This window comes from Streptomyces sp. NPDC056296, assembly GCF_042268605.1.
Classification (GTDB): Bacteria; Actinomycetota; Actinomycetes; order Streptomycetales; family Streptomycetaceae; genus Streptomyces.
This window is the reverse complement of record NZ_JBHJRX010000002.1, coordinates 175,827-227,091: the sequence shown is the minus strand read 5'-3', so window position 1 is coordinate 227,091 and position 51,265 is coordinate 175,827. Positions and strand designations below refer to the sequence as shown.

Sequence of the window (51,265 nt, the reverse complement as noted above, 5' to 3'; positions counted from 1 at the left end):
GAAGAAATAGGGGGGGGGGAGAGAGGGGGGAGGTGTTCTCCCCCCCCCACCCCCCCCCCCTCCCCCCGCTCCTCGCGGCTCACGCGGCCAGCGTCACCGCCCCGACCGCCGGCGTACGCAGCACCCGCCGGGCCGTCACCAGGCTGGTCCCCAGCGTCACCGTCGCCGACACCGACACCATCGCGAGCCAGACCCCGAGGAACTGGTCCGGCAGCACCGCGTCGGTACGCACGACCGTGAACGGCACCACCCCGGCCAGCGCGGCCACCGTCCCGAAGAACACCCCGGTGAGCGTCAGGATCACGCCCTCGGCGCCGACCATGCCCAGTACCTGCCCCGGAGTCGCCCCCGCCAGCCGCTGCTGCCCGAACTCCCGTGAGCGGTACGTCGTCGCCGCGTACAGCGAGTTGACCAGCATCACGCAGACGAACACCGCGATGATGCCGACCACCGTGAGGTTGAGCGTCTCCAGGTTCTTGGCGTCGACCGACTTGACCAGACCGGAGTCCTTCACGGCGTCGCTCTCCACCGCCTGCATGGTGACCGTCGCGGTCGACACCGCCGTGAACAGGATCAGCGACATCAGGATCCCGGCGAGGTGACCGGCCCGCTCCCGCAGATTGCGCACGGCCAGCCAGCCGCTCGCGCCGCTCAGCGGCAGCCGGTCCAGTACGCCCCTCAGCAGCCGCGGCGACAGCAGCGCGAAGCCGATCGACAGCAGGATCGCCCCGTAGGCCGGCGGCGCCATCAGCACCTCGTCCGTCTCGGACAACAGGAAGGTGGAGCAGGCGCCCGCGGCACCGGTGACCAGCGCGGCGTACGTCAAAAACCGCCGGGCCCCCGCCCGCTCCCTGCTGTCCCGCGTCACCCGCCGCACCGCCAGGAACGCGGCGCCCGCCGACGCGATCAGTGTGATGTCCACGCCGCTCAGCAGCGCGATCGGACCGAAGGAGTACTCGACGGACCGCGCCACCTGGCCGCCGTCCTGGAACATCCCCAGCAGCGCCCGGCCACCGAGCATCGCCGGACCGATCGCCAGCGCCGCGCCCACCAGTGCCACGGCCACCGCCTCACCCACGACCATCCGCTTGACCTGGGCGGGGGTCGCCCCCGAGCAGCGCAACAGCTCCAACTCGGCGGCCCGCTGACGCACGTTGACCGTCAGCGTCGAGGCCACGGCGAAGAACACCAGCAGGGTCCCGTAGCCGCCCACGACCCCCGCCGCCGTGCCCAGCGTCTCCGAGCTGACCGGATCCACGCCGTCCTGTCCGGCCGTGTCGTGCATCGAGTTGAACACCATGATGATCGCCGCGCCCAGGAAGGCGGACAACAGCGTCGCGAGAAACCGTCCGGGGCGTTGCCGGATCGACCGCAGGGCCAGTACGAACATCGCTCACACCCCCGCCGGCACGTCGTCACCGAGGTGCGCCAGCCGCTCCGCGACCGCGTCCGGTGTCGGAGCGTCCATCCGCCCCGCGAGTCGGCCGTCGGCGAGGAAGACGACCGAGTCGGCGTAGGAGGCGGCCACCGGGTCGTGCGTCACCATCACCACGGTCCGACCGTGCACCCGTACCGCATCCTGCAACAGCAGCATCACCTGCCGTGCGCTGCGTGTGTCCAGCGCGCCCGTCGGCTCGTCCGCGAAGATCACCCGGGGCTCGGTCACCAGGGCACGGGCGATCGCCACCCGCTGCCGCTGACCGCCGGAGAGCTGGTCGGGACGGTGCCCGAGCCGGTCCCCGAGCCCGACGCCGGTGAGGATCTCCCGGGCCCGCTTCCGGTCGACTCGGCGCCCGGCGAGCTTGAGCGGCAGCACCGTGTTCTGCGCCACCGTCAGCGTCTCCAGCAGGTTGTACTGCTGGAACACGAACCCGACCCGGCCCCGCCGGAACTTCGTCAGCTCCGCCTCGCTGCCCCCTGTCAGCTCGGTGCCGTCCACGCACACGATGCCGCTGTCCGGCCGGTCCAGACCCGCCGCGCACTGCAACAGCGTGGACTTGCCCGAGCCCGACGGCCCCATCACCGCGGTGAACGTGCCACGTCCCAGGCTCAGCGTCACCCCGTCCAGCGCGGTCACGGCGTTCTCCGCGGTGCCGTAGGTCCTGGTCACCTTGACGAGGCGGAGCGCCTCGGGGGCGGGGCCCGGGTCGTGGTCGCCTCGTGCGCCGGTGCGAAACATCGTCATCACCTTCCGTGCGGCACGCCCTGTGCGGTGCCTCGTCGAAGACGCTACGGAGACCGAGGGCGGGCCACACTGGGCGCAGAACCCGTATCGGGGGGTGTACTCAGTGACACCCCGCCCCGGCATGCGTCACGATGATCGCCATGACCGACGGAATAACGTGGCTCGCCGAATCCAGGTGCGTCGATTTCAGCGGCCACAGCGTGCACGTGTCCCGCGAACTGGCCCCCGAGGAACTGGTGTCGCGGATCGCCGGGAGCGCCTTCGACACGACGTACACGGCGCGCCACATCGGCGAGCTGACCGGCCGCCAGGTCAACGACCTGCTGGACGACCTCTACGGCGACGTCTGGGACGGGCTCGCCCTGCGCTACGGACGGGACGGCGACTGGTCGTTCGTGGTCTGCTACGGCGGCTGGATGGGCGAGATGGTGCACCAGGCGGCGGTCTCACACGGCGGAGCCCACGTCTTCCACCTGGAGTACGAGGAGGAGAACGGCAAGCCCGTGCCGCCGCACTTCGCGTACTTCCACGACGGGGAGCTCGCATGCGGCTTCAACCTGCACCTGGACCGCTCATGGGGCTACGACGGTGTCGACGGGGATCCCGAGTGGGCGCGCCGCGTCGAACCGCTGCTGACGGCCGCCGGACTTCCCGACGAGGACGCCGACCGTCGGCTCGTGCGGCACACCGCGCTCGACATCCTCGGGCAGGTCTTCGGGCTCGCGCTGCCCCGGCACCGGATCGTGGAGGGCACTCTCGACTCGGTGGTCCTGGAAGACGCCGACTGACCGCTTCGCTCAGCCCTCCACCAGCACCACCTCCAGGGTGCGCGGACCGTGCACCCCCTCGACCCGGTCCAGTTCGATGTCACTCGTCGCGGAGGGACCGGAGATCCAGGTCGACGGGCGCGACGGATCGAGCCGTTCGAGGGCCTGGGGGACGGACGAGACCACCTGGTCCGGCACCCGTACGACGCAGACGTGGTGGTCGGGGACGAGGGTGATCCGGCGGCGGCCCTGGTCGGCGGAGCCGTCCAGGACGATCGTGCCGGTCTCGGCGACGGCGACGGCGCAGCCCGTGACCACGCTGTCGACCCGGTCGAGTTCGTGCGCAGTGCTCGCCGCGCGGTCGTGGACCCGGGTCGCGTCGACGGCCGCCAGCCAGCCGGGCGGCAACCCCGGCGGCACCACCACGCTCCGCGAGCCGTGAGCGGCCAGGAGCCGCATCAGCAGGTCGGGCAACTGCCCGTCCGCGCACCGGTGCACGATCGCCCGGTAGTCCGCCAGGTTCTCGGCGAGCAGCTCCACCGTCTCCGCGACGGTCCGCCGCCCGTGCTCGCGAAGATAGTCCCGTGCGACGGCCCGCTCGTACGGCACGTCGTCACGCGGCACGTCCGCGACGGCACGTCGCACGCGTCCCAGGATGCGCTCTCTGCTGCTCATTCCGCCCCGTCCTTTCCACCGTGCGTGCGCTGCCACCAGTCCCGGAACGGCTCCGCGGGCACCTCCGGAAGGTCCCGGCTGCCGCTCCACGCGCGGCCCGGTCCCGGAAGGGTGCGCGGATGGAGGCGGCGGGTGCGCGACGCCAGCCGCTGGCCCGTCCGCAGCGCGCCGGGGTGGGTGAACGCCCACTGCGCCGCCCGCATCGCCGCCCGCTCGGCGGCATGCCCCTTCGCCGGTTTCAGGACGACCTTGTTGCCCTGCCGGACGGCGGGCCCGCCCTGGACCACCCGCTCCCGCAGGTGCACCAGGACTTCGGGGATGTCGATGGCGACCGGGCACACCTCGTAGCAGGCACCGCACAGCGAGGACGCGTACGGCAGGGAGGCGTCGATCTCACTGCCCGTGCCCCTGAGTTGAGGGCTGAGGATGGCGCCGATCGGACCCGGGTACACCGAGCCGTAGGCGTGGCCGCCGGCCCGCTCGTAGACCGGGCAGACGTTCAGGCACGCCGAGCAGCGGATGCAGCGCAGTGCCTGGCGGCCGACCTCGTCGGCGAGGGTGTCGGTGCGGCCGTTGTCCAGCAGGACCAGGTGGAAGACCTGCGGGCCGTCCCCTTCCCCGGCCCGGCCGTCCCTGGTGCCCGTCCACATGGACGTGTACGGGTTCATGCGCTCGGCCGTCGAGGAGCGGGGGAGGGTCTGCAGGAAGACCTCCAGGTCCTGCCAGGTCGGCACGATCTTCTCGATGCCGACGACGGAGATCAGGGTCTCGGGCAGGGTCAGGCACATGCGGCCGTTGCCCTCGGACTCCACGACCACGAGCGTGCCGGTCTCGGCGACCATGAAGTTGGCGCCGGAGATGCCGACCTTGGCACGCAGGAACTTCTCCCGCAGGTGGAGGCGGGCCGCCTCGGCCAGTTCGGCGGGCGTGTCGGTGAGGCCCTCGGGTGCCGGGCGGCCCCACTCGCCCATCTCGGAGCGGAAGATGTCCCGGATCTCGCCGCGGTTGCGGTGGATCGCCGGTACCAGGATGTGCGAGGGCCGGTCCTTGCCCAACTGCACGATCAGCTCGGCGAGATCGGTCTCGTAGGCGCGGATGCCCTCCGCCTCCAGCGCCTCGTTGAGACCGATCTCCTGCGTCGCCATCGACTTGACCTTGACGACCTCGGACTCCCCGGTCGCCTTCACCAGGTCCGCGACGATCCGGTTGGCCTCCTCGGCGTCGGCGGCCCAGTGCACGGTTCCGCCGGCCGCCGTGACCGCCTCCTCCACCCGCACCAGGTAGGTGTCGAGATGACGCAGCGTGTGGTCCTTGATCTGCTTGCCGGCCTCGCGCAGCGCCGCCCAGTCGTCCAGCTCCGCGACCGCGCGGGCCCGCTTGTCGCGGATGGTGTGGGTGGCGTGGCGCAGATTGCCGCGCAGCGTCGGATCGCGCACGGCCGTGCGCGCGGCCTCCGGAAAGGCCGGCATCCCCACGAACGTCCCGCTCATACGGTCACCGCCTCCTCCGTACCCGCCAGGATCTCCGCGATGTGCACCGGCCGCATGCCCGTCCGCAGCCGCGTCATGGTCCCGCCGATGTGCATCAGGCAGGAGTTGTCGGCCGCGCACAGCACCTCGGCGCCGGTGGACTCGGCGTTGCGCACCTTGTCCGCGCCCATCGCCGCCGACACGTCGGAGTTCTTCATGGCGAAGGTGCCGCCGAAGCCGCAGCACTCCTCGGCGCCGGGCAGCTCAACCAGCTCCAGCCCCTTCACCGCTTCCAGCAGCCGTCGGGGCCGGTCGCCGAGGCCGAGGCTCCGCAGCCCGTGGCAGGTCGGGTGGTACGTCACCGTGTGCGGGTAGTACGCCCCCACGTCCGTGACCCCCAGGACGTCCACCAGGAACTCCGTCAGCTCGTACGTCTTCGGCACCACCGGCGCCAGGGTGGCCGCGAGCGTGTCCCCGCGCCCCTCCGCCCGCGCCCGCTCACCCATCCGCGGATACAGCTCCCGCACCATCGCCCCGCAGGAACCCGACGGCGTCACGATCGCCTCGTAGTCCTCGAAGACGTCCGAGAAGTGCCGGGCCAGCGGCTCCGCCTCGTGCCGGTACCCGGTGTTGTAGTGCGCCTGTCCGCAGCAGGTCTGGGCCATCGGGAAGTCGACCTCGACGCCCAGTCTGGTCAGCAGTCTCACCACGGCACGGCCGGTGTCCGGATACAGCGTGTCGTTGACGCAGGTCAGGAAGAGGGCGACACGCATCGCGGCTCCTTGTGATCGGCCGGCTCGAACCTCGTGATCATTGGATGAGACGCAGGGTAGTCGGCATACCGTGGCCGGGGGAGACCCCGTCGGCGCGGGTAATGTGTGAAGGTCTTCCGGCCGCCCACGTCCCGGTGCGTTGCCCAGCCCGACCCTGGAGGTCCCTGCCCGATGGCCCATTCGGTGGGTATCAAGGACGTCGCCCGCGCCGCCGGAGTATCCGTGGGCACGGTCTCCAACGTCATCAACCGCCCCGACACGGTCGCGACCGAGACCCGCGCGCGCGTGCAGGCCGAGATCGACCGGCTCGGCTACGTCCGCAGCGAGTCCGCGCGCCAGCTTCGCGCGGGCCGCAGCCGCATTATGGGGCTGCTCGTGCTGGACATGGGCAACCCCTTCTTCGTCGACGTCGCGCGCGGCGCCGAGCGGGCCGCGCGCGACGCCGGGCTCGGCGTGATGGTCTGCAACAGCGCCCAGAACGCGGGGGAGGAGGCCGAGTACCTCTCGCTCTTCGCCGAGCAGCGGGTCCGCGGTGTGCTGCTCACCCCGGCCGACGCCACCGGCCGCAACATCGAGGGATTCCGGCGGCACAACATCCCCTTCGTACTGGTCGACCGGGTCGCCGAGGGCACCACCGAGTGCTCCGTCTCCGTCGACGACGTCGCGGGCGGCGCCCTGGCGGTACGTCACCTCGTGGACGCCGGGCACCGCTCCATCGCCTACGTCAGCGGCCCGCCCGGCCTCAACCAGGTGCGCGACCGCCGCACCGGCGCCCTGCACGCGCTCGCCGAGGCCGGACTCGCTCCCGGCGCCCTGCGCGAACTGCCCACCGAGCGGCTAGACGTCGCCGCGGGCCGGGACGCCGGCGCCCGCCTCCTCGGCCTCTCCGACCGGCCGACCGCCGTCTTCTGCGCCAACGACCTGCTCGCCCTCGGAGTCCTGCAGGCCGTGTACGCCGCCGGGGTCGGCGTCCCCGACGACCTCGCGATCGTCGGCTACGACGACATCGAGTTCGCCGCCGCCGCGGCCGTCCCGCTCACCTCCGTGCGCCAGCCGGCCGTCACCATGGGCGCCATGGCCGCCGAACTGCTGCTGGAGGAGACCGAGTCGCAGGGCGCGGACCGGGCCCACACGCACCGGCGGGTCGTGCTCCAGCCCGAACTGGTGGTGCGGCGTTCCAGCCTCGCCGCCCGCTGACCCGTCGTTCAGCACGAATTTCCCCTCCCGGGGGTCTCGGGCCGCAGAATCATGTGCTGAACTGGGACACGGTCGAAAGATCCGTCCGTATGGTCCATCCGTTCCGGGAGCCCCGTTGAGCGTCAGCTACCGTCAGCCCGGCGTCGTCCTCACCGACCGCCGCTTCACCGTGCCCCTCGACCACGCGAACCCCTCCGGGGAGACGATCGAGCTGTACGCCCGCGAGGCCGTCGCGAGCGACAGGACGGGCCAGAACCTGCCGTGGCTGGTCTATCTCCAGGGCGGCCCCGGCTTCGGGGCGAACCGTTTCATCGGCCGTCCCGCCTGGCTCGGCCGCGCCCTGAAGGACTACCGGGTGCTGCTCCTGGACCAGCGCGGCACCGGTGCCTCCACGCCCGCCAACCGCCAGACGCTCCCGCTGCGCGGCGGCCCGGCCGAGCAGGCCGACCACCTCACCCACTTCCGCGCCGACGCCATCGTCCGCGACTGCGAGGCCATCCGCCCCGAGGTCACCGGCGGCGCCCCCTGGACCGTCCTCGGCCAGAGCTTCGGAGGCTTCTGCACCGTCGCCTACCTGTCGCTGGCCCCCGAAGGACTGAGCACCGCCCTGATCACCGGCGGCCTGCCCTCCCTCGACGCCCACGCGGACGACGTCTACCGGGCCGCCTACCCCCGCATCGAGCGCAAGGTCGTCGCGCACTACGCCCGCTACCCGCAGGACGTCGAGCGCGCCCGCCGCATCGCCGACCATCTGCTCACCCACGACGTGGTCCTGCCGAACGGCTACCGGCTCACCGTGGAGGCCTTCCAGTCCCTCGGCATCCTCCTCGGCGGCGGCGAGGGCAGCCACCGCCTGCACTTCCTCCTGGAGGACGCCTTCGTCCGCACCCCGCGCGGACACGAGTTGTCCGACGCGTTCCAGGAGCAGGTGCAGGGCCTGCTGTCGTACGCCGGCCACCCGCTGTACGCCCTCGTCCACGAGGCCATCTACGGCCAGGACGCGCGCCCCACCGACTGGTCGGCCGAGCGCGTCCGCGCCGAGTTCCCGCGCTTCGACGCCGCCAAGGCGCTCGCCGGCGACGAACCGCTGCTGTTCACCGGCGAGTCGGTCCACCCCTGGATGTTCGACTGCGACCCGGCTCTGCGCCCGCTGCGCGAGACCGCCGAACTGCTCGCCGCCCGCACCGACTGGACGCCCCTGTACGACCCGGCCCGCCTCGCCGCCAACGAGGTGCCGGCCGCCGCCGCCGTGTACCACGACGACATGTACGTCGACACCGGCCACGCGCTGACCACCGCCCGCGCGATCCGCGGCCTGCGCACCTGGGTCACCGACGAGTTCGAGCACGACGGCGTACGGGCCGGCGGCCCCCGCGTCCTGGACCGGCTGCTCGCCCTCGCCCGCGACGAGGCCTGAACGGCGACGCGTTCGAATTCCGGGTGGGATGTCGGCGGCACGGGTTAGTGTGCGGGCATGACGGAGCCGACGATCACGCGACTGGAGCCCATGCCCGGCGACTGGCGGCGCGCCCTGGCCGTCGTCGCCCACCCGGACGACCTGGAGTACGGCTGCTCGGCGGCGATCGCGGCCTGGACCGACGAGGGCCGTGAGGTCGCCTACGTCCTCGCGACCCGGGGCGAGGCGGGCATCGACACACTCGCGCCCGCCGAGTGCGGCCCTCTCCGGGAGCGGGAGCAGCGGGCGAGCGCGGCCGTCGTCGGGGTGAGCGAGGTGGAGTTCCTCGACCACCGGGACGGTGTCGTCGAGTACGGCACCGCCCTGCGCCGCGACATCGCCGCCGCGATCCGCCGGTACCGCCCCGAGCTGGTCATCACCATGAACCACCGGGACACCTGGGGCGGCGTCGCCTGGAACACCCCGGACCATGTCGCCGTCGGCCGTGCCACGCTCGACGCGGCGTCCGACGCCGGCAACCGCTGGATCTTCCCGGAACTGACCGAGCAGGGCCTCGAACCCTGGAACGGCGTGCGCTGGGTCGCCGTCGCGGGTTCCTCCTCGCCCACGCACGCCGTGGACGCCACGCCGGGGCTGGAGCGCGCGGTGCGCTCTCTGCTCGAACACCGCACGTACATCGAGGTGCTGACCGACGAGGACCCGGAGACATACGTGCGCGGATTCCTCGTCGGGTTCGCCGAGGCCGCGGGCGAGCGGTTCGGCGGAAAGCCGGCGGTGACCTTCGAAGTCTTCGGACGGTAGCGCCATGGCGGGGGAGCAGGGGGAGCAGGGGGAGCGCGACGTGCGGGGTCAGCAGCTTCTGGCGGAGCGGTTCGAGGAGCACCGGGGGCAGCTGAAGGCTGTGGCCTACCGCATGCTCGGTTCACTGACCGAGGCGGAGGACGCGGTGCAGGAGGCGTGGCTGCGCCTCGACCGCACCGGCGCGGACGGCATCGACAACCTCGGCGCCTGGCTGACCACGGTGACCGGCCGGGTCTGCCTGGACCTGCTGCGCTCACGCACCGCGCGCCGCGAGGAGCCGATGACCGAGGGCTTCGACACCTTCGTCCCGGATCCCGTGCTGAGGGCACTGCCGCAGGGCGATCCGGAGCAGGAGGCCCTGCACACCGACTCGGTGGGTCTGGCCATGCTGGTGGTACTGGAGTCCCTGGAGCCCTCCGAGCGGCTGGCGTTCGTGCTGCACGACATGTTCTCCGTGCCCTTCGACGACATCGCGACGATCGTGGAGCGCAGCCCGGCCGCCACCCGGCAGCTGGCCAGCAGGGCCCGGCGCCGGGCCCGGGAGGCCACGCCCGCGGCCGACCCCGATCTCGGCCGGCAGCGTCAGGCCGTCGAGGCGTTCCTGGCCGCCAGCCGCGCCGGCGACTTCGAGGCCCTGGTGGCGGTCCTCCACCCGGACGTGGTGCTGCGGGCCGACGCCGGCGCGCTGGCCTCGGGAGTGGCGGCGTCGAAGGTGGTGCGGGGGGCGCGGACGGTCGCCACCGGCGCGTTCCACTTCCGCCATCTCGCCGGACTCGCCCGTCTCGCCCTGGTCAACGGCGCGGTCGGCACCGTCGCCGTGTCCGAGGGGCGTCCGCGGTCGGTCACCTACGTCACCGTCGTCGACGGACTCATCACCGGCCTCTACATCCTGTCCGACCCCGAGCGGCTGGCCCGGCTGGACCTGCCCGACCTGGAGGCCTGACCGGCGCCGCTCACCGGGGCGGCTCACCGGAGCGGACCCGCCGCGTCTTCGACGTGTTCCCGGTCGTTCGCCAGTCGCACGAACTGCTCTGGTACCTCACCGAGGCACTGACCCTGCCCGCGGCCCGCCCGGTCCACGCGACCTGCGCCGCGCACCGGCGGCGGATCAACGCCCTGCTGCTGCGCACCAGCGAACTCGTGCGGGCCGGTACACGCGGCAAGAAGAAGAACCGCCGCAACGCCGACCTCACGGACGCGGACCTGACGGGCAGCGCCCTCTTCCTCACCCAGCCGTAGATCACCGCGGCCCCGGCACCAGGCTGCCGGGGTCAGTCACCCGTCCCGTGCACTGGACAGCGGGGCTCTGAGGCGGTGTCCTCGGCGACGGACGCGCGGTCCGGCGCCGCACCGGGCCGGCCGGCCGCGGTCCGCCGGTCCAGCCGCAGCCGCAGCCCTTCCGGCATCAGCGTCAGCCGCTCGGTCACCCGGAGCCGGTAGCCCGGGTCGGGCCGCAGCTCGTAGCGGCGCAACAGCAGCCCGAGGACCAGCGTCGCCTCGTGCAGCGCGAACTGCCGCCCGATGCACGCCCGCGCCCCCGTTCCGAACGGCTTGAAGGTGTGCGGGGCACGCGACCGTACGGCCTTGGCGTCGAAACGGTCCGGATCGAACCGCTCGGCGTCCGGTCCCCAGACCTCCGGGTCGCGGTGCAGCATCCCCGCGAGCACCAGCGCCCAGGCACCGCGCCGCATCGGATACGTCCCGCCCAGCACCGTGTCCCGGCGGGCCTCCCGCGCGAAGGCGGGCGCGGTCGGCCACAGCCGCAGCGACTCGTCCAGCACCCGGCGCACGTAGCGCAGTTTGGCCACCTGCTCGTAGCCGGGCGCCTCCGTGTCACCCCATACCCGGTCCACCTCGGCGCGGGCCCGGGCCGCGACGTCGGGGTGCTGGGCGAGGTAGTGCAGGGCGAAGGAGAGCGCGCCCGAGGTGGTTTCGTGCCCGGCCACCAGGAAGGTGATGACCTGGCGGCGGACGTTCTCCGCCGACAGCCGCTCACCGGTATCGGGATGGGCCGTCTCCAGCATCCGGTCGAGCAGGTCGCCTGCGCCGCCCTCGCCGCCGGCCACCCTGCGGGCGCGGACCAGGTCGTCGACCGTGCGGTTGAGGTAGCCGATGTCGGCGGCGTTGCGGCGGCTCGCGCCGCGCAGCAGCCAGGGGGCCAGCGGCGCGGGCACGGTGTTGAGACGCTGCGCGTAGGTGAGTGTGCCCACCATCGCGGTCACGAAGGGATGGAGCCGGGCACGCTCGAAGGACCCGAAGTCGTGCCCGAATCCGGTGCGCGCGATCGTCTCCAGCGTCAGCTTGGTCATGTCGCCGGGCACGTCCACCGCCCGTCCCGCCGCCTGAGCCCGGTCCCAGTGGTCCGTGAGCCGTCCGGCCACGTCCAGCATCATCACGTGGTAGCCCGCCATGGCCTCGCGGCTGAACCCGGGCGCCAGGACGTCGTGCGCGAGCTGCCAGTTGGGCTCGTGGTTGTACGCCGTGAACAGCCCGTCCCCGGCGACCGGCCGCAGGTTGGCCACGCCGAGTCCCACATGCTTGGCGAACCGCTCCTCGTCGGCGAGGTCGGCGGCGAGCGAGGCGCCCCACACGAACACGAACTCCTTGCCGAAGGCCCGCCGACGGAATATCGGCCCCAGTTGCCGGGCGTAGCGCAGCGAGTCCTGCATCGGGGTGCGCCTGCTCGCGCCGACCACGTCCCCCAGCAGGGGGAGCCGGTACGGCGGACGCGGTATTCGATGCAGTTCGGGCCAGCCCAGCTCGGCGCTGCGGAACCCCTTCGGCAGTCCGTCCGGTGCCGTTCCGTTCGTCGTCTCCGCCATGACGCGATCTCCCTTGACGCAGCGGCGTGTCGCAGGTGCCGGGCAAGCCTGTTGTACATGGATTCAATAACGCGGCTCAGTCTCGTCCCGTTGTTGAACCGACGTCAAGTAAGGTGCGGACATGGCCGCGAACCAGGGCGAGCGCACACGCCGCCGGCTCAGCACCGGCGAGCGACGGGAGCAGTTGCTGTCGGTGGGTGCGCGGCTGTTCTCGGACAGCCCCTACGACGACGTGTGGATCGAGCAGGTCGCCGAGATCGCCGGCGTCTCCCGGGGGCTGCTGTACCACTACTTCCCGACCAAACGGGATTTCTTCGCGGCGGTCGTCGAGCGCGAGAGCGAGCGCATGCTGCGGATGACGGCGGCCGTGCCCGGCGTTCCGGTCCGGGAGCAGCTCACCGCCGGACTCGACGCGTACCTGGAGTACGTCCGGGCCCACGCGCACGGCTACCGCGCCTTCCACCGTGCCGACGCGACCGGGGACCAGGCGGTGCGCCGGGTCTATCGGCAGGCCCTCGCGGCACAGCAGCGGCAGATCCTCGAAGCCCTGTCCGCGGACCCCGAGTTCGGCCCGGCCTTCGAGGCGCGGACCGATGTACGGCTGGCGGTGCGCGGCTGGCTGGCGTTCACCACCGCGGTCTGCCTGGAGTGGCTGCGGGATCCGGAGCCGACCCGTGAACAGGTGCGCGACCTGTGCGCACGGGCTCTGCTGGGGGTCATCGCGCCGTGAGCGCCCCCGTTGCACTTCGAAACGCGCGCTCAAGTCGCTGAAATGCGCCCTCTGGTGCACTGAAAAAGTTCCGCGAAGATTACGCGTCCTGGTTGGCGCACACTCCGATCTCCTATAGGTTAGGTGAGCCTTACCTAATGAGCCTGATGATCTGTGCTCGATGAACTGACGAAGGAGGTCGGGGATGGGCGACAGCCACACCTGGACGGCCGCGCCTGCCACGGCGGAGCAGGCCCGTTCCGTACTCGCCGCCGCATGGTCCTGCGCGGTGACCGCGGAGGGCGGCCGCGAGGAGTTCGTCGGCGCGCACTCCGTGGCCGACGACGGCCGGGTGCTGCTGCACGTGCCCGAGGACAGCGCCCTGCTCGCGGCGGCGATCTGCGCGCCCCGGGGTGAGCCGTCCGCCGTGCTGGAATTCGCCGACGTGGCGCCCGTCCCGGTACGGGGCCGGATCAGGGCCCGGCTCTGGCTCGCGGGCTGGTTCGCCCTGGAGGACGGCCACTTGGCGTTCACGCCCACCCGCGTGGTGCTGCGGCAGCCGTCCGGTGCCGTGGTCGTCGGTGTCGACGAGTTCGCCGCCGCCGGGCCCGACCCGCTGGCCCTGGCCGAGGCCCGGCTGCTGACCCATCTCGCCGACTGCCACGGTGACGCCGTGGAGCGGCTGACCCGGCTCGTCGACGCCGACAGCCTGCACGGCGCGGTCCGGGTGCGGCCGCTCGCCGTCGACCGGCACGGACTGACGCTGCGCGTCGAGCGCGCCCGCGCCCACGGCGACGTACGCCTGCCCTTCCACGCGCCCGCCGACGACATCGCGCAGCTCACCGAGCGGATGCACGTACTGCTCGCACAGGCGAGCGCCGCCTCCTGCCCCCGGTCCCTGCAGCGGCAGCGCACCGACGGCGACGGGTGACGCGGACGGCCTCGCCGGCGACGGCCGGTGAAGCCGCCCCCGTGCCCGCGACCCGTGCCTCGCCGCCGGCCCCGTGACTACCAGTCCCCGTCCTCCACCGGTGCGCCCGGCGCGTCCTTGAGCGGCCGGACCTGCTGCTGTGCGGGGGACTGCCACGGCTCGTGGTCGTCCCCGATCCAGTCCCCGACGGGCTTGACGTCCTGGAGCGGATCGGTCGGCGCGAGGTCGTGGGCGTCCTGGTCGTAGTAGTCGTACCAGGGCAGACCGGCCCGCGTGTACGCGGCCCGGTCCACGGGGGACGGCGGCGGCGCCTCGCCGGTGATGCGCCGCCATTCCGGCGGCGTCACCAGATGCACGAAGACCCGGCCCGCCGGCCGCTCGGCCCAGTCCGTCAGCGGCCGGTCGTCCCGGTAGACCTCCTGCCGCATGGACCCTCCGACACCGAGTCCCATCGCGGGCGCGGACCGCCCCCGGGCCGCGCCCGCGGAGGCCGGGGCGGCGCCCGGAGCGGCCGGGGCGGACATCGGCATCGCTGCCCCGTAGGCTCCGCCCGACCGGGCCGCCCTGCGCGCCAGTTCGGTCCGGCGCCGCTCCTCCTCGCGCCAGCGCGCCAGCTCGGTGTCATTGAGCGAAAAGGCCTGCAACTGGACGCCGCCCCAGACCTCCTCGCCGGTGACCTGGCCCTCGACGGTCGCCCCCATGCCGAGCGGCACGGCCACGAACTGGCGGACCGTGCCCGTCCCGGAGTTGATGCCGTCCAGCCAGGGCTGGCGGGGGAGCACCACGTAGTTCTGCGGGTCGCGGGCGAGCCGGTCGCTCCAGGGCTTGCCCGAGACCGCGCACACCTTGCCCACCCCGACCTGGAGCGCGGCGGGCTCCGTCGTGCCGGCGAAGCTCAGCCACATGGCCTCGCGCAGGTACACCGGCAGCATCACGCCCCCGCGCGCCCGCCACGCCTCGGGCACGGTGTCGGCGTAGTCGGCGACCCGGCGGACCGGGAACTCGCCGAGCCCCGGCGGCAGCGGGTGGGTGCCCGTCTCGGGCAGTCGCAGGGTGCGGACGAAGCGGACCGCCGCACCACCCGGCAGCAGCAGCCTGTTCCCGTCGATCCGCACGCTGGTGTCGGTCATCCGTACGCCCCCTCTTCCCACTGTTCCTCGTCCTCTTCCCCGAGGACAACGACTACCCCGAGGACAACGACTACCCCGAGGACAACGACTACCCCGAGGAGAACGGCTTCCTCAAGGAGAACGACGCGCGGCGGCGCCACGGTTCCACTTCCGGAGCCGGGCCCGCATCCGGTCCCGCAGCCGGGTCAGCCGCGGCATGCGTTCGCGCAGCTCGCGCGTGTGGTGGTCCAGCTCCTCCAGGAGCCGGCGCGAGCGGTGCTCGGTGTCCATCTCGTCGATGATCCGGTTGACCTCGGTCAGTACCGCGCCCTGCAACTGCCAATGCAGTGGACTGCGCTGCACCTCCGTCAGGAGCAGGTGGGCCAGCTTGTCCCGGGTGACCGCGGCCTGCCGCAGCTCGGCGGCCAGGCGCTCCTCCGCGGACTCGGCGTCCTCGCTCGCGCTGGTGGTCACCAGCACCGCGAAGCTGACCACGGCGTCGGCGATCTCGGACAGCAGCTGCTGGATGGTGGCACCCGTCTCCGGCGGGAACAGGGGCTCCGGTTCACGTTCCTTCGCGAGGTCGGTGAAGGTGCGCGCGAGGACCCGCATCACCACCGTGCAGATCTCCAGGGTGTCCAGACCGGTGCGCAGCACCACCCGGTGGAGCAGCCCCTCGCGTACCCGGGGATTGAACCGCAGGCTGTCCTCGGCCTGGCGCAGGTCCTCGTCCACCTCGCCGATGTCGTGGTCGAGCCGGCGGGCCTCGTGCAGCCGGGCCGCCGCCTCGTGGAACGGCGTGCTGTCGGCGGCCTCCTCACCCATGCGCAGCATCAGCTGCCGCACCCGCCGGGCCAGCCCCTCGATGGACTCGCCGGCCTGCTCCACCCACACCGGAGGGGCGAGGAGCAGGTTGAAGGACAGCCCGACGATCGCCCCGATCAGTGTCTCCACCACCCGCGCCCACGCCAGGCTGCCGTGCGAGGTCACGCCGAGCACCAGCATCGCGCTGATCGCCACCTCGGCCACGAACTCATGCGCCCGCACCAGGTGCCCCACACCCAGCGCCGCCACGATCAACAGGGCCAGGCTCCACCAGCTCAGCCCGACCAGCTGGCTGAAGGCGATGGCGACCAGGACGCCGGCCACCACGGCGTTCACGCGGCGGAAGCTCATCTTGAGCGTGGCGTACAGGGTGACCTGGACGACCAGCAGCGCGGTCAGGGGCGCGGTGAGCGGTGCCGCCGACTTGTCGGGGGTCAGCCGCACCGCGATGACATAGGCGATCGAGGCCGCGGCGGCCGATCGCAGCGCCTGTACGACCATGGGGTCCCTGAGCCACTTCACCCGTCGCAGAGCCGCCGCCGCACTCTTACGTACATCCCGCATCCTCGGGCTGTTCCCTTCCCCAGGCGCCTCGAACGTATCCGGACAGGACGGTAACCGGATAAAGGGGGTGGGGGCGGTTCTCACGCGCCGTACGTCGGCGGGCATCCGTGAACGTCAGGCGGCCACCTTGGCGAGGAAAGCCGACAGGTTGCCCACGGTCCGGGCGACCTGCTGCTCCAGGGTGAGACTCTCCTCGAAGCGGGCACCGGTCTCCGGCGCCTTCCTGCCCCTCAGATACAGGGAACAGGCGAGGTCGGTGCACATGTACAGGCCGACCGAATTGCCCTCGCGGCCGGCCGGGCCCGCCTTGCGCGCGGTCATCAGCGACACCCCGCCCCGGGGGTGGGTGGTCAGGCACAGCGCGCACATGCTGCGCTGGAAGAAGCCGCGCCGAGCCTGCTGGAACCGCAGGGCGACGCCGGTGAGGCGCTCGCCGTGGTCGGTGACCAGATAGCTGCGGTCGGGAGCCCCGGGGTCCCGCCAGCCCAGGAAGTCGAGATCGTCCCAGGGGTGCTCGCCGAGATCGCGAGGGACGGCCAGGCGCTTGGCCTCGCCCTTCGAGCAGTTGATGAAGGAGTTGCGGATGTCCTGCTCGGTGAGTGCTCTCATGGAGGAACCCCGATCGCGTATCGACGGCCTGGCGAGCGTGAGTTCATAGCATGAATTAAGGGGAGGGGGGAAGTCGCGTGCCGCAGTCCGGCGAAGGTATGTTGCAGACCGGGCACAGTACGGGAGGAACCACATGACGGGGCGGAACGGGCGCACGGTGCGCGACCTCAGGAGGGCCAACCGTACGGCCGTGCTGCAACGGCTCTACTTCGACGGACCGCTCAGCCGCTTCGAACTGGGCCCGGCGACCGGGCTCAGCTCCGGCTCCGTCAGCAACGTCGTCGCCGACCTGGTCGCCGACGGTCTGGTGGAGGAGGCCGGCAGCGTCGACTCCGACGGCGGCAGGCCCCGCACCCTGCTGCGCGTGGCCCCGGGCAGCGGCCACATGATCGGCGTGGACGTCGGCGAGACCCGGGTGCGCGTCGAGCTGTTCGACCTGACACTCACCGAACTGGCCCGCGCCGAGCGCCCCCTGACCCAGCAGCGGTACGACGTCGAGGTGATCGTCGGCCACATCCGCGACGGCATCGCCGAGGTGCTGGCCACGGCCGACCTCGCACCCGAGCGGCTGCTCGGCGCCGGGATCGGCGTCCCCGGCATCGTCGAGCAGACCCCGGACCGGGGAGCCGTCGTGCACGGCCAGACCATCGGCTGGGACGCGGTCCCGCTGGAGGCCCTGCTCCGCGCCGGTTCCCCGCTGCCCGACACCGTCCCCTATCTCATCGACAACGGTGCCAAGACCCTCGGCCAGGCCGAGATGTGGTTCGGCGCCGGACGCGGCGCCCGCAACGCGGTCGTGGTCCTCTTCGGCTCCGGCGTCGGCGCCAGCCTCGTCACCCCCGAGGCCGAGCACGGCCGGGCGGTCGAATGGGGGCACCTGACGGTCCGGGTCAGAGGCCGCCGCTGCCGCTGCGGCGCGCTCGGCTGCCTGGAGGCGTACGCGGGCGCCGAGTCCCTGCTGGCCCGCTGGCGGGAGGAGGGCGGCCGGGTGCCCGAGGGCACCGACGAGGAGGCCGCCCTGACCGCGATGCTCGCCGCCGCCTACCCGGCCGACGACGAGGCGGCCGACCCGGTCGCGCTCGCCGTCCTGGAGGAGACCGCCGAGTACCTGGGGGCCGGCCTGTCCGACCTGATCAACCTCTTCCAACCCGAGCGCATCCTCATCGGCGGCTGGGCCGGGCTCCAACTCGGCACCCGCTTCCTGCCCGCCGTACGCCGCCACGCGGTGTCGTACGCGCTGCGCCATCCCGCCGAGAAGGTGACGGTCGACCTGGGGCGGCTCGGCCCCGACGCGGTCACCGTCGGCGCAGCGATCCTGCCGCTGGCCGACTTCTTCTCGCGCGGCGGCCGGCGCCCCGAACCGGTGCCCGAGTACCCGGCCCCCGCCTGGCGCACGGCGCTCGAGGAACGGGCGCCGCACTGAGGTTTCGCTGGTCGTCGCGGAGGTACCCGGTGCCGCTCGGACGACCAGGAGGACCGTAGTGAGAAGGAGTGCGCCGTGACCGACCACCGCCTCGAAGGACCGGGCGAGAACGGTGCCGCCCCCGTCCCGCGGGACATGCCCGACCAGCAGGCCGGCACCGGCGACGACCCGTGGGAGGCCGCCGCGCCCACGCGTGAGCAGATGGAGCAGGGCCAGCGCCCGGAGGACGACGAGGACGCCCGTACGGGCGACACCGGCGACGACACGGCGGATCCGGCGGCGGGGCCCGCCACCGACGTTCCCGACACGGACGAGGCGGGGACCGGCCGGCAGGGCGAACCGCACTCGGGCGCCGTACACCCCGAGCACCCGGCGCCCGAGGAGTCCTCGGGCTGACCGGGCCGTAGGGACCGCACGCGGCGACACGCACGGGCCGTACGGACCGCACGCGGCGACACGCATGGGCGACGGGGCGGGCACAGGCCCGCCCCGTCGCCCTCTCGCGCTCAGCCGACCTTCCGCCCCCGCATCGGCTCCGTAGCCGCTCCCGCGCCCTGCTGGAAGCCCAGGAGGAACTCCTCCAGCACCTCCGTGGCCGTGTGCTCCGGACGCCAGCCCAGCTCCGCCCGCGCCCGCGTGCAGTCCATGAGCGGCAGGCGCAGCACCGCGTCGAAGAGGTGCGGAGAGGCGGGCAGCAGGTGCAGCCCCCACGCGGCGGCGATCGCCGAGCGGGCCGCGGTGCGGGGCAGCCGCACCGGACGCGCACCGAACATCTCGCCGAGCAGCTCGGCGTCGACCGTGGGCTCGGCCGCGAGGTTGAAGGGGCCCCTGGCGTCCTCGGAACGCACCGCCAGCCGGTACGCGTTGGCCGCGTCGTCCGTGTGCAGCGCCTGCACCCGCAGGCCGGGAATGTCCGGCAGGAAGGGGAGGAGCTCCGGACGCGCCAGCGGCCCCGGCAGGAACTTGCCGCCGAAGATCCGGCGCTGCTCGCTCGCCGACTCCCGCTTGAAGAGGAAGGCCGGCCGCATCCGTACCGTCCGGATACCCGGGTGGTCGCGCTCGAAGGTGTCCAGGGCGCGCTCCAGATAGGCCTTCTCCCGGCAGTACGCGGCGTCCGGCCAGCCGTGCGTCGGCCAGGACTCGTCCACCGCGTGGTCCTTCGGCCCCGGCGAGTAGGCGCCGACCGACGAGGCGTGCACCAGAGCCGGCACCCCGGCCGCGGCCACCGCCTCGAAGACCCGGATGGAGCCGAGCACGTTCGTGCGCCAGGTCGTCGCCGGGTCGTGCGTCGGCTGGAACGCCCAGGCCAGATGCACCACGGCGTCGGCGCCGGCGAAGTGGCCGGTCAGGTCGGCCCGCTCCGAGGCCAGGTCGACCGCGGCCCACTCCGTCTTCGGGGGCGACCAGTCGGGAATCCGCCGGGCCAGCCCCAGCACGGACGCGACCTCCGGATCCTCCGACAGAAGCCGCACCACACTGGTGCCCACGTTGCCGGTGGCACCCGTGACCACGATCCTGCTGCCCGTTGCGCTGCTCACCTTGCGCTCCTCTCGGCCGCCTGCCCGTAGGGAGGTCACCGGGTACCCGCCTTGCCGGCGAGGCACGCAGGAAGAAGCCCCGATCGCGACGGGGGAATCACGACCGGGGCGGCAGGTGGTGGATACGGACGGCGGTCGCCTCTCGGCGAAAGGCTCCACAGGGCTTCAGCCGAACGATCGTCCCTGTGGGCAATAGGTGAGGCCCGGGGACACTGTCCCGTCCGTACCCACGCCCCTTTCAACGGGGACGGGACTGCCGGTGTTCCACCGTCTGTCGCGTTTTGGGGTGATGTGTGTCACTGCGTTTGCTGCTCGGGGACGATCTCGGCCCACAGGTTCTCGGCCTGCAGCAGCAGCGTGCCGAGGACCGCCGTCCGGGCGGCCCCCTGTCCGGCGTGTTCCCGCAGTCCGTTCTGCAGTCGCCGGTGCAGTTCCTCCATGGTCGCCTCCGCCGCCGCCTCGGGGCGGGGCTCCGCGGCCTCGCCGAGCAGACGGGCGGCCTCGGCATGGCAGGAGTCGCCGATCAGCTTCAGCAGCCGCGCGTACAGGTCCAGCACCGGACCCTCGGGCGGGGCGGGAGTCCGCTGGTCGTCGGCCGCCACCGCCAGCGTCCGAGTCAGCGCCGTGATGTTTCCGGTGACGTGACTCCACCGTTGGTCCTCGTCCTCGGGCGGGACGCCGGTGGGCGCGCGGTGCAGCTTGCGCAGCGGGCCCGAGGTGAGGCGCAGACTCTCCCGGCTCCAGGACCGGGCCGACTCCAGGGCCTCCAGCCGACGCTGCAGCCGCGCCGCGTCGCTCGACCAGCCGGCCGTGATCTGCGCGTCCCACTCGGTCTCCCGCAGGTCGTCGGCGACGGACTGCAGGACGTCGCCCGCCTCCCGGGCCAGCGCCGCGAGGTTCTCCCGCACGTCCCTCAGATGGATCGGCGGCAGCACGAAGGCGTTGACGGCGACGCCGATGACCGCGCCGAGCGCCGCCTGCCCCACCCGGTGCCCGACCGCGGCGGCCGAGACCGCCGTGCCGGAGGCCAGGACGAACACCGCGGTGGTGGCCGTGTAGATGCCCTGCTGTCCGAAGCGGGACCAGTTCGCGATCAGCATCAGCACCGGCAGGGACAGCGCCAGCGCCCCGGTGATGTCATTGGTGATCGCCTGTGCCCCTGACGCCACCAGCGCTCCGGCGCAGATCGCCGCGAACTGCTGCCCGGCCTGCCGCACCGAGCTGTAGACGGTGGCCTGTACGAGGACCAGCGCGACCCAGGGCGCCATCAGCGCCATCGGATCGCCCAGCCAGACACCCGCCACGGCCCAGGCGATCAGCGCCGCGCCCGCGGCCTTCAGCGACTGCACGACCAGGTCGCGTTCCCGTCCAGGCGCCCGCCAGGCGGCCCGGACGGACCGTCCGACGGCACACGTCCCCCGCCACACCGCGGTCAAGGGCCGCCGGCCCCGGACCAACTCCCGGGCGGCACTCGTCACAGCGGTCATGCGGTGCCGGGTATCCGCGTGACCGGCCGGCACATCCCGAAGTGAGCCACGACACGGCGGCTCATCCGAACGGGCTCCGCTTCAGGGAGGCCAGCAGGTCGGCAGGGTCGGCGTAGATCGCGTCCGCGCCCGCCTCCTCCAGGTCGGCCCGGGGCAGACCGCCGCACAGCACCGCCACGCAGCGCACCCCGGCCCGGCTGCCCGCGCGCATGTCCCAGACGGTGTCGCCGACGAAGACCGCCCGGTCGGCCGGCACCCCGGCCAGTTCCAGGGCGTGCTCCACCGGCTCGGGCGACGGCTTGCCCGCGTCGACGTCGTCGGCGCTCGCGGTGGCGGCGATCGCGTCGTCCGCGTCGATCGCCCGCCGCAGTGCGCCCAGCTCCGGGCCGCCCGCCGAGGTGGCGAGGACCACCTTCCAGCCCTCATCGGCCAGGCGGCGCAGCAGCTTTCCCGCGTCCGGCAACGCCGGCAGGCGGTCGAAGTACTGCCCGTACAGCGCCTTGTGGGCGGCGCTCAGCTGGGCATCGTGGTCCGTGTCCCGGTCCTCGCCCAGCAGATGCCCGATGAGGTCGGTGGAGGCGAGGCCCACCGCACGGTGGATGGCGTGCGTCGGCACCCGGTGTCCCGCCTGCCGGAACGCCTCCCACCAGGTCGCCACATGCAGGTGATTGGTGTCGACGAGGGTTCCGTCGACGTCGAACACGGCCGCCCGTTCCATGCACTGTTCCCTTCCTGGTCCGTCACTGTCACTGGTCCGTGTGTGGCCCGGCGGGTACCACGTCAGCGGCCCACCACTCCGGACGGCGTACGGCCCTCCCGCGTCCAGGCCAGCAGCTCGTCCAAGGACCACGTGGTGACGACGCGCTCCGTCGGCACCCCGCACTCCTCCGCCCGCGCGCACCCGTGGATCTGCCAGTCCAGCTGGCCGGGCGCGTGCGCGTCGGTGTCGACGGAGAACAGCACTCCCGCCTCCACCGCCCGGCGCAGCAGCCGGCGCGGCGGATCGAGCCGCTCCGGCCTGCTGTTGATCTCCACGGCCGTGCCGGACTCCGCGCAGGCGGCGAACACCTCGTCCGCGTCGAACTCCGACTCCGGCCGCCCCCGCCCGGTCAGCAGCCGCCCGGTGCAGTGGCCCAGGACGTCCGCGTGCGGATCACGTACGGCGGTGACCATGCGGCGGGTCATCGCGCGGGAGTCCATCCGCAGCTTGGAGTGCACGGACACCACGACGACGTCGAGCCGCTCCAGCAGCTCCGGCTCCTGGTCCAGCGAACCGTCGTCGAGGATGTCGCACTCGATGCCGGTCAGCAGCCGGAACGGCGCCCAGGTCTCGTTGAGCCCGGCCACCACGTCCAGCTGCTCGCGCAGCCGCTCGGGGGACAGGCCGCGCGCCACCGTCAGCCGCGGCGAGTGGTCGGTCAGCGCCGCCCACTCGTGCCCGAGCGCCGCGGCGGCCCGGCCCATCTCCTCGATCGGGCTGCCGCCGTCGGACCAGTCGGAGTGCAGATGGCAGTCACCGCGCAACCGCTCCCGCAGCCGTTCACCGCCCCGGGCGAGCGGGGCCTGTGCCTCGCCCTCCAGCTTCTCCAGGTAACCGGGCACCTGCCCGGACAGTGCCTCGCGCGCGACCTGAGCCGTCTTGGGTCCGACGCCCTTCAGCGACTCCAGCGACCCGGCCCGCTCGCGCAGCTCGCCGGCGGGCAGCTCACCGAGCACCCGGGCCGCGGTGCGGAAGGCGCGGACACGGTACGTCGGCGCCTGGGACCGTTCCAGCAGGTACGCGATCCGCTCCAGCGCCTCGACGGGCTCCATCGCCACCTCCTCCTGCGGCCTGCTCCGGCACGTCCAGGGTTCCCCAGCGCCCCCGTACCCGCACCACGGGCCGGCCGGTTTGTGCTCACCGCACCCGGGTACTGCGACGCCCCGCGCACCGCTCCGTGCCGCGGGGCCGAGCAGCCGCAGAGCTGAGGAGCGCCGATGAGCCGAGGCGCGCCGAAGAGGAGGCCGTCATGCCCAGTCGCAGCCCGTCCGACGCCGAGGTGGCCGTCATCACCGGCTCCGACTCCGGCATCGGCCGCGCCACCGCCGTACGCCTGGCCGAGGCGGGGATGGACATCGGCATCACCTGGCACGCCGACGAGGAGGGCGCCGAACGGACGGCCGAGGAGGTCCGTGCCCTGGGACGCCGGGCCGAGACCGCCCGCGTGGACCTGACCCGGCTGCCCGAGGCCGCGGACACGGTCGACGAACTGTGCGAGCGGCTCGGCCGGATCGACGTCCTGGTCAACAACGCCGGTACGGGCACCGCCACACCCTTCCTCGACCTGGGCCTGGACGACCTGCGGCACGTCCTGGACGTCGACCTGGCCGGACCGTTCCTGTGCGGGCAGAAGGCGGCCCGGCGCATGATCCGGCAGGGCGACGGCGGCCGGATCGTCAACGTCACCTCCGTCCACGAGCACCAGCCGCGGGTGGGCGCCGCCCCGTACTGCGCGGCCAAGGGCGGCCTCGGCCTGCTCACCCAGGTCATGGCGATCGAGCTCGCCGAGCACGGCATCACCGTCAACGCGGTGGCGCCCGGCGAGATCGCCACGCCCATGACCGGCCAGGAGGACACCGACCCGCACACCGAGCGCCGCCCCGGCGTTCCTCCCCCAGTGCCTTAAGGGCCTGGGAGGTACCCCCAGGCCGGCCCGGCGACGCCCGCGAGGTCGCCGCCGTGATCGCCTTCCTCGCCGGGCCGGACGCCTCGTACGTCACCGGTGCGTCCTGGAGCGTCGACGGCGGCATGCTCCGGATGGGCCCGATGGCCGGATCCCATCTGACGGGCGACGACTGGCGGCGCCCCTGAGGGACCGCGCCGCCGCGTGGACCTGCCGCGGACTCGTCCGCCCGGCCGCTACCCCGGGTTGCGGCCTACCCTCTAGGCATGACCGAAATCGAGAGCCCGCACATCGGCAGTCCGCGGATCCTCGTGCTCCAGGTGCAGCCGGGCACGCCGCCGTTCCGGATCGTGGAGATCGACGGCCAGGTGGTCGGTGAGGCCAAGGCGGTCACCGACGTACTGGTGGCCGCCGCGGCCTTCGGCATCACGGTCCACGACCTGGACGACCCGGACGTGGTCCGCTGGGTGGGCGGGGACAAGTTCACCTGGACGCCGCGTTAGGGCCTGTCCGGCGGATCAGGTCGCAGGAAAGCGACGGCGCCTCATCAGCGCAGGTGAGCGGGGGCTGGTGCGTGCAGCTGCAAGGCGGAGGAGGGCGGCAACGCGATGGGGGTCCCCCCGCGCGAGCGCAGTCGAGCGTGGGGGAGTTGACAACCGACGACAACGCCGCTGGGGGCACCTCCCACGCCCTTAAGGCAGTGGGGGAGGGCGTGCCGGCCCCCGCGTCTGCGGCATGATCCGCCGGACAGGCCGTAGCCCCTCGGGTGCCTCAGCCGACCGTCCACTTCTGGTTGGCGCCACCCGTGCAGGTCCAGATCTGCAGGCGGGTGCCGTTGGCAGAGCTGCTGCCGGCGGCGTCGAGGCACTTGTCGGCCTGCGGATTGACGATGTCGCGCGCCGCGGTGACGACCCACTGCTGGGCGGCGCTGCCGTTGCAGTCCCACAGCTGGACGACCGTGCCGTCCGCCGTGCCGCCGGCGTTGACGTCCAGGCACTTGCCGAGCGCCCGGATCGTGCCGTCGGAGCCGACCGTCCACCGCTGGGCCGCGGAGCCGTTGCAGTCGTAGAGCTGTACGGGGGTGCCGTTGGCGGAGTTCGCCGCGGCGACGTCCACGCACTTGCCGGCCAGGCCCCGGATCGCGCCGCCGGTCGACGAGTCGCTCGTCGTCACCGAGACGTGGTCCACCACCAGCGACTGCGGGAAGACGGTGGAGCCGTCCGGGTCGCCGGGCCAGTAGCCGCCGACCGCCAGGTTGAGGATCAGGAAGTACGGCCTGTTGAACACCCACTGCTTCCCGCCCAGGTCGGCCGGGGTGCGCCGCTGGTAGACGTTGCCGTCCACCGACCAGGTGATCGAGTCGGGCGCCCAGTCGACGGCGAAGGTGTGGAAGCCGTCCGCGAAGGCCTGGCCGCCCGGCAGGGTGTAGCCGGCGCCGATGCCGCCCGCGCCGGAGTAGCCGGGGCCGTGGATGGTGCCGTGCACGGTGGAGGGCTCGAAGCCGACGTTCTCCATGATGTCGATCTCGCCGGAGTCCGGCCAGTTGACCGGAGTGCCGAGCATCCAGAACGCTGGCCACATGCCCTGCCCGCGCGGCACCTTCATCCGCGCCTCGACGTGCCCGTACTGCGCGGTGAACTTCCCGGAGGTGTTGAGCCGGGCGGAGGTGTACTGGCAGGTGCCGTACCAGCACTGGTAGTTGGCCGGGTTCTCCTTGCGGGCCGTGATGACCAGGTTGCCCTGGCCGTCCAGAGCCGCGTTCCTGTTGCCGGAGGTGTAGTACTGCCGTTCGTGGTTGTTGACGTTGTCGCCGGTCTCGATCTGCCACTTCGAGGAGTCGACGGCCGCACCGGCGGGTCCGTCGAAGGTGTCGGAGAACGTCACGGCGGCGGCCGAGGCGTCGGCGGCCTTGACTGCTCCGGGTTCCGCCTGGGCGGGGCCGGTCACCAGGGAGGCGGCCAGCCCGGCGGACAGGGCGGCGGCGAGGAGGCATCTGCGGAGCAGGCGTGGACGGACCACGGCTCTCCCTTCCGTACGGCGTCCCGGGGACGGGGCGCCGACCGAGGTGGGGGGTAAGGTGATGCCTCTTGATTTAAGGGGTGAGCTAAGAGGTGGTCAATACCTTGGTACGGACCACCTTCCCCACTTTCAGTCGCGGGGCCGGCGCGCGTGCACCGCGCGGCTCATCCGCCGGCCCAGGAGCAGGTAACCGGCCAGCGCACCCGTGGAGTTGAGGATGACATCGTCGATGTCGAAGGCCCGCCCGGTGACCAGGGCACCCTGCGCGAACTCCACCAGGAGCATCACCACGGCCGTCAGCAGCAGCACCCTCAGCAGCCCCCGCGTGCGGGGGGCGACGAGCGGCACCAGTACGCCGAACGGCACACCCAGCAGCAGGTTGCCGCCGATCTGCTTCACGGCGTCCCGGAGCGCCGGCTGGTCCAGATAGGCCCGCAGCGAGCTGCCGGGACGCATGTTGGTGTGGGTCAGCGCCTCCGAGGCGGGGGAGGGGTGCAGCGTCAGCCGCGCCAGCACCACCGCGAACGCCACCATGAAGACGAACGCGCACGCCATCGCCAGCAGGCGCAACGGAAGGGCGAGCGGGCGCCGTTCGCGCCGGTCGGCGTCCTCGGCCTTGGCGGCACGGGGGCGCAGTAGGGAACGCGGCCCTGAGGCGGCACGAGCCATTCGGTCCTCCAGTCGTCAACTTCCCCGTGTGCTGGAGCGGTTACCCGCGGATGCGGCGGGGATGCGGGAGCGGTTTCCGTCCCTCAGGGCCCGTAGGTCACCCGCACCTCCCCGAAGCCGAGGGAGTGCAGCAGGCCCCGGAGCATCGCCGTGGTGTTGCTCTCGGCACGCTCCTTGAGCTCGCTGTCCTTCGCCGCGTCGCCGATGTGCCTGGCCGCCAGCTTCTGTACGGCCTGCTCGCCGTTCGGGTTGTCCGAGAACAGGTCGCCGAGGCGGTCGAGCAGCCCGCGCTGCTTGGACACGGCGTAGGAGCGCTCGGGGTCGAGGGCCGGCTCGCCGAGCGCCGCGTGCGGCAGCCGGAGAGTGGCCGACGTGCGGTCGCCGTCGACCTTCACGTCGTCCTCGCCCACCTTGCCGAGGTCGACGAAGGCGTCGACGGTGCCCGCCCCGACGTACAGGGTGCGGGTGCCGCGGATCGCGTCGGGCAGGAGCTTGGCGTCCTTCTCCAGGTCCACGACGACCTGGAAGTTGCCGGACGCGGCCTCGTAACGGCTGATGTCCTGGACGGACTTCAGCAGCGCGGGGCCCGAGCGGTCGTGGGTCTCGGTGCCGAAGAGATCCTTCAGCCCCGGTACGACGCTCAGCCGGAGCCCCGCGAACAGCACGACGAGCACCAGCACGACCGCGCTCAGCACCTTCGCCCAGCCGGGCATGCGCCGGGGGAGCTTCCTGATGGGAGTCGTCATGGCGACGGCCCTCCTTCCTACTGTCCGGATGCCCCCCATCTCCTTTGCCAGACCGAGTAGTTGGCGAACGGTGACGGGGGCGGAGGCACGGAGGCGCGGAGGAACGGAGGGGCGCGTACGGCGGCACAGGGCGGTGGGTTCCGCGCGGTGATCCAGCGCGGCCTCAGTGGGGCGGCTTGAGCGGACGGTCCTCCGACGGCCTGGACGACCACACCGCCTCCCCGCGCGTGAGACCCGGCAGCCGCAGCTCGGCCTCCCGCACCCGCCGGGCCGGCAGTTCGCCGGTGATCAGCCAGGCGGGGTCGCCGCCCGTCGTACCGGTGAAATCCGCGCCCAGCGAGGCGAGCTGTGCCGTCACCGGCGCCAGCGCGTCCGGCGGAACCTCCGCCTCGAAGGCGTGGTACGGCTCGTACAGCCGCGTCCCCGCCTGCCGCAGGGCCCGGCGCAGCACGATCGGCGTCAAGCCGCGGAAGTCCGCCGCGGTGCTGACCGGCGAGCTGAAACCGGAGCGGATCAGCGTGACCCGGTAGTCCGTGACGGCGGCGCCGGTCAGGCCGGTTTGCAGCGTGGCGTGGACCGTCTCCTCCAGGGCCTGGTGGAAGGCGCGGGGGAGCGCGCCGAGCTCCGTCTCGTAGCCGAACACCCCGCCCGAGCCGCGCGGCGCCGGCTCGATGCGCAGTCCGATCGTCGCCCAGTACCGGGTGCGGTCGAGCCACGGCATCTCTTCCACGGCCTCGCCGGTGCCCGCCGGGCGCTCCAGGAACCGGACCCGGCCAGGCGCGAACTCCGCCTCGATGCCGTAGTCCTCGGCCAGCGTCGCCGCGAGCACCTCCATCTGGACCTCGCCGTACAGGAGCAGGGCGGTGGCTCCGGATTCAGCCGGGCGGGCGTGCAGCAGCGGGTCCTGGTCGGCCAGCGCCAGCAGGGCGGAGCGCAGCGGCGCCGCCTGCTCGGTGCGCCGGGCCCGGACCACGGTCTGCAGGGTCGGCGGCGCGAACTGCGGGGCGCGGTCGGTCAGCCCGCCGAGCCGGTCGCCGACACGCAGGCCGCCGGGAACGGTGAGCGCGGCGATGTTCCCGGCGGTGAGTGTGCCGGCCCCACCGACCACGTCCATTCGCGTCACCCGGCCGGAGACCTCGGTGGTCCGCCCGTCGGACTCGCGCCGCAGGAACGTCAGCCGCCGGCGTGGGCGCACCTCACCGTCGTACAGGCGCAGATACGCCGTCCGCTCGCCGCCGGGTCCCGGGCGCACGGCGAAGACCGTGCCGCTCGGATCCGCGGGGCCGGCCGTGGCGGGTGCGGCGGCCGGGACCAGCCCGACCAGGCCCTCGACCAGCTCCGCGACGCCCTGGCCGCCGAGCGCGGAGCCGTGGTACAGCGGGTGGAACGAGCCGTCGGCGGTGCGGGCGGCGAGTGCGGCGGCGAGGTCCCCGGCGGTCGGCTCGGGGCCGTCCACCAGCGCCGCCAGGATGTCCGGGTCGACCTCGGCGAGTGCCTCGGCGGTCCGCTCGTCCGGCGAGCGGCGCGTGACCCGGGCGCCCGCGGTGCCGGCGTCCGCCACCCGGGTCAGCGGCGCGACGTGCGGGGTCAGCAGGCGCCGGACGTCGGTGAGCAGGTCGTCGGTGCGCGCGCCGGCCCGGTCGATCTTGTTGACGAAGACGAGCGTGGGCAGCCGCAGCCGCCGCAGGGTACGCATCAGCACGCGGGTCCGCGCCTGTACGCCCTCCACGGCGGACAGCAGCAGCACCGCGCCGTCCAGCACCTCCAGGGCACGCTCGACCTCGGCGACGAAGTCGGAGTGCCCCGGGGTGTCGATCAGGTTGACCTGGGTGTCACCGACGGTGAACGCGGCGACCGCGGAACGGATGGTGATGCCGCGGCGCCGCTCGATGCCGCCGTCGTCCGTACGGGTGTCGCCGGCGTCGACGCTCCCCAGCCGGTCGATGGCGCCGTGGTCGAACAGGAGCCGTTCGGTGAGGCTGGTCTTACCGGCGTCGACGTGGGCCAGAATGCCGATGTTCAGGGTGCTCGGCGTGTTCGGGGTGTCCGGGATGTGCATGTGGGGTCGAGTCCTCGATGACCGTGGGCCGGAAGGGGCACTGGGTGATGTCGAGGAGTCGGCGCATGCGGGGGATCCTGACCTGACGAGGGGCGAACACGGACGGCGTCATCATGGCGCCACCCCCCGGGCCTGCCGCAACCGGATATCCGTAAGCTGAGGTCCCCCGGCCGGTCAGGATCATGCTAGGAGCGGTCCGTGCGAGACATCGCCGTGTTCAGCGGTAGTGCCCATCCCGAGCTGGCCGAGGAGGTCTGCGCACATCTGGGCGTCCCCCTCAGCCCCACCCGGGTCAGCCGGTTCGCCAACGACTGTCTGGAGGTGCAGCTCCAGGCCAACTGCCGGGAGCGTGACGTCTTCCTGGTCCAGCCGCTGGTCAAGCCGGTCCAGGAGCATCTCGTCGAACTGCTGCTGATGTGCGACGCGGCCCGCGGGGCGTCGGCCGGCCGCATCACCGTCGTCATGCCGCACTACTCCTACGCCCGCTCCGACAAGAAGGACGCGCCCCGCATCTCGCTGGGCGGGCGTCTGGCGGCGGACCTGCTGGTGGCGGCGGGCGCGAGCCGGGTCCTCGCCATGACCCTGCACTCGCCGCAGGTGCACGGGTTCTTCTCGGTCCCGGTCGACCACCTGCACGCGCTGCGCGAACTGGCCGCGCACTTCCGTCAGTACGACCTGTCCCGCACCACGGTCGTCTCGCCGGACCTGGGCAACGCCAAGGAGGCCGCGGCGTTCGCCCGGATGCTCGGCGCCCAGGTCGCGGCCGGCGCCAAGCAGCGGTACGCCGACGACCGGGTCAGCATCAGCGCCGTGATCGGGGACGTCGCCGGGCGGGACGTCATCGTGCTCGACGACGAGATCGCCAAGGGCAGCACCGTGCTGGAACTCCTCGACCGGCTGCGGGAGGCGGGGCCGCGCACCATCCGGGTCGCGTGTACGCACGGGCTGTTCGCCGCCGGTGCGCTGGGGCGGCTCAGCGAGCAGCCGGACGTGCTGGAGATCGTGTGCACCAACACCGTGCCCGTGCCGGCCGACGACCACACGGAGAAGCTGCGGATCCTCTCCATCGCCCCCGCGCTCGCCGAGGCCGTGCGCCGCATCCACAACGGCGAGTCGGTCAGCGCCCTGTTCGACGCCCCGCCGGCCGGCTGACGCCGAGCACTTCCTCCAGGGTCGGCCGGGGCGGCATCAGTCGCGCCAGGCCGGTGATCCGCAGCATGCGCAGGGTCAGCGGGTGGGTGCACACCAGGTGCACCTGCCCGCCCCGGTCGAGCACCCGGCGACGGGCCCGGTACAGCAGCCGCAGTCCTGAGCAGTCGAAGAACTCGATCCCGCTCAGGTCGAGCACGACCAGGGCGTCGGGGCGCTCCGTCTCCCGGTCCAGACGCGGGGTGATGTCCGCGGCCGACGCGATGTCGATCTCGCCCCGGAACTCCAGCACCGTGTGCCCACGGTCGCGGCGCACGTGCAGATGCCGGGTGGGCGACGGGGATTGCTGCCGCACGACGACCTTGCCTCCAGCCTGTTCCGGGGGCTCGACTACCTACGTTCTACTGCCTGCTCCGCTCGAAAAGTTACCCCGAACGAGCGAGTTTGAGCATGTTCGATTGACATATGTCATCGAAATCTCACACCGGGTCGGTCAGTCGACCACGAGGACCAGCTTCCCTGTGGTGCGGCCGGTCTCGCCGAGCGCGTGTGCCTCCGCCGCGTCCGCCAGCGGGAACGTCCGCGCGATCGTGGCCCGCAGCTTCCCCGACTCGACCAGGCCGGCGATCTCCCGCATGTCGGCCCGGTCGGCGTCCACGAGCATCCGCACCGCACGCACGCCCAGCCGCTCCGCCTCCTCGTAGAACTCGTCCGACCCGACCGGCAGGATCGAGACCACCACCCCGCCCGGGCGCAGCACGCGCAGCGACCGCAGGGACGTGTCGCCGCCGATGGTGTCCAGGACGACGTCGACGTCCTTCACGGCCTCGGCGAAGTCGGTCTCCCGGTAGTCCACCGTCTCGTCCGCCCCGAGGGAGCGCAGGAACTCGTGCTTGCCCGCGCTGGCCGTGCCGATCACGTGGGCGCCCCGGGCCTTGGCGATCTGCACCGCCACATGGCCGACACCGCCGGCCGCCGCGTGGATCAGCACCCGCTGTCCCGGCTGGACGTCCGCCCGCTCCACCAGCGCCTGCCACGCCGTCAGCGAGACCAGGGGGAGCGCGCCCGCCTGGACGTGGTCGATTCCGGCCGGCTTGTGGGTGAGGGCGCGCGCGGGCGCGGTGACGTACTCCGCGTGGGAGCCGTGGCCGAACGGGTAGGACAGCATGCCGAAGACCTCGTCGCCGGGCCGGAAGGCGGCGACGCCGATCCCCACCGCCGCCACGACGCCCGAGACGTCCCAGCCCAGTACGAAGGGCGGTTCGCCGAGGAAGCCGCCGGTCGCCCGGTGCTTCCAGTCGGTCGGGTTCACTCCGGCGGCACGCACCCGTACCAGCACCTCGTTCGGGCGCGGCTCGGGGCGCTCGGGCCGTACTTCCTTCAGGACCTCGGGACCGCCGAGGACGTCCTGGCTGATGGCTCGCATGGTGTTCACGTCGCTCATGGTCACCCAGCTTGCCTCGCTCCGCCACGTCGGGGAAACCATGCGTTCATCCGCTGGCGGAGCGTGACGGAATCCTCACTTCCGCAGGGCCGTGGAATTGATCTTTTAGGCTTCCCAACCGATAAGCTCCGTGACGGCGCTGCGAGTTGACGCGATCGCGACGGGTCGACTCACGGTGCGTACTCATGAGTGCGGTCCCCTTGCACACCTCCCTTGCACACCCCCCATGTTCGATCGTTCTGGTTCGAAGGATGCAGATGGAACTCGCCACTCCGCCACCGGCGGCGCGGGCCCCTGTCGCCTGGCACAGCTGGTGGCTGATGCCACTGGGTCTGGGAGGCGGCACGGTAGCCGCCACGTTCATGAGCTCGGAGCGAATAACCGCTGCCGTCGCCGGTGTGGTGGCGACGGCGGCCGGCACCGTGTGCGTACGCCTCCTCCTGCGCACCCGGGCACAACTGCGCCGGGCCGAGGACGCCCATCGCACCGCGCAGGCCGAGCACTCCCAGAAGTGGCAGCAGCACGTGGCCGGCCTGGAGCGCAAGTTCTCCGCCGAGCGCGCCGGCCTGGACGCACAGCTCACCGAGCAGGCACAGACCTACGAGATGCGGCTGACGGAGCACGACCGGGCCTACGAGGACCGGCTGGCCGAGCAGGCCACGACCTACGAGACCCGCCTCGCCGAGCAGGACGAGGCCTGGCAGGAGCGGCTGAGCCACCAGCTGGCCGCGGTCTCCCGGCTCGCCGACGAGCAGCTGCCCGACGCGATGCGCGCCCTGCGCGCCGGTGACGCCATCGACGACATCCTGCCGACCGTCGAGCAGTGCGCCAAGGTCGGCGCCGACCTCCAGGCCGGACTGCGCAAGGTCCTCAGGACCGCGCTGATCGGCGTCGAGGCGGAGTTCGACCGCTCGACCTCCGCCGAACAGGCGGTCATCGGCGTGGGCAACCGCATCCACGTCCTGACCAGCAAACTCCGTGGCCGCCTGCACGAGTTGCAGGGCGAGCACGGACGGCTGCCGGCCGTCGCCCGGGGCCTGATGGAACTCGACCAGGCCATCGGCCCCGCCGACTGCCTCGCCGCCAGTATCGGTGTGCTCGGCGGGTCCGACCGCCCGGGCCGGCAGTGGCAGGAGCCGCAGCGGCTGCTCAGCGTGATGCGTGGCGGCATCGGCCGGATCAAGGACTTCCACCGCGTCCAGCTGCGTCATCTGCCGGAGCTCGGCGTCGACGGCGGCCTGGTGGACCACCTCACGCTGGTCTTCGCCCACCTGCTGGACAACGCGGCGCGCTACTCGCCGCCCACCGAGCCGGTGGTCGTCTCGGGCAAGGAGGTCCCCAACGGTGTCGGCATCGAGATCCAGGACTCCGGCAAGGGCCTGAGCGAGGAGAAGAAGCGCGAGGCCGAACAGGCCCTCGCGGGCACCTCGCCCGGTCCGGGCCTCGGCGGTATCTCGGAGGACGCCAACATCGGCCTCCGCGTCGTCGGTGCCCTGGCGCGCCGCTACGGCATCCGCGTCACCTTCGCCGACTCGCCGTGGCTGGGTACCTCTGTCGTAATCGTTGTACCGCACAAGTACTTTGGTCCGCTGCCGGCGGCCGCCACGGCCACCGCCACGACGGCCACCGCCACGGCGCCGTCCGCCATCGCGGAACCGGGCCCGGCACCGGCCACCGTCCCGGCCCGCACCGACGGCGGCACCGGCTCCGGGGGGACCACGCCGGGCGGCCTGCCCCGGCGCCGGAGCAGGCGAGGGGAGCCGGCCGCAGGTCAGGCCCCGGCCGCCGCCCCGGCCGCCGCCCCGGCCGCCGCCCCGGCCGCGTACGCCGACCGGGCGGAGCCGGCCGAACGGGGCGCTCTCCCCGCCGTCCCCTCCGTACCGCCGGACGCCTCCTTCGCCGGCCTGGCCGCGTTCGCCACCGCCGGACGCGACCCCGGCGCGGTGACCGGCGTCTCCCCGCCACCGGAGACCGCCGACCTCCGTGACCCGACCACCGGTGGCGCGTCCACCGGGCAACGCACTGAAGAGAGCGACTAGTCCCCATGACGCACCAGGGAACCGACGTGAGCTGGGCGCTCCGCGACCTTGTGGAGAGCATCCAGGAGATCCGCTTCGCCCTCGTGGCCTCCAGCGACGGCAAGGCCATCACCTCCTACGGGGCCGAAGACCCCGACGACGTGGACCGTTTCGCCGCCGTGGTGGCCGGACTGCAGGCCCTGGCCCAACCGGTCGCCGAGCAGTTCCCGCAGCACGCGGGGCAGTTGCGGCTGGCGATGATCGAGGTGGACGGCGGGCACCTCTTCGTCGTCCGCGCGGGCCTGGAGACGTATCTCGGAGTCCTCGCCCGTGAAGGCCTCGACCAGGGGCTGCTCGGCCATCAGATGCGCGACCTGGCCCGCCGGATGGGTGAACTCCTCGGCACCACTCCGCGCCAGGAGGAGCACTCTGGATGAGTGCTGCCCGCCGACCGACCGATCCGTCCGGGCTCGAGCGCTACTACGTCCTCACCGGAGGGCGCAGCGGACCGGGCGGTTCGGCGTCGACCCTCGACGTGGCGACCCTCGTCGTCTCCCGCGCCGTCCCCTTACCGGGCATGCAGCACGAGCACGAGGAGATCCTCCGGCGCTGCCGCGAACCGCTGTCGGTGGCCGAACTCGGCGCCCACCTCGACCTGCCCTTCAACATTCTCGCGGTGCTGCTGTCCGACCTGCTCCAGGCAGGCCGCGTCGAAGCCCGTGATCCCATCCCGGCACACGACGCCGGCCGCGGGCCCGACCTCGCGCTCCTTGAGGAGGTACTCAGTGGACTTGAAAGGCTTTGACCGACCGGGGTCGCCGACGGCGGGGGACACCCGCTCGGTGAAGGTGATGATCGCCGGCGGCTTCGGCACCGGCAAGACCACCATGGTCCGCTCCGTCAGCGACATCAAGCCGCTGACCACCGAGGAGACCCTCACCCAGGCCACCGCCCACGTCGACCACCTCATCGGCGTCGCCGACAAGACGCAGACCACCGTCAGCCTGGACTTCGGCAAGATCAGCCTCAACGACACGCTGATGCTGTACCTGTTCGGCACCCCGGGCCAGGAGCGCTTCTGGTTCCTGTGGAACGGGCTGTTCAAGGGTGCGCTCGGCGCGGTCGTCCTGGTGGACACCCGGCGGCTGGCCTCCAGTTTCCGGGCGATCGAGGAGATGGAGCGGCAGCAGGTCCCCTTCGTCATCGCGCTCAACGTCTTCCCCGACTCCCGCGACTACCCGGTCGACGAGATCCGGGACGCCCTCGACATCCCGCCGCACACGCCCGTCGTCACCTTCGACGCCCGCGACCGCACCGCCAGCCGCGACGTGCTCGTCACCCTGATACGGCATCTGAAGGACCGCTCGGCCGCCGCACTGGAGCCCCGATGAACGACGACCAGACCCCGTCCGGCTCCACGGGCGGCGGCTGCCCCGTCGCCCACGGCGAGGACGTCACCCGGCTCTACGGTCCCGAGGCGGCCACCGACCCGCACGACATCTATGCGCGGCTGCGCAAGGAACACGGCAGCGTCGCACCGGTGCTGCTGGAGGGCGACGTCCCCGCCTGGCTGGTGCTCGGGTACCGGGAGGTCCGGCGGGTGCTGGACAACCCCCTGCAGTTCAGCCGCGACTCGCGGATCTGGCGGGACTTCCGGGACGGCCGCGTCGAGGCGACGTCCCCGCTGATGCAGATGGTGGGCTGGCGTCCCGACTGCGTCTCCCAGGACGGCGAACCGCACCGCAGGCTGCGCGGGGCGGTCACCGACAACCTGTACGCCGTGGCCGGCCGGGGCATCCGCCGGCACGCCACGCACTTCGCCAACAAGCAGATCGACGCCTTCGCCGACGCGGGCCGCGCCGACCTGGTGGCCGATTTCGCCGAGTACCTGCCCATGCTGGTCCTCACCCGCGTCTTCGGACTCGCCGAGCGGGAGGGCCGCAGCCTCGCCGAGTCCAGCAAACAGGTGATCAAGGGCGGCGCGGACGCCCTCACGCACAACGAGCGCATCATGGGCATCCTCGGCGAACTCGCCGCGCGCAAGCGCCAGGAGCCCGGGTCCGACTTCACCTCCGGCCTCATCGAGCACCACTCCGGTCTCGACGAGGACGAGATCGTCAACCATCTGCGCCTGGTGCTGATCACCGCCCACACCACGACCAGCAACCTGCTGGCCCGGGCGCTCCAGCTCCTCCTCACCGACACCTCCTGGCTGTCCGGCCTGGTGAGCGGCCAGCTGAACCTGTCCACGCTCGTGGAGGAGGTGATGTGGAACTCCCCGCCGCTCGCCGTGCTGCCGGGCCGGTTCGCCACCGCCGACCTGGAACTCGGCGGCTGCCCGGTCAAGGAGGGCGACCTGCTCGTGCTGGGCCTCGCGGCCGGCAACCACGACCCCGAGATCCGCCCCGACACCGCCGTCTCGGTCCAGGGCAACGCCTCGCACCTCGCCTTCAGTGCGGGCCCGCACGAGTGTCCTGGGCAGAACATCGGCCAGGCCATCATCGAGACGGCCGTCGACGTGCTGCTGCACCGCCTGCCGGGGCTCCGCCTGGCCGTTCCCCCGGCCGAACTCACCTCCACGGCTTCCACCTGGGAGTCGCGGCTGGACACCCTGCCGGTCGAGTTCGCCGTATAGGGTCCGCTTCGCCGTGCAGAGTCCGTCGGCGCTGACCGCGTGCCGCGGCGCCACCCCCCGGCCGGAGCGCCCGGCCGGGCGGCGCGCTCGCCTCACACGGTCAGCAGGTCGTCCACCGATCCCCGCCCGGCCAGTTCGGCGGTGGCCACCGGGCCCTCCTTGGCCGCCGCGTACCGGCCGGTGGTCAGCGCCCACTCGTAATTGCCGTTGATCCAGTGCTGGATGGCCTCCACGCCCATCGCCACCCGGGCCCGTTCGTCCGTGTCCAGACCCAGTTGGTCGCACATCACCGGTACGCGGGCCTCCAGGGCGACGTACTCGTCGAGGCAGCCGGTCGTCATCCGGTACGCCTCGTCGGCGGCCTCCTGCCACGAGCAGCCCCGCTCCCGGCGCAGGACGGCGATGAGATTGTGGCCGTCCCCGCGGCGGTGTTCACGCTCGAAGGAGTGGATGTCGTTCATGAACCCGATGGTGTCCGCGGCCAGGTCCCGCATCCGCTCCATCAGCGGATGCGCCATCGCCGCGGCCGGCACCTCGAAGCCCCGGCTGCGCTCGCCCGCGTCGATGCTGTGGTGGATGCCGACCGTACGGCGCCTGAAGACGGTGTAGTCGGTGAGTCCGAGCGTCCCGGCCCGGCCGTGGGCCGCCAGGTCGACCTCCTCGCAGTGCGCCACCAGGAAGCGACCCCAGGAGGCGGCGAACCGCGACTTCCAAGTCAGGGACATGCCATCCGAGAGATGGGCCCAGACCTCCGCCCAGGCCAGCGTGATGGGGCATTCCACCCGCGGCGGGGTGCCCGCCGGACGCAGTGGGGTGGCGATGAGTTCGCGCGCCACCTCGGCTATGCGCTCCGCGCGGTCCGGCCGGCCGGCGTCGAACTGGTCGTCGAAGAGAAAGGCGAGGGAGAACCAGTTCATCAGGACGACCATGTCGTCCGCGGACGCGTGGGGATAGGTGCGGGCCGCGGCCTCGGCGAGGTCCCACGACTGATACTCCTCGAATCCGGCCCGGCTGCGCACCAGCCCCCGCTCGCGCACCCAGCGCAGATGACGGTCACGCGCATGGGCGAGGTACGGGCTGACGGGAGTGTCGAAGGGGAGGTCGAACCGGACGTCCTGAGACATGTGCTTCCTTTCGGGAGACGAAGCGCAGAGTCCCCCCGGCCCTGCGAGCGGGCGGCCACCGGGCCGCCCGCGCACTCGAACTGGGCTTCCCGATCCGAAAGTTGAACCGAGAAGCGATACGAGGCTGCCCCGACCCTAAATGATCTACACGGCGCCGGTTCGTGATCTCCGTTACTGCGCCCACCCCGTGGCACCATCGGTACCACCGATCATGACGACGTATCAGGAGGCCGTCCGCCGATGACCCGGTCACCCGCCCGCAGCGCCGAACAGCGCAAGCACGACACCCTGCACCGCCTGGAACACGACGAGGACGCCTGGGTGGCCACGGCCGACGGCGCGTCAGGCGTGCCGTACCTCGTCCCGCTGTCCTTCCTCTGGAACGGCTCGTACCTGCTGTTCTCCACCCCCGCCGCCAGTCCCACCGGCCGGAACCTGGCGGCGAGCGGGCGGGCGCGCGTCGGCATCGGGCCGACCCGTGACGTGGTGATGGTCGAGGGCACCGTCGAGACCGTGGAGCCCGTCGAACTGCCCGAACAGGACGCCGAGTTGTTCGCGGCCAAGACCGGCTTCGACCCGCGCTCACTCGCCACGCCCTACCTGTACTTCCGCATCCATCCGCGGCGGATCCAGGCGTGGCGCGAGGCCGACGAGATCGAAGGCCGCGAGCTGATGCGCGACGGCCGGTGGCTGCCGACCGAGTGAATCGGCCGGGCCGGGATATCCGCAAGGTAGAGGGCGCGGGGCACGATCGCCGCGCGCCCGGAATCCTTCGGAGGAGACATGGCACTGGTCAACGCGGGCGTCGTGGTGCTCGACTGCGCCGAGCCCGAGAAGCTCGCCGAGTTCTACAAGGGGCTGCTGGGCGCTGAGGAGACCGACGTGACCGCCAACCGGATCGAGATCAGGTCGGCTGACGGCTTCCGTATGGCGTTCCGACGGGACGTCAACGCCACCCCGCCGAGCTGGCCCCGGCCCGAGAACTCCCTCCAGGCCCATCTGGACTTCTGGGTGGCCGACCTGGACGAGGCGGAACGCGGCGTCGTCGAACTCGGTGGGCGTCCAGTGGAGGCGAAGGACGCACTCGGGGTGCACGAGGAGCGTGGCTACTCGGACCCGGCGGGTCACTCCTTCACCCTGCGCCGCACCGCACAAACGGCACCCAAGCAGGGCTAGCGCCTGCCGGGTGCCGTCGGTGACGGGGGAGGGGCCCCGGTGCGGTCAGTCCCGTCCGCCCTTCCCGCCGGCCGGCCAGACACCGGTCGAGCGCTCGATGGCCTTGGCGCCCGTCCGGTCCACGGCACTGCGCACCGCGGCGAAGATGGCGCCCTGGATCGCGGCGGCGAGCAGGATCTCCCCCCAGCCGCGGTCCGGGTCCAGCGCGTCGGGCGCGTTGTCCTCGTGCCGGATCACCTTCCACGTCTTCTGGAACGCCAGCCCGGCCAGCGTGCCGCCCACCCAGCCCAGCGCGAAGCCGACGGGCTTGTAGGCGAGGGGGAGCTTCTGCTTCTTCTTCTTGGCCACGTGGATCTCCTTGTGCTCGGTGTGCTCGGTGCGCTCGTGTGCTCGGTGAGTGAATCGGTGGCGTGGTCGGTCGTACGGTCGGGCCGTCAGGCCCTGCCCCGCACCGGAACCGCCTCGTCGGCGCGGGCCGGTCCCGGCGGTGTCCCGTCGCCGAACGGCCGGCCGCCCAGTTCCTGCCGGTGATGGGGCGTGAGCCAGCCGGACAGATCCGGGCCCAGGGGCACGACGGCGGTCGGGTTGATGCCGGTGTGCACCTGGTAGTAGTGGCGTTTGATGTGGTCGAAGTCGACGGTGTCGCCGAAGCCGGGCGTCTGGAACAGATCGCGGACGTACCCCCACAGCACCGGGTTCTCCGTCAGCTTCCAGCGGTTGCACTTGAAGTGGCCGTGGTATACGGCGTCGAAGCGGACCAGCGTCGTGAAGAGCCGGATGTCCGCCTCGGTGATCGTGTCGCCGACCAGGTAGCGCTGCCGTTCCAGCCGGGGTGTCAGCTGCTCCAGGCGCCGGAACACGCCCGCGCACGCGGCCTCGTACTCCTCCTGGCCCGTCGCGAAGCCCGCCCGGTACACACCGTTGTTGACGTCCTCGTAGACGCCCGCCATCACCTCGTCGATCTCGTCGCGCAGGGCGTCGGGATACAGGTCGGGCGCGCCCGGCCGGTGCAGGGACGTCCACTCGGTCGCGAGGTCCAGGGTGATCTGCTGGTAGTCGTTGGTGACCAGCTTTCCGCTGGGTACGTCCACGACCGCCGGCACGCTGACCCCGCCCGGGTAGCCGGTCTCGCGCCGGTCGTAGGCCTCGCTGAGGTAGCGGATGCCGAGGACCGGGTCGCGGCCGTCCGGGTCCAGGGTGAAGCGCCAGCTGCGGTCGTCCTGGATGGGATCGGTGATCGCCAGGGACAGGGCGTCCTCCAGACCGAGCAGCCGCCGCGACACCAGGGCGCGGCTCGCCCACGGACAGGCACGGCTCACCACCAGCCGGTACCGGCCGGACGCCACCGGCCAGCCGTCCCGGCCGTCCGCGGTGATCCGGTCCGCGAAGTGGCTCTTGGACCGTTTGAACGCCTTCCTGCCGTAGCCGCTGTTGCCGGGCGTCCCGCCGTCACCGCTCATGGGCCTGCCTTCCAGTCGCTCGTGTGCCCTGGTGGACGCGTTCCCCGTTTTCGGCCGTCGGCACTGGTGGGCCACCCACAAGAGGGTGTGAGCCGCGTCGGCCGGGGGCATTCGGCCCCTCGTGAGTGGGACAGCCTCGGAAGAGAAGCAGGACCGGAAGACCGCCCCCGACCCCGAACGTGAGGCCGACGGGAAGGCCGACCGCAGGACACGCGTCACCGTGCTGGTGGCCCTGGCGGCCAACCTGGTGATCGCCGTCGCCAAGGCGGTGGGCGGTCTCATCTCGGGATCGCCCGCACTGCTGTCGGAGGCGGCGCACTCGGTGGCGGACAGCATGAACGAGGTCTTCCTCCTCGCCGCACTGCGCCGCAGCCGCCGCCCCGCCGACCGGAGGCACCCCTTCGGCTACGGCAAGGAACGATTCTTCTGGTCGCTCCTGGCGGCCGTCGGCATCTTCGTCATGGGCGGCTGCTTCTCCTTCTTCCAGGGCGTCGAGGCCCTGCGCACGGGCGGCCAGGAGAAGCTCGGCGGCTACGTGGCCGGACTGATCGTGCTCGCGGTCGCCCTGCTCGCCGAGGGCGGATCGCTGCTGCGGGCCCTGCACCAGGTACGGGGCCAGGGCGGGCTCGCCACCGGGCTGCGCGACCCGGCCCTGCGCACGGTCGTCGCCGAGGACGGCACCGCGGTGCTCGGCGTGACCCTCGCCATGACCGGCATGGTCCTGCACATGGTGACCGGACGAGTGGTCTGGGAGGCCTGCGCCTCGCTCGCGATCGGCGCGCTGCTCGTGCTCGTCGCCTACCGGCTGGGCCGCGAGGCCCGCGACCAGCTGATCGGCGAGGCCGCCGACCCGGAGGCCAGCGGCCGGATCCGGTCGCTGCTGCGGGCACAGCCGGAGATCGACAGCGTCGAAGCGCTGTTCACCATGAAGACGGGCCTCGACTCCACCCTGGTGGCCGCCCGCATCGACCTGGTGCCGGGTCTCGACAGCGAGCGGGTGGAGGAGGTCGCCGTACGCATCAAGAGGTCGATCGCGCGGACCGTTCCCGAGGCGGGGCAGATCTTCCTCGACGTCACCGACCGGCCCGCGCGGGAGGCAGCGGAAAGCCCCGCCGCGACGGGGGAACGCGGCGGGGCCTGAACGGCGTGTTCCCGGTCGGAGTCGGTCCATGCACGCGAATCCGGGAAACTTCTCCGCGCCGGGTTCAGCTCCCGTCGGCCGCTTCCAGGACGAAGACCGGGATCTCCCGGTCCGTCTTCTTCTGGTAGTCGGCGTACGCCGGATACGCCGCGACGGCACGCTCCCACCACTCGGCCTTCTCCGCACCGGTGACCTCACGGGCCGTCATGTCCCGCTTCACCGGGCCGTCCTGGAGTTCCACCTGGGGATCGGCCTTGACGTTGTGGTACCAGACCGGGTGCTTGGGCGCCCCGCCCAGGGAGGCGACCGCGGCGTAACGGCCCTCGTGCTCGACGCGCATCAGCGGCGTCTTGCGGAGCCTGCCGCTCTGCGCGCCCCGCGTGGTCAGCACGATCACGGGCATTCCCGTGTCCATCAGGGTCGTGCCCTTCGTGCCGCCCGAGCTCTCGTAGAGCTCCACCTGTTCGCGCACCCACTGCGTCGGGCTGGGTTCGTACTCGCCCTCAAGAGGCATGGCTTGCGTCCCATCGTCGTGTCGTACGGCTGACTGACACCGTGGTGCAACACCGACCGGTGCCGGATCCATCCGTACCCCGTCCTGCCCGCCGATCTCCAGCGGCCGCGCAATTACCCCACGCGTCATCGCGCCGCCGGGCGGGCCGCGGCACAGTGGTGACCGCCCGCACGAGGACCAGCCCGAGGAGACGCCGACCATGACCGCTGCCACCGACACGAGTACCCGAGCCGTGGTGGGGGAGCTGCTGCGCAGGATCGGGGAGGGCGCCCCGGACCGGATCGCCGAGCTGTACGCCGAGTCAGGTGACTGGCGGCTGAGCTGGCCCGAGGACGAACACGGCCGGGCCGCCACCCCCTGGATCCGGCACCGGCGCACCCGGGCCGACGCCGCCGCCCACTACCGGGAGCTGGCCGCCCACCATGTGCCCGGCCGCGCGGACACCCGGATCGAGCGGGTCCTGGTCGACGGCGAGGACGCCGTGGTGCTCGGCGAGATCCGGCAGACCGCCGCGGCCACCGGGCGGCCCTATCGCGCCACGTTCGCTCTGCATCTGACCGTGCGGGACGGTCTCGTGGTCCGGCACCACGTGTACGAGGACAGCCTCGCCGTGGCCCGTGCGTTCAGCGCGTAGGCGACCGGCCGCCGTCGCGGCGGCGATCCCCGGCCAGTCTGCTCCCGCCACCGATCTGGCCGAACTTCACGTCGCCGTATAGATGCCCAGGGCATCTAATGAAGATCGGCACGACGCACTCTTCGTCTGCGAGGTCTTCCATGACGGACACGGACACAACGCCGGACACGGACACAACGCCGGACACGGACACAGCGCCGGGCGGGGACGCGACCGAACCCGTCGCCTTCCCGCAGGACCGGACCTGCCCCTATCACCCTCCCGCCGCCTACGACCCGCTGCGCGCCGCCCGGCCGCTGGCCCGGATCACCCTCTTCGACGGCCGTCCGGCCTGGCTGGTGACCGGGCATTCCGCCGCCCGCAGGCTGCTGGCCGACCAGCGGCTGTCCACCGACCGCACCCGCGACGGCTTCCCCGCCACCTCCGCGCGCCTCGCCGCCGTACGCAACCGCAAGACCGCCCTGCTCGGTGTCGACGACCCCGAACACCGCACCCAGCGCAGGATGGTGCTCCCCGAGTTCACCCTCAAACGCGCCACCGCCCTGCGCCCGCGCATCCAGCGGATCGTGGACGAACGGCTCGACGCGATGATCGCGCAGGGTCCGCCCGCGGAACTGGTGACGGACTTCGCGCTGCCCGTGCCCTCGATGGTGATCTGCGCCCTGCTCGGCGTCCCCTACGCCGACCACGACTTCTTCGAGGAGCAGTCCCGTCGGCTGCTGCGCGGGCCCCGGCCCGCCGACACCCAGGACGCCCGCGACCGACTGGAGACGTATCTGGGGGAGTTGATCGACCGCAAGCGCGAGACACCCGGCGAGGGCCTGCTGGACGACCTGGTCCGGCACCAGCTGAGCGAGGGCGCCGTCGACCGCGGGCAGTTGGTCGCGCTGGCGGTCATCCTGCTGGTCGCGGGCCACGAGACGACCGCCAACATGATCTCGCTCGGCACCTACGCCCTGCTGGGCAACCCCCGGCGACTGACCGAACTGCGCGAGGATCCCTCGCTGCTGCCCGGCGCGGTCGAGGAGCTGATGCGCGTCCTGTCCATCGCGGACGGGCTGCTGCGGCTGGCCACCGAGGACATCGAGGTGGACGGGCAGACCATCCGGGCCGGCGACGGGGTGGTCTTCTCGACCTCCGTCATCAACCGCGACGAGACCGTCTACCCCGACCCGGACGCCCTCGACTGGCACCGCCCGGCCCGCCACCACGTCGCCTTCGGGTTCGGCATCCACCAGTGCCTCGGCCAGAACCTGGCCCGCGCGGAGCTGGAGATCGCCCTGCACACGCTCTTCGAGAGGCTGCCCTCGCTGCGCCTGGCCGCCCCGGCCGAGGAGATCCCCTTCAAACCCGGCGACACGATCCAGGGGATGCTGGAACTCCCCGTGGCCTGGTAGGAGGCTCTCGTCATGCACATCGGCATCGACAAGGACACCTGCATCGGCGCGGGCCAGTGCGCGCTGACCGCACCGGACGTGTTCACCCAGGACGACGACGGCTACAGCACGGTCCGGCCCGGCCGGGAGGACGGCGGCGGCAGTGCCCTGGTACGGGAGGCGGCCCGGGCCTGCCCCGTCGGCGCCATCACCGTGTCGCAGACGGTGGGCTGACCCCGCCGGCGTCCGCCGCCGGGGTGTCCGCCCCGGCGGCACGCAGCAGCACCCGCGCCGCTTCACGTGCCGCCCGGGCCGGTTCCGTACCGCCCGTGACGCCCGCCGTCACCATGGCGCCCTCGGCCAGCAGGAACAGCTGCCCGCCCACCGCGGCGGGCAGTCCCGCGTCGCCCGCCAGGCCGTCGAGGAACTCCCGGAAAGCCCCCTTGTGCGCCCGCACCCGGTCCGCCACCGGGGGCGAGGTGGCCCCCAGTTCGCCGTACGCGTTGATCCACGCGCAGCCGCGGAAGTCCGGTTCGGCGAACCACTGCCCGAGCCAGTCGAAGACGGCCAGGACCCGATGGCCGGGTTCCTCGTACCGGTCGACGTGTGCCGCCAGCCGCTCCCGCCAGCGCACGTCGCGCCGCTCCAGACAGGCCACCACGAGCTGCTCCTTGGCCGGGAACAGCTGGTAGAGGCGTTTGAGTGAGACGCCGGAGTCGCCGCGGACGTCGTCCATGCCGACGGCCTGGACGCCCCGCCCGTAGAAGAGCCGCTCCGCCGCGTCCAGAGCCCGCTCGCGGGCGACCTCGCTGTCCATGGAGACCTCTTCCCCGATGTGTGCCCTGATGCGTTCCTTGACGAGAGAACGAACGTTCTCCTACGGTAGCAGCCGACGCGGAGAACGGTCGTTCTCCATTTCTCCTCACGGAGGTTCAGCCATGACCACCGACCGCCCGCCCCTGCCACCGTTCACCCGGGAAACCGCCGCCCGGAAGGTGCGGGCCGCCGAGGACGCGTGGAACACCCGCGACCCGCACAAGGTCGCGCTCGCCTACTCCGAGGACTCGGTCTGGCGCAACCGCGACACCTTTCTCACGGGCCGTGCCGCCATCGTCGAGTTCCTGACCGCCAAGTGGGCGCGCGAGCGGGAGTACGCGCTGCGCAAGGACCTCTGGGCCTTCGACGGTAACCGCATCGCCGTCCGCTTCCAGTACGAGTCCCGCGACGCCGACGGCCGGTGGTGGCGCTCCTACGGCAACGAACTCTGGGAGTTCGACGAGCACGGCCTGATGACCCGGCGGGAGGCGAGCATCAACGACGTACCCATCGAGGAGTCGGACCGCCGCATCCACGGCCCGCGGCCCGTTCAGTAGGGTTCCCGGGTGAGCGAACAGGCCCGGAACGCCGAGGAATCCGAGAAGCCGGAGAAGCCGGAGAGGGGGGGAGCGGGCGGAGAAGCCCTTTCTCTACCTCGTCGTCTGCGCCGCGGGCGTGGCCTCCGGCGTGAGCAAGCTGATCACCGCGGCGCAGGAGCGCGACTGGGAGGTCGGCGTCTTCGCGACCCCGGTCGCCATGGACGGCTTCTTCGACACCGCCGCCGTCGAGGCGCAGACCGGCCGCCCCATCCGCTCGGCCTGGCGCCGCCCCGGCGATCCGCGGCCCTTCCCGGCGCCGGACGCCGTCGTGGTCGCGCCCGCCACCTTCAACACGGTCAACAAATGGGCCGCCGGCCTGGCCGACACCCTCGCCGTCGCCACCCTGTGCGAGGCCTGCGGCCTGGGCGTCCCCGTCGCCGTCCTGCCGTGCGTGGCCGACGCGCTGGCCTCCCATCCCGCGTACCGGGAGAGCCTGACCCGGCTGCGCGGGATGGGCGTGCGCCTCGGCGACCCGTACGCCGGGGAGGCGGAGGACGGCGGCCGCCCGGAGTTCGGCTGGGTGCGGGCGCTCGACCTGCTGGAACAGCGCTGACCCGCCCCGCCTTCGAGCTCGCACGAGGACGTACGCTCGCCACAGGTACTGATGATCCCGAAGACAGGAGCAGCAACGATGCAGTACGTGAAGCTCGGTTCGACGGGCCTGGACGTGTCGCGGATCTGCCTGGGCTGCATGACCTATGGCGATCCCGGCCGCGGCGCGCACGAGTGGACCCTCGACGAGGAGGCCTCGCGTCCGCTGATCCGGCAGGCGCTGGAGGCCGGCATCACCTTCTTCGACACGGCCAACGTCTACTCCGACGGCACCAGCGAGGAGATCGTCGGCAAGGCGCTGCGCGACTTCGCCCGCCGGGACGACATCGTGCTCGCGACCAAGGTCAACGGCCGGATGCGGCCCGGACCCAACGGTGCCGGGCTGTCCCGCAAGGCGATCATGACCGAGCTCGACCACAGCCTGCGGCGCCTGGGCACCGACTACGTCGACCTCTACCAGATCCACCGCTTCGATCCGCACACGCCGGTCGAGGAGACGATGGAAGCCCTGCACGACCTGGTGAAGGCGGGCAAGGTCCGCTACATCGGGGCCAGTTCGATGTACGCCTGGCAGTTCTCCAAGATGCAGTACACCGCCGAGCGGCACGGCTGGACGAAGTTCGTGTCCATGCAGAACCACTACAACCTCGTCTACCGCGAGGAGGAGCGCGAGATGCTGCCCCTCTGCGCGGACCAGGGCGTCGGCGTGCTGCCCTGGAGCCCGCTCGCCCGCGGCCGGCTCACCCGGGACTGGGACACCGCCACCGAGCGCAGCGCCACCGACAACTTCGGCAGCACGCTCTACCAGGAGGGCGACCGTGCCGTGGTCGAGGCCGTCACGCGCATCGCCGGTGACCGCGGCGTGCCGCGCGCCCAGGTGGCGCTTGCCTGGCTGCTGCACCAGGACACGGTGACCGCGCCGATCATCGGCGCGTCGAAGCCGGGCCACCTCGACGACGCCGTGGCGGCGGTCGAACTGGCGCTCACCGAGAAGGAGATCGAGGAGCTGCAGCGGCCCTACGCGCCGCACCCGATCGCCGGTCACTGATCCGGACTCGACGCCTCAGGGCCCCGTGCCCGCGTCCAGGGCGGTGACGGACACCGACGACTCGCCGCCGCCCACCGGGACCTCACCGGCCGTCCACTCGACCTCGATCGGGTCCCGCTCGTCCGGCGGGGTGACGAGCAGCGCCGCCGGGGTGGCGGTGCGGGCGCCGCTGATCTGCGGGCTGGAGAACGACAGCCCGGCCCACGCGCTCGTCCCCGGGGTCAGCGTGACCGTCTCGGGGGAGGAGGGCGCGCGTTCAGGGTCCGGGCCCAGCTGCTTGCCGGACGCGTCGACGAAGGCGGCGCCGGGGTACCCGTACAGGGTGCAGGTGCGGTCGGAGGTGTTGGTCAGCACGATCGGGAAGTTCCGCTGTCCGGCGCCGGGGTCGACGCGGCCGACGGCGGCGCGCAGCTCGGAGGTGTGGCAGCGGCCGTCGGTGCGGGCGGAGGCGGAGGCCGATCCGGCGGTGTCGCTGGGCGCGGTGGTGACCGCGGGGGCGGTGGAGGCGCCGGTGTCAGGACTGGTCGTGCGCGGGGCCTCGGTGGGTTGTGGGGCGCTCGACGTGCCGCTCTCGCTGCCGCAGGCGCTCAGCAGGCCGAGGAGCGCGACCGTGCTCGCCAGCAAGGCCGTGCGGTGTACGGGCTGGGACGTGTTCGCCATCGCTTCTCCACACTCCCGTCAGGTTCTCGCGCACGGTCCCCGGTCCGAGGCGGCACCGTACGCCCTGTGTCTTCGAGTGTCCCGTCGCACGGGCCGGGAAACGACGGGCGCGCTCCGGAGACGAGGTGCGCTCCCTCCGGCTCCCTCACTCCTCGTCGAGCAGCCCCAGCTCCGCCCAGATCGTCTTGCCCTCGGTCGTGTGCCGGCTGCCCCAGCGCTGGGTGAGCTGGGCCACCAGCAGCAGCCCGCGGCCGCCCTCGTCCCAGGTCTTGGCCCGGCGCAGATGCGGCGCCGTGTGGCTGGTGTCGGAGACCTCGCAGATCAGCGTGGCCGTGTCGTGGATCAGCCGCAGTCTGATGGGCGGTGCGCCGTACCGGATGGCGTTGGTGACCAGCTCGCTCACGACCAGTTCGGCGGTGAAGGACGCCTCCAGCAGGGCCCAGGCCGACAACTGCTCGACGACCTGCTTGCGGACGGGGGCGACCAGCGACGGGTCGGCCGGGATGTCCCAGGTCGCTACCTGGCCGGCGGGCAGCCCCCGGGTACGGGCCAGCAGCAGGGCCACGTCGTCGGCGGCGCTGCCCGAGGGGAGCAGGGCGCGCAGCACCCGGTCACACGTCGCGTCCAGCGATTCGGCGGGGGCCGCCAAGGCCTCGCGAAGCAGCGCCTGACCGGCGTCGGCCTCCCGTTCCCGGCTCTCGACCAGTCCGTCGGTGTAGAACGACAGCACGCTGCCCTCGCGCAGTTCCAGCTCGGCGGACTCGAACGGCAGCCCGCCCACGCCCAGCGGGGGGCCCGAGGGCAGCTCGACCTGTCGGGGCGGGCCGTCCGGCGGGACCAGGACGGGCGACGGGTGCCCGGCCCGGGCCAGGGCGCAGCGCCGCGACACCGGGTCGTACACCGCGTACAGGCAGGTGGCGCCGACCTCGCCCGCGCTGTCGTCGCCGTACTCCTCGGACAGCCGGACGACCAGGTCGTCGAGGTGGGTGAGCAGCTCGTCGGGCGTCAGGTCGATGTCGGCGAGGGTGCGGACGGCGGTGCGCAGCCGGCCCATGGTGGCCGAGGCCTGGATGCCGTGGCCGACGACGTCCCCGACGACCATGGCGACCCGCATCCCGGACAGCGGGATGACGTCGAACCAGTCGCCGCCGACCCCCGAACGGGCCGCCGGGAGGTAGCGGGAGGCCGCCTCCACCGCGGCGGTGGGCGGCAGCCACCGTGGGAGCAGACTGCGCTGCAGGGTCAGCGTGGCCTCGCGCTCGCGGGAGTAACGGCGGGCGTTGTCGATGCAGACGGCGGCGCGGGCGGAAACCTCCTCGGCCAGCAGCACGTCGTCGTGGGTGAACGGGTAGGGCCGCCGGAACCGGGTGAAGACCGCGACGCCGAGGGTGGTGCCGCGGGCCTGGAGCGGCACGGACATCGTGGAGTGGATGCCGTACTCCCTGACCCGCCGAAGGCGGACGGGGTCCCATTCCAGCCACCGTTCGAGGTCGCCGAAGGCCTCCGCGGCGACGATCGCCTGCCCCGAGAGCAGACACTCGGCCTGGGGCGAGCCGGCCGGGTAGACGTCCAGCTGTCCCGGTTCGGCCACCGCCTCCGGGCCGCCCGGGGCGACCGACCGGTGGGCCGTCCTGCGCAGGCCGACCGGCGGTTCGAGCACGGCGGCGGGCTCACCACCGTGCTCGAGCGGGTCCAGCAGGTCGACGCTCACGAAGTCGGCGAGCGCGGGCACGCACACGTCCGCCAGCTCCTGTGCCGTACGGGTGACGTCGAGCGTGCTGCCGATGCGCACGCTGGCCTCGTTGACCAGTTGCAGCCGCTCCCGGGCGAGGTGCTGCTCCGTGAGGTCGTGGGCGCTCACACACACGCCGAGGACCTGACCGTCGGCGTCGGTGAGCGGCGCGATACGGGCGTTCCACGCGTGGGCGCGGCTCTCGCCGACGGCCTTGAGATGGGTCTGCATGTCGTACCGGCGGCCGGAGGACAGTACCCGCCGCATGTGCCGTTCGAGTTCCGCGTTCTGCGGCCGGTCGCTTATGTCGGTGGTCCGCAGACCGCGGAGGCGGTCGGGCGGGAGTCCGACGAGCTGCGCCATGGCGTCGTTGGCACCGCGCAGCAGCAGCCGGTCGTCGAAGATCATCATGGCGCAGGGGGCCTGGGTGAGAGCCGCTCTGACCAGCGGGTCGTCCGCCGGGTCCGGGCCGTGCTCCAACGGGGCGACGGCGAGCCACGTGCGAGGTGCGCCGTCCTGTGACGGTCTGCGGTGGGCGAGCACCCACACGGACACGGTGTGCCCGTCGCGGTGCCGCAGTGCCAGGGTGCCGCTCCAGTGCTCGTCGCCGGGTCCGGGGCGCGTGTCGTCGCCGCCGTCGGCCAGCAGCCCGGCGGCGGGGCGCCCCACGACGTCGGCGGCCGGGTGCCCCAGCAGCAGGCTGGCGCCCTCGTTCCACTCCAGCAGGGTGCCGGAGTCGTCGACGACTGCGCGGGCCGTGGCGGCATCGTCGAACGGGTTGACCGGACTCATCGTCGCCACTCCATTGCGCACACCCTCAGTGAACAGCGCGTCACCTGAGTCCCAGCCTAGTGCGTCCGGGCCTAGCGCGGACCCGAACCACCGGGCCCGGCGGCCGCCTCGTGGACGCGGGGGCCACCGAGAAGCCGGGCCGCCCGGGGCAGAAAGAGCTTTCCGTGGAGATCCGCCAGGACTGTCACCTGGGCTCCACCGAGAACACCGGCGACGACAAGACCCTCTCCGACGGCCCCTGCCACGGCAGTTGCGCCGGCGCGAACGGCAGCGCGGGCAAGCTCCGCCTGACCTGGCGGGCGCCTCTCGAAGCGGGCGAACTGAAGGCCGTCGCCCGGCGGGCCCGCAGGGCGGTCGCCACCGACGTCCTGCGCACCACGGGGACGCCGCACGCCGCACGCCTGAGCCCCGACCGCCACCGTGTCGCCGCGCACGGCCGCTCCCCGGTCTTCGTGACGGCCGAGGCGCCCGCCGGGCGGCCGGTGCTCTGACCGGGGACGATCGCCGGGGCGGGAGAATGGGCGTCGTGACGGAGAAGCGTGAATGGACGTACGAGGGTACGGAGCTGGCTTGGCTCGGGGACCGGCTCGGCCGCCCGGAGGCCGGGCCCGGGCATGTGGTGTCCGAGCTCGTTCCGAGCGGGTATGACGCTTACCTGAGGATCTTTCACCGCTTCGAGGCCACGGACGGATCGGGCCGTAGCCGGACGTGGCGAACGCGGGCCGAGTGCCTGGCCGTCCCGTTCCGCGCCGAGGTGTCCCACCGGTGGCTGCGGGACGAGGACCGCGGTCCGGGGCGCCCGCTGTGGCTGGCCGAAGCCGGTGCTCTCGATGACGGCAGTCGGCGTGCGCTGGCCCGCGCGCTCACCGAGGTGTCCGGCGACCAGGTCGTCTGCTTCGCCTACGGTCTGGCGGCTCTGCTCCGGGGCGAGGATGAGC

51 protein-coding genes and 4 pseudogenes (1 of these 55 running past the window's edge) are annotated in these 51,265 nt (G+C 72.5%); 29 read left to right on the top strand and 26 right to left on the bottom strand.

Features of this window, described 5'->3' with window-relative positions; genetic code table 11:
* Positions 1 to 79 precede the first annotated feature (79 nt).
* Positions 80 to 1,390 (bottom strand): FtsX-like permease family protein, encoded by a 1,311-nt coding sequence (locus tag ACFCZF_RS02700; RefSeq protein ID WP_376670083.1) that lies wholly within the window; start codon positions 1,388 to 1,390, stop codon positions 80 to 82.
* Between the two features lie 3 nt (positions 1,391 to 1,393).
* Positions 1,394 to 2,179: an ABC transporter ATP-binding protein gene (locus ACFCZF_RS02695; protein ID WP_376670082.1), complete on the bottom strand. Its 786-nt coding sequence runs from the start codon at positions 2,177 to 2,179 to the stop codon at positions 1,394 to 1,396.
* A 146-nt stretch (positions 2,180 to 2,325) separates the two neighbouring features.
* Between ACFCZF_RS02695 and ACFCZF_RS02690 the strand changes: the two genes are divergently transcribed.
* Positions 2,326 to 2,973 (top strand): DUF6461 domain-containing protein, encoded by a 648-nt coding sequence (locus ACFCZF_RS02690; RefSeq protein WP_376670081.1) that lies wholly within the window; start codon positions 2,326 to 2,328, stop codon positions 2,971 to 2,973.
* A 9-nt stretch (positions 2,974 to 2,982) separates the two neighbouring features.
* Here the strand turns inward: ACFCZF_RS02690 and ACFCZF_RS02685 are convergent, their stop codons facing one another.
* Genes ACFCZF_RS02685 through ACFCZF_RS02675 form a run of 3 tightly spaced genes read right to left on the bottom strand, consistent with a single transcriptional unit; the run spans position 2,983 to position 5,869 of the window.
* The gene (locus ACFCZF_RS02685; protein ID WP_376670080.1) at positions 2,983 to 3,627 is read right to left on the bottom strand and encodes a lactate utilization protein C; all 645 of its coding nucleotides are present in this window, start codon (positions 3,625 to 3,627) and stop codon (positions 2,983 to 2,985) included.
* Positions 3,624 to 5,117: a LutB/LldF family L-lactate oxidation iron-sulfur protein gene (locus ACFCZF_RS02680; RefSeq protein ID WP_375925338.1), complete on the bottom strand. Its 1,494-nt coding sequence runs from the start codon at positions 5,115 to 5,117 to the stop codon at positions 3,624 to 3,626. Before ACFCZF_RS02680 ends, ACFCZF_RS02685 begins: the two co-directional genes overlap by 4 nt.
* Positions 5,114 to 5,869 carry a (Fe-S)-binding protein gene (locus tag ACFCZF_RS02675; protein ID WP_375925339.1) on the bottom strand — a complete coding sequence of 252 codons (756 nt, stop codon included), beginning with the start codon at positions 5,867 to 5,869 and terminating at the stop codon, positions 5,114 to 5,116. The genes ACFCZF_RS02680 and ACFCZF_RS02675 overlap by 4 nt, the downstream gene beginning before the upstream one ends.
* Before the next feature lie 171 nt (positions 5,870 to 6,040).
* Here ACFCZF_RS02675 and ACFCZF_RS02670 point away from each other — a divergent pair, with 171 nt between their 5' ends.
* The 5 genes and pseudogenes from ACFCZF_RS02670 to ACFCZF_RS02650 form a co-directional block, all read left to right on the top strand.
* The gene (locus ACFCZF_RS02670) at positions 6,041 to 7,066 is read left to right on the top strand and encodes a LacI family DNA-binding transcriptional regulator (protein WP_376670079.1); all 1,026 of its coding nucleotides are present in this window, start codon (positions 6,041 to 6,043) and stop codon (positions 7,064 to 7,066) included.
* Between the two features lie 115 nt (positions 7,067 to 7,181).
* Positions 7,182 to 8,483, top strand: coding sequence for an alpha/beta fold hydrolase (locus ACFCZF_RS02665; RefSeq protein ID WP_376670078.1), 1,302 nt, complete (start codon positions 7,182 to 7,184; stop codon positions 8,481 to 8,483).
* Positions 8,484 to 8,540: 57 nt separating this feature from the next.
* Positions 8,541 to 9,284 (top strand): PIG-L deacetylase family protein, encoded by a 744-nt coding sequence (locus ACFCZF_RS02660; protein ID WP_376670077.1) that lies wholly within the window; start codon positions 8,541 to 8,543, stop codon positions 9,282 to 9,284.
* 4 nt (positions 9,285 to 9,288) lie between these two features.
* A complete protein-coding gene (locus tag ACFCZF_RS02655; RefSeq protein ID WP_376670076.1) occupies positions 9,289 to 10,227 on the top strand; it encodes a sigma-70 family RNA polymerase sigma factor in 939 nt (312 codons plus the stop codon).
* A gap of 2 nt (positions 10,228 to 10,229) precedes the next feature.
* Positions 10,230 to 10,594: pseudogene (locus ACFCZF_RS02650) on the top strand (pentapeptide repeat-containing protein); the annotation flags it as partial.
* Here the strand turns inward: ACFCZF_RS02650 and ACFCZF_RS02645 are convergent.
* Positions 10,556 to 12,106 (bottom strand): cytochrome P450, encoded by a 1,551-nt coding sequence (locus ACFCZF_RS02645; protein ID WP_376670075.1) that lies wholly within the window; start codon positions 12,104 to 12,106, stop codon positions 10,556 to 10,558. The pseudogene ACFCZF_RS02650 and the gene ACFCZF_RS02645 sit on opposite strands and share 39 nt — an antisense overlap.
* A gap of 121 nt (positions 12,107 to 12,227) precedes the next feature.
* On the opposite strand from ACFCZF_RS02645, the gene ACFCZF_RS02640 reads away from it, so the two are divergent.
* Positions 12,228 to 12,836, top strand: a complete 609-nt coding sequence (locus tag ACFCZF_RS02640) for a TetR/AcrR family transcriptional regulator (RefSeq protein ID WP_376670074.1) — start codon at positions 12,228 to 12,230, stop codon at positions 12,834 to 12,836.
* Positions 12,837 to 13,020: 184 nt separating this feature from the next.
* Positions 13,021 to 13,746: a DUF2470 domain-containing protein gene (locus ACFCZF_RS02635; protein ID WP_376670073.1), complete on the top strand. Its 726-nt coding sequence runs from the start codon at positions 13,021 to 13,023 to the stop codon at positions 13,744 to 13,746.
* 77 nt (positions 13,747 to 13,823) lie between these two features.
* Here ACFCZF_RS02635 and ACFCZF_RS02630 read toward each other — a convergent pair whose 3' ends face one another.
* The 3 genes from ACFCZF_RS02630 to ACFCZF_RS02620 all read right to left on the bottom strand — a co-directional run bounded on the left by ACFCZF_RS02630 (position 13,824) and on the right by ACFCZF_RS02620 (position 16,853).
* The gene (locus tag ACFCZF_RS02630) at positions 13,824 to 14,876 is read right to left on the bottom strand and encodes a hypothetical protein (RefSeq protein WP_376670072.1); all 1,053 of its coding nucleotides are present in this window, start codon (positions 14,874 to 14,876) and stop codon (positions 13,824 to 13,826) included.
* 111 nt (positions 14,877 to 14,987) lie between these two features.
* On the bottom strand, positions 14,988 to 16,244 hold the full coding sequence (locus ACFCZF_RS02625; protein ID WP_376670071.1) for an FUSC family protein: 1,257 nt from the start codon (positions 16,242 to 16,244) through the stop codon (positions 14,988 to 14,990).
* A gap of 114 nt (positions 16,245 to 16,358) precedes the next feature.
* Positions 16,359 to 16,853 carry an FBP domain-containing protein gene (locus ACFCZF_RS02620; protein ID WP_376670070.1) on the bottom strand — a complete coding sequence of 165 codons (495 nt, stop codon included), beginning with the start codon at positions 16,851 to 16,853 and terminating at the stop codon, positions 16,359 to 16,361.
* Positions 16,854 to 16,986: 133 nt separating this feature from the next.
* Here ACFCZF_RS02620 and ACFCZF_RS02615 point away from each other — a divergent pair, with 133 nt between their 5' ends.
* A complete protein-coding gene (locus tag ACFCZF_RS02615; protein ID WP_376670069.1) occupies positions 16,987 to 18,276 on the top strand; it encodes an ROK family protein in 1,290 nt (429 codons plus the stop codon).
* A 75-nt stretch (positions 18,277 to 18,351) separates the two neighbouring features.
* Positions 18,352 to 18,672: a hypothetical protein gene (locus ACFCZF_RS02610; RefSeq protein WP_376670068.1), complete on the top strand. Its 321-nt coding sequence runs from the start codon at positions 18,352 to 18,354 to the stop codon at positions 18,670 to 18,672.
* Positions 18,673 to 18,782: 110 nt separating this feature from the next.
* Here the strand turns inward: ACFCZF_RS02610 and ACFCZF_RS02605 are convergent, their stop codons facing one another.
* The 4 genes from ACFCZF_RS02605 to ACFCZF_RS02590 all read right to left on the bottom strand — a co-directional run bounded on the left by ACFCZF_RS02605 (position 18,783) and on the right by ACFCZF_RS02590 (position 23,113).
* Positions 18,783 to 19,814: an SDR family oxidoreductase gene (locus ACFCZF_RS02605; RefSeq protein ID WP_376670067.1), complete on the bottom strand. Its 1,032-nt coding sequence runs from the start codon at positions 19,812 to 19,814 to the stop codon at positions 18,783 to 18,785.
* A gap of 296 nt (positions 19,815 to 20,110) precedes the next feature.
* Positions 20,111 to 21,301, bottom strand: coding sequence for an aromatic acid exporter family protein (locus ACFCZF_RS02600; RefSeq protein WP_376670066.1), 1,191 nt, complete (start codon positions 21,299 to 21,301; stop codon positions 20,111 to 20,113).
* Positions 21,302 to 21,362: 61 nt separating this feature from the next.
* Positions 21,363 to 22,019 (bottom strand): HAD family hydrolase, encoded by a 657-nt coding sequence (locus tag ACFCZF_RS02595; RefSeq protein ID WP_376670065.1) that lies wholly within the window; start codon positions 22,017 to 22,019, stop codon positions 21,363 to 21,365.
* 62 nt (positions 22,020 to 22,081) lie between these two features.
* Positions 22,082 to 23,113 (bottom strand): PHP domain-containing protein, encoded by a 1,032-nt coding sequence (locus ACFCZF_RS02590; RefSeq protein ID WP_376670064.1) that lies wholly within the window; start codon positions 23,111 to 23,113, stop codon positions 22,082 to 22,084.
* Between the two features lie 197 nt (positions 23,114 to 23,310).
* Here ACFCZF_RS02590 and ACFCZF_RS02585 point away from each other — a divergent pair.
* Together ACFCZF_RS02585 and ACFCZF_RS02580 are read left to right on the top strand one after the other, a co-directional pair.
* A pseudogene (locus ACFCZF_RS02585) lies at positions 23,311 to 24,152 on the top strand (SDR family oxidoreductase).
* A gap of 78 nt (positions 24,153 to 24,230) precedes the next feature.
* On the top strand, positions 24,231 to 24,467 hold the full coding sequence (locus tag ACFCZF_RS02580) for a hypothetical protein (protein ID WP_375907880.1): 237 nt from the start codon (positions 24,231 to 24,233) through the stop codon (positions 24,465 to 24,467).
* 268 nt (positions 24,468 to 24,735) lie between these two features.
* On the opposite strand, the gene ACFCZF_RS02575 is transcribed toward ACFCZF_RS02580, so the two are convergent.
* The 4 genes from ACFCZF_RS02575 to otr(A) form a co-directional block, all read right to left on the bottom strand.
* Positions 24,736 to 25,983 (bottom strand): ricin-type beta-trefoil lectin domain protein, encoded by a 1,248-nt coding sequence (locus ACFCZF_RS02575; RefSeq protein ID WP_376670063.1) that lies wholly within the window; start codon positions 25,981 to 25,983, stop codon positions 24,736 to 24,738.
* 129 nt (positions 25,984 to 26,112) lie between these two features.
* Entirely contained in the window at positions 26,113 to 26,652 is a 540-nt protein-coding gene (locus ACFCZF_RS02570) for a VanZ family protein (protein ID WP_376670062.1), read from the bottom strand.
* A gap of 83 nt (positions 26,653 to 26,735) precedes the next feature.
* Positions 26,736 to 27,398 (bottom strand): DUF4230 domain-containing protein, encoded by a 663-nt coding sequence (locus ACFCZF_RS02565; RefSeq protein ID WP_376670061.1) that lies wholly within the window; start codon positions 27,396 to 27,398, stop codon positions 26,736 to 26,738.
* A 163-nt stretch (positions 27,399 to 27,561) separates the two neighbouring features.
* Complete coding sequence (gene otr(A), locus ACFCZF_RS02560; protein ID WP_376670060.1) at positions 27,562 to 29,457, bottom strand: tetracycline resistance ribosomal protection protein Otr(A); 1,896 nt, start codon at positions 29,455 to 29,457, stop codon at positions 27,562 to 27,564.
* Positions 29,458 to 29,655: 198 nt separating this feature from the next.
* On the opposite strand from otr(A), the gene ACFCZF_RS02555 reads away from it, so the two are divergent.
* The gene (locus tag ACFCZF_RS02555; protein WP_375907894.1) at positions 29,656 to 30,609 is read left to right on the top strand and encodes a ribose-phosphate diphosphokinase; all 954 of its coding nucleotides are present in this window, start codon (positions 29,656 to 29,658) and stop codon (positions 30,607 to 30,609) included.
* On the opposite strand, the gene ACFCZF_RS02550 is transcribed toward ACFCZF_RS02555, so the two are convergent.
* Both ACFCZF_RS02550 and ACFCZF_RS02545 read right to left on the bottom strand, forming a co-directional pair.
* Entirely contained in the window at positions 30,575 to 30,961 is a 387-nt protein-coding gene (locus ACFCZF_RS02550) for an anti-sigma factor antagonist (RefSeq protein ID WP_375907897.1), read from the bottom strand. The genes ACFCZF_RS02555 and ACFCZF_RS02550 overlap by 35 nt on opposite strands.
* Before the next feature lie 138 nt (positions 30,962 to 31,099).
* Positions 31,100 to 32,050, bottom strand: coding sequence for an NADP-dependent oxidoreductase (locus ACFCZF_RS02545; protein ID WP_376670059.1), 951 nt, complete (start codon positions 32,048 to 32,050; stop codon positions 31,100 to 31,102).
* A gap of 257 nt (positions 32,051 to 32,307) precedes the next feature.
* Here ACFCZF_RS02545 and ACFCZF_RS02540 point away from each other — a divergent pair, with 257 nt between their 5' ends.
* The 5 genes from ACFCZF_RS02540 to ACFCZF_RS02520 are packed head-to-tail and all read left to right on the top strand — an operon-like array spanning position 32,308 to position 36,703.
* Positions 32,308 to 34,089 (top strand): ATP-binding protein, encoded by a 1,782-nt coding sequence (locus ACFCZF_RS02540; protein ID WP_376670058.1) that lies wholly within the window; start codon positions 32,308 to 32,310, stop codon positions 34,087 to 34,089.
* Positions 34,090 to 34,094: 5 nt separating this feature from the next.
* The gene (locus ACFCZF_RS02535; RefSeq protein WP_019327713.1) at positions 34,095 to 34,505 is read left to right on the top strand and encodes a roadblock/LC7 domain-containing protein; all 411 of its coding nucleotides are present in this window, start codon (positions 34,095 to 34,097) and stop codon (positions 34,503 to 34,505) included.
* A complete protein-coding gene (locus tag ACFCZF_RS02530) occupies positions 34,502 to 34,873 on the top strand; it encodes a DUF742 domain-containing protein (protein WP_376670057.1) in 372 nt (123 codons plus the stop codon). Before ACFCZF_RS02535 ends, ACFCZF_RS02530 begins: the two co-directional genes overlap by 4 nt.
* A complete protein-coding gene (locus ACFCZF_RS02525; protein WP_376670056.1) occupies positions 34,854 to 35,459 on the top strand; it encodes an ATP/GTP-binding protein in 606 nt (201 codons plus the stop codon). Before ACFCZF_RS02530 ends, ACFCZF_RS02525 begins: the two co-directional genes overlap by 20 nt.
* On the top strand, positions 35,456 to 36,703 hold the full coding sequence (locus ACFCZF_RS02520) for a cytochrome P450 (protein ID WP_376670055.1): 1,248 nt from the start codon (positions 35,456 to 35,458) through the stop codon (positions 36,701 to 36,703). Before ACFCZF_RS02525 ends, ACFCZF_RS02520 begins: the two co-directional genes overlap by 4 nt.
* 92 nt (positions 36,704 to 36,795) lie before the next feature.
* Here the strand turns inward: ACFCZF_RS02520 and ACFCZF_RS02515 are convergent, their stop codons facing one another.
* A complete protein-coding gene (locus tag ACFCZF_RS02515; RefSeq protein ID WP_376670054.1) occupies positions 36,796 to 37,827 on the bottom strand; it encodes a 7-epi-alpha-eudesmol synthase in 1,032 nt (343 codons plus the stop codon).
* A 240-nt stretch (positions 37,828 to 38,067) separates the two neighbouring features.
* On the opposite strand from ACFCZF_RS02515, the gene ACFCZF_RS02510 reads away from it, so the two are divergent.
* The gene (locus tag ACFCZF_RS02510; protein ID WP_375907914.1) at positions 38,068 to 38,532 is read left to right on the top strand and encodes a pyridoxamine 5'-phosphate oxidase family protein; all 465 of its coding nucleotides are present in this window, start codon (positions 38,068 to 38,070) and stop codon (positions 38,530 to 38,532) included.
* Positions 38,533 to 38,610: 78 nt separating this feature from the next.
* Entirely contained in the window at positions 38,611 to 39,003 is a 393-nt protein-coding gene (locus ACFCZF_RS02505) for a VOC family protein (protein ID WP_376670053.1), read from the top strand.
* A gap of 45 nt (positions 39,004 to 39,048) precedes the next feature.
* Here ACFCZF_RS02505 and ACFCZF_RS02500 read toward each other — a convergent pair whose 3' ends face one another.
* A complete protein-coding gene (locus ACFCZF_RS02500) occupies positions 39,049 to 39,351 on the bottom strand; it encodes a DUF4235 domain-containing protein (protein WP_376670052.1) in 303 nt (100 codons plus the stop codon).
* Between the two features lie 86 nt (positions 39,352 to 39,437).
* Positions 39,438 to 40,463 carry a glutathione S-transferase family protein gene (locus ACFCZF_RS02495; protein ID WP_376670051.1) on the bottom strand — a complete coding sequence of 342 codons (1,026 nt, stop codon included), beginning with the start codon at positions 40,461 to 40,463 and terminating at the stop codon, positions 39,438 to 39,440.
* A gap of 121 nt (positions 40,464 to 40,584) precedes the next feature.
* On the opposite strand from ACFCZF_RS02495, the gene ACFCZF_RS02490 reads away from it, so the two are divergent.
* Positions 40,585 to 41,604: a cation diffusion facilitator family transporter gene (locus ACFCZF_RS02490; protein WP_376670050.1), complete on the top strand. Its 1,020-nt coding sequence runs from the start codon at positions 40,585 to 40,587 to the stop codon at positions 41,602 to 41,604.
* 64 nt (positions 41,605 to 41,668) lie between these two features.
* Here the strand turns inward: ACFCZF_RS02490 and ACFCZF_RS02485 are convergent, their stop codons facing one another.
* Positions 41,669 to 42,118, bottom strand: a complete 450-nt coding sequence (locus ACFCZF_RS02485) for a nitroreductase family deazaflavin-dependent oxidoreductase (RefSeq protein WP_376670049.1) — start codon at positions 42,116 to 42,118, stop codon at positions 41,669 to 41,671.
* Positions 42,119 to 42,317: 199 nt separating this feature from the next.
* Between ACFCZF_RS02485 and ACFCZF_RS02480 the strand changes: the two genes are divergently transcribed.
* The 3 genes from ACFCZF_RS02480 (at position 42,318) to ACFCZF_RS02470 (ending at position 44,362) form a co-directional block, all read left to right on the top strand.
* A complete protein-coding gene (locus ACFCZF_RS02480; RefSeq protein ID WP_376670048.1) occupies positions 42,318 to 42,752 on the top strand; it encodes a nuclear transport factor 2 family protein in 435 nt (144 codons plus the stop codon).
* A 140-nt stretch (positions 42,753 to 42,892) separates the two neighbouring features.
* Positions 42,893 to 44,149, top strand: coding sequence for a cytochrome P450 (locus ACFCZF_RS02475; RefSeq protein ID WP_376670047.1), 1,257 nt, complete (start codon positions 42,893 to 42,895; stop codon positions 44,147 to 44,149).
* Positions 44,150 to 44,161: 12 nt separating this feature from the next.
* Entirely contained in the window at positions 44,162 to 44,362 is a 201-nt protein-coding gene (locus ACFCZF_RS02470) for a ferredoxin (RefSeq protein WP_337306981.1), read from the top strand.
* Here the strand turns inward: ACFCZF_RS02470 and ACFCZF_RS02465 are convergent.
* Positions 44,337 to 44,945 (bottom strand): TetR/AcrR family transcriptional regulator, encoded by a 609-nt coding sequence (locus ACFCZF_RS02465; protein ID WP_376670046.1) that lies wholly within the window; start codon positions 44,943 to 44,945, stop codon positions 44,337 to 44,339. The two genes, ACFCZF_RS02470 and ACFCZF_RS02465, sit on opposite strands and share 26 nt — an antisense overlap.
* 121 nt (positions 44,946 to 45,066) lie before the next feature.
* On the opposite strand from ACFCZF_RS02465, the gene ACFCZF_RS02460 reads away from it, so the two are divergent.
* From ACFCZF_RS02460 to ACFCZF_RS02450, 3 genes and pseudogenes are all read left to right on the top strand, one after another.
* Positions 45,067 to 45,501, top strand: a complete 435-nt coding sequence (locus tag ACFCZF_RS02460) for a DUF1348 family protein (protein ID WP_376670045.1) — start codon at positions 45,067 to 45,069, stop codon at positions 45,499 to 45,501.
* 79 nt (positions 45,502 to 45,580) lie between these two features.
* Positions 45,581 to 46,096: pseudogene (locus ACFCZF_RS02455) on the top strand (flavoprotein); the annotation flags it as partial.
* 78 nt (positions 46,097 to 46,174) lie between these two features.
* A complete protein-coding gene (locus ACFCZF_RS02450) occupies positions 46,175 to 47,143 on the top strand; it encodes an aldo/keto reductase (RefSeq protein WP_376670044.1) in 969 nt (322 codons plus the stop codon).
* A 15-nt stretch (positions 47,144 to 47,158) separates the two neighbouring features.
* Here the strand turns inward: ACFCZF_RS02450 and ACFCZF_RS02445 are convergent, their stop codons facing one another.
* Both ACFCZF_RS02445 and ACFCZF_RS02440 read right to left on the bottom strand, forming a co-directional pair.
* On the bottom strand, positions 47,159 to 47,803 hold the full coding sequence (locus tag ACFCZF_RS02445; RefSeq protein WP_376670043.1) for a DUF4232 domain-containing protein: 645 nt from the start codon (positions 47,801 to 47,803) through the stop codon (positions 47,159 to 47,161).
* A gap of 145 nt (positions 47,804 to 47,948) precedes the next feature.
* On the bottom strand, positions 47,949 to 50,327 hold the full coding sequence (locus ACFCZF_RS02440; RefSeq protein WP_376670042.1) for a SpoIIE family protein phosphatase: 2,379 nt from the start codon (positions 50,325 to 50,327) through the stop codon (positions 47,949 to 47,951).
* 185 nt (positions 50,328 to 50,512) lie between these two features.
* Here ACFCZF_RS02440 and ACFCZF_RS02435 point away from each other — a divergent pair.
* Both ACFCZF_RS02435 and ACFCZF_RS02430 read left to right on the top strand, forming a co-directional pair.
* Positions 50,513 to 50,791, top strand: a pseudogene (locus tag ACFCZF_RS02435) (hypothetical protein); the annotation flags it as partial.
* Positions 50,792 to 50,853: 62 nt separating this feature from the next.
* On the top strand, positions 50,854 to 51,265 hold the 5' portion of the coding sequence (locus tag ACFCZF_RS02430) for a hypothetical protein (RefSeq protein WP_376670041.1). 239 nt of this gene lie beyond the right edge of the window; 412 of the gene's 651 nt are visible here — the first part of the coding sequence; it begins with the start codon at positions 50,854 to 50,856; its stop codon lies beyond the right edge, outside the window.

Coding starts and splice junctions, on each gene's coding strand:
- ACFCZF_RS02645 (WP_376670075.1), bottom strand. CDS start 12,106: ATGGCGGAGACGACGAACGGAACGGCACCGGACGGACTGCCGAAGGGG.
- ACFCZF_RS02515 (WP_376670054.1), bottom strand. CDS start 37,827: ATGTCTCAGGACGTCCGGTTCGACCTCCCCTTCGACACTCCCGTCAGC.
- ACFCZF_RS02685 (WP_376670080.1), bottom strand. CDS start 3,627: ATGAGCAGCAGAGAGCGCATCCTGGGACGCGTGCGACGTGCCGTCGCG.
- ACFCZF_RS02450 (WP_376670044.1), top strand. CDS start 46,175: ATGCAGTACGTGAAGCTCGGTTCGACGGGCCTGGACGTGTCGCGGATC.
- ACFCZF_RS02660 (WP_376670077.1), top strand. CDS start 8,541: ATGACGGAGCCGACGATCACGCGACTGGAGCCCATGCCCGGCGACTGG.
- ACFCZF_RS02460 (WP_376670045.1), top strand. CDS start 45,067: ATGACCACCGACCGCCCGCCCCTGCCACCGTTCACCCGGGAAACCGCC.
- ACFCZF_RS02590 (WP_376670064.1), bottom strand. CDS start 23,113: ATGGAGCCCGTCGAGGCGCTGGAGCGGATCGCGTACCTGCTGGAACGG.
- ACFCZF_RS02600 (WP_376670066.1), bottom strand. CDS start 21,301: ATGACCGCTGTGACGAGTGCCGCCCGGGAGTTGGTCCGGGGCCGGCGG.
- ACFCZF_RS02540 (WP_376670058.1), top strand. CDS start 32,308: ATGGAACTCGCCACTCCGCCACCGGCGGCGCGGGCCCCTGTCGCCTGG.
- ACFCZF_RS02530 (WP_376670057.1), top strand. CDS start 34,502: ATGAGTGCTGCCCGCCGACCGACCGATCCGTCCGGGCTCGAGCGCTAC.
- ACFCZF_RS02620 (WP_376670070.1), bottom strand. CDS start 16,853: ATGAGAGCACTCACCGAGCAGGACATCCGCAACTCCTTCATCAACTGC.
- ACFCZF_RS02480 (WP_376670048.1), top strand. CDS start 42,318: ATGACCGCTGCCACCGACACGAGTACCCGAGCCGTGGTGGGGGAGCTG.
- ACFCZF_RS02695 (WP_376670082.1), bottom strand. CDS start 2,179: ATGTTTCGCACCGGCGCACGAGGCGACCACGACCCGGGCCCCGCCCCC.
- ACFCZF_RS02670 (WP_376670079.1), top strand. CDS start 6,041: ATGGCCCATTCGGTGGGTATCAAGGACGTCGCCCGCGCCGCCGGAGTA.
- ACFCZF_RS02545 (WP_376670059.1), bottom strand. CDS start 32,050: ATGAGCGACGTGAACACCATGCGAGCCATCAGCCAGGACGTCCTCGGC.
- ACFCZF_RS02470 (WP_337306981.1), top strand. CDS start 44,162: ATGCACATCGGCATCGACAAGGACACCTGCATCGGCGCGGGCCAGTGC.
- ACFCZF_RS02615 (WP_376670069.1), top strand. CDS start 16,987: ATGACGGGGCGGAACGGGCGCACGGTGCGCGACCTCAGGAGGGCCAAC.
- ACFCZF_RS02595 (WP_376670065.1), bottom strand. CDS start 22,019: ATGGAACGGGCGGCCGTGTTCGACGTCGACGGAACCCTCGTCGACACC.
- ACFCZF_RS02680 (WP_375925338.1), bottom strand. CDS start 5,117: ATGAGCGGGACGTTCGTGGGGATGCCGGCCTTTCCGGAGGCCGCGCGC.
- ACFCZF_RS02440 (WP_376670042.1), bottom strand. CDS start 50,327: ATGAGTCCGGTCAACCCGTTCGACGATGCCGCCACGGCCCGCGCAGTC.
- ACFCZF_RS02520 (WP_376670055.1), top strand. CDS start 35,456: ATGAACGACGACCAGACCCCGTCCGGCTCCACGGGCGGCGGCTGCCCC.
- ACFCZF_RS02675 (WP_375925339.1), bottom strand. CDS start 5,869: ATGCGTGTCGCCCTCTTCCTGACCTGCGTCAACGACACGCTGTATCCG.
- ACFCZF_RS02640 (WP_376670074.1), top strand. CDS start 12,228: ATGGCCGCGAACCAGGGCGAGCGCACACGCCGCCGGCTCAGCACCGGC.
- ACFCZF_RS02630 (WP_376670072.1), bottom strand. CDS start 14,876: ATGACCGACACCAGCGTGCGGATCGACGGGAACAGGCTGCTGCTGCCG.
- ACFCZF_RS02570 (WP_376670062.1), bottom strand. CDS start 26,652: ATGGCTCGTGCCGCCTCAGGGCCGCGTTCCCTACTGCGCCCCCGTGCC.
- ACFCZF_RS02535 (WP_019327713.1), top strand. CDS start 34,095: ATGACGCACCAGGGAACCGACGTGAGCTGGGCGCTCCGCGACCTTGTG.
- ACFCZF_RS02565 (WP_376670061.1), bottom strand. CDS start 27,398: ATGACGACTCCCATCAGGAAGCTCCCCCGGCGCATGCCCGGCTGGGCG.
- ACFCZF_RS02495 (WP_376670051.1), bottom strand. CDS start 40,463: ATGAGCGGTGACGGCGGGACGCCCGGCAACAGCGGCTACGGCAGGAAG.
- ACFCZF_RS02580 (WP_375907880.1), top strand. CDS start 24,231: ATGACCGAAATCGAGAGCCCGCACATCGGCAGTCCGCGGATCCTCGTG.
- ACFCZF_RS02485 (WP_376670049.1), bottom strand. CDS start 42,118: ATGCCTCTTGAGGGCGAGTACGAACCCAGCCCGACGCAGTGGGTGCGC.
- ACFCZF_RS02475 (WP_376670047.1), top strand. CDS start 42,893: ATGACGGACACGGACACAACGCCGGACACGGACACAACGCCGGACACG.
- ACFCZF_RS02700 (WP_376670083.1), bottom strand. CDS start 1,390: ATGTTCGTACTGGCCCTGCGGTCGATCCGGCAACGCCCCGGACGGTTT.
- ACFCZF_RS02655 (WP_376670076.1), top strand. CDS start 9,289: ATGGCGGGGGAGCAGGGGGAGCAGGGGGAGCGCGACGTGCGGGGTCAG.
- ACFCZF_RS02465 (WP_376670046.1), bottom strand. CDS start 44,945: ATGGACAGCGAGGTCGCCCGCGAGCGGGCTCTGGACGCGGCGGAGCGG.
- ACFCZF_RS02635 (WP_376670073.1), top strand. CDS start 13,021: ATGGGCGACAGCCACACCTGGACGGCCGCGCCTGCCACGGCGGAGCAG.
- ACFCZF_RS02690 (WP_376670081.1), top strand. CDS start 2,326: ATGACCGACGGAATAACGTGGCTCGCCGAATCCAGGTGCGTCGATTTC.
- ACFCZF_RS02625 (WP_376670071.1), bottom strand. CDS start 16,244: ATGCGGGATGTACGTAAGAGTGCGGCGGCGGCTCTGCGACGGGTGAAG.
- ACFCZF_RS02445 (WP_376670043.1), bottom strand. CDS start 47,803: ATGGCGAACACGTCCCAGCCCGTACACCGCACGGCCTTGCTGGCGAGC.
- ACFCZF_RS02510 (WP_375907914.1), top strand. CDS start 38,068: ATGACCCGGTCACCCGCCCGCAGCGCCGAACAGCGCAAGCACGACACC.
- ACFCZF_RS02505 (WP_376670053.1), top strand. CDS start 38,611: ATGGCACTGGTCAACGCGGGCGTCGTGGTGCTCGACTGCGCCGAGCCC.